At 31.9% G+C, this 57,671-nt stretch carries 57 protein-coding genes and 1 other RNA gene (1 of these 58 cut by a window edge); 35 read left to right on the top strand and 23 right to left on the bottom strand.

What is annotated here, in order from left to right; translation table 11 throughout:
- The first annotated feature begins 111 nt into the window (after positions 1 to 111).
- The 5 genes from KW502_RS02450 (at position 112) to KW502_RS02430 (ending at position 5,238) form a co-directional block, all read left to right on the top strand.
- Positions 112 to 495, top strand: a complete 384-nt coding sequence (locus KW502_RS02450) for a methylglyoxal synthase (protein WP_219038944.1) — start codon at positions 112 to 114, stop codon at positions 493 to 495.
- Positions 496 to 635: 140 nt separating this feature from the next.
- Positions 636 to 1,731, top strand: a protein-coding gene (prfB, locus tag KW502_RS02445) for a peptide chain release factor 2 (RefSeq protein ID WP_219038943.1) whose coding sequence is annotated in 2 segments (ribosomal slippage) — positions 636 to 698 and positions 700 to 1,731 — 1,095 coding nt in all. Because the reading frame shifts where the segments join, the coding sequence is not laid out codon by codon here.
- 98 nt (positions 1,732 to 1,829) lie between these two features.
- Positions 1,830 to 2,171: an arsenate reductase (glutaredoxin) gene (gene arsC / locus KW502_RS02440; protein ID WP_219038942.1), complete on the top strand. Its 342-nt coding sequence runs from the start codon at positions 1,830 to 1,832 to the stop codon at positions 2,169 to 2,171.
- 61 nt (positions 2,172 to 2,232) lie between these two features.
- Positions 2,233 to 2,619: a hypothetical protein gene (locus KW502_RS02435; protein ID WP_219038941.1), complete on the top strand. Its 387-nt coding sequence runs from the start codon at positions 2,233 to 2,235 to the stop codon at positions 2,617 to 2,619.
- Between the two features lie 126 nt (positions 2,620 to 2,745).
- Positions 2,746 to 5,238 (top strand): TonB-dependent receptor, encoded by a 2,493-nt coding sequence (locus tag KW502_RS02430; RefSeq protein WP_219038940.1) that lies wholly within the window; start codon positions 2,746 to 2,748, stop codon positions 5,236 to 5,238.
- 127 nt (positions 5,239 to 5,365) lie between these two features.
- On the opposite strand, the gene KW502_RS02425 is transcribed toward KW502_RS02430, so the two are convergent.
- Positions 5,366 to 5,548, bottom strand: a complete 183-nt coding sequence (locus KW502_RS02425) for a hypothetical protein (protein ID WP_219038939.1) — start codon at positions 5,546 to 5,548, stop codon at positions 5,366 to 5,368.
- A 203-nt stretch (positions 5,549 to 5,751) separates the two neighbouring features.
- On the opposite strand from KW502_RS02425, the gene fumC reads away from it, so the two are divergent.
- Positions 5,752 to 7,149 carry a class II fumarate hydratase gene (fumC, locus tag KW502_RS02420; protein ID WP_219038938.1) on the top strand — a complete coding sequence of 466 codons (1,398 nt, stop codon included), beginning with the start codon at positions 5,752 to 5,754 and terminating at the stop codon, positions 7,147 to 7,149.
- A gap of 404 nt (positions 7,150 to 7,553) precedes the next feature.
- Here the strand turns inward: fumC and KW502_RS02415 are convergent, their stop codons facing one another.
- Complete coding sequence (locus tag KW502_RS02415) at positions 7,554 to 7,952, bottom strand: copper resistance protein NlpE N-terminal domain-containing protein (RefSeq protein ID WP_219038937.1); 399 nt, start codon at positions 7,950 to 7,952, stop codon at positions 7,554 to 7,556.
- A 6-nt stretch (positions 7,953 to 7,958) separates the two neighbouring features.
- Complete coding sequence (locus KW502_RS02410; RefSeq protein WP_255553972.1) at positions 7,959 to 11,195, bottom strand: cytochrome c biogenesis protein CcsA; 3,237 nt, start codon at positions 11,193 to 11,195, stop codon at positions 7,959 to 7,961.
- Between the two features lie 123 nt (positions 11,196 to 11,318).
- Here KW502_RS02410 and KW502_RS02405 point away from each other — a divergent pair, with 123 nt between their 5' ends.
- The 8 genes from KW502_RS02405 to KW502_RS02370 all read left to right on the top strand — a co-directional run bounded on the left by KW502_RS02405 (position 11,319) and on the right by KW502_RS02370 (position 20,273).
- Positions 11,319 to 12,077, top strand: a complete 759-nt coding sequence (locus tag KW502_RS02405; RefSeq protein WP_219038936.1) for a Rossmann-like and DUF2520 domain-containing protein — start codon at positions 11,319 to 11,321, stop codon at positions 12,075 to 12,077.
- The gene (locus KW502_RS02400; RefSeq protein WP_219038935.1) at positions 12,061 to 12,585 is read left to right on the top strand and encodes a KdsC family phosphatase; all 525 of its coding nucleotides are present in this window, start codon (positions 12,061 to 12,063) and stop codon (positions 12,583 to 12,585) included. Before KW502_RS02405 ends, KW502_RS02400 begins: the two co-directional genes overlap by 17 nt.
- A gap of 78 nt (positions 12,586 to 12,663) precedes the next feature.
- Positions 12,664 to 13,575: a geranylgeranylglycerol-phosphate geranylgeranyltransferase gene (locus KW502_RS02395; RefSeq protein WP_219038934.1), complete on the top strand. Its 912-nt coding sequence runs from the start codon at positions 12,664 to 12,666 to the stop codon at positions 13,573 to 13,575.
- Positions 13,576 to 13,582: 7 nt separating this feature from the next.
- Complete coding sequence (locus KW502_RS02390) at positions 13,583 to 14,164, top strand: Maf family nucleotide pyrophosphatase (RefSeq protein ID WP_219038933.1); 582 nt, start codon at positions 13,583 to 13,585, stop codon at positions 14,162 to 14,164.
- A gap of 59 nt (positions 14,165 to 14,223) precedes the next feature.
- Positions 14,224 to 14,769, top strand: coding sequence for a mechanosensitive ion channel domain-containing protein (locus tag KW502_RS02385; protein ID WP_219038932.1), 546 nt, complete (start codon positions 14,224 to 14,226; stop codon positions 14,767 to 14,769).
- Between the two features lie 210 nt (positions 14,770 to 14,979).
- On the top strand, positions 14,980 to 17,463 hold the full coding sequence (locus KW502_RS02380; protein ID WP_219038931.1) for a PIG-L family deacetylase: 2,484 nt from the start codon (positions 14,980 to 14,982) through the stop codon (positions 17,461 to 17,463).
- A 120-nt stretch (positions 17,464 to 17,583) separates the two neighbouring features.
- Complete coding sequence (locus tag KW502_RS02375; protein WP_219038930.1) at positions 17,584 to 19,257, top strand: sodium:solute symporter family protein; 1,674 nt, start codon at positions 17,584 to 17,586, stop codon at positions 19,255 to 19,257.
- Between the two features lie 38 nt (positions 19,258 to 19,295).
- Positions 19,296 to 20,273 (top strand): Gfo/Idh/MocA family oxidoreductase, encoded by a 978-nt coding sequence (locus KW502_RS02370; RefSeq protein WP_219038929.1) that lies wholly within the window; start codon positions 19,296 to 19,298, stop codon positions 20,271 to 20,273.
- 56 nt (positions 20,274 to 20,329) lie between these two features.
- Here the strand turns inward: KW502_RS02370 and KW502_RS02365 are convergent, their stop codons facing one another.
- A complete protein-coding gene (locus KW502_RS02365) occupies positions 20,330 to 21,175 on the bottom strand; it encodes a DUF2911 domain-containing protein (RefSeq protein WP_219038928.1) in 846 nt (281 codons plus the stop codon).
- Between the two features lie 126 nt (positions 21,176 to 21,301).
- Between KW502_RS02365 and KW502_RS02360 the strand changes: the two genes are divergently transcribed.
- Genes KW502_RS02360 through KW502_RS02350 form a run of 3 tightly spaced genes read left to right on the top strand, consistent with a single transcriptional unit; the run spans position 21,302 to position 23,781 of the window.
- Complete coding sequence (locus KW502_RS02360; protein WP_219038927.1) at positions 21,302 to 21,763, top strand: SRPBCC family protein; 462 nt, start codon at positions 21,302 to 21,304, stop codon at positions 21,761 to 21,763.
- A gap of 12 nt (positions 21,764 to 21,775) precedes the next feature.
- Positions 21,776 to 22,471, top strand: a complete 696-nt coding sequence (locus tag KW502_RS02355; RefSeq protein WP_219038926.1) for an SDR family NAD(P)-dependent oxidoreductase — start codon at positions 21,776 to 21,778, stop codon at positions 22,469 to 22,471.
- Positions 22,471 to 23,781, top strand: coding sequence for a cryptochrome/photolyase family protein (locus KW502_RS02350; RefSeq protein WP_219038925.1), 1,311 nt, complete (start codon positions 22,471 to 22,473; stop codon positions 23,779 to 23,781). The genes KW502_RS02355 and KW502_RS02350 overlap by 1 nt, the downstream gene beginning before the upstream one ends.
- Here KW502_RS02350 and kdsB read toward each other — a convergent pair.
- Together kdsB and KW502_RS02340 are read right to left on the bottom strand one after the other, a co-directional pair.
- Positions 23,778 to 24,527 carry a 3-deoxy-manno-octulosonate cytidylyltransferase gene (gene kdsB / locus KW502_RS02345; protein WP_219038924.1) on the bottom strand — a complete coding sequence of 250 codons (750 nt, stop codon included), beginning with the start codon at positions 24,525 to 24,527 and terminating at the stop codon, positions 23,778 to 23,780. The genes KW502_RS02350 and kdsB overlap by 4 nt on opposite strands.
- A gap of 48 nt (positions 24,528 to 24,575) precedes the next feature.
- Entirely contained in the window at positions 24,576 to 26,009 is a 1,434-nt protein-coding gene (locus tag KW502_RS02340) for an ATP-dependent DNA helicase (protein WP_219038923.1), read from the bottom strand.
- Positions 26,010 to 26,133: 124 nt separating this feature from the next.
- Here KW502_RS02340 and KW502_RS02335 point away from each other — a divergent pair, with 124 nt between their 5' ends.
- Genes KW502_RS02335 through KW502_RS02320 form a run of 4 tightly spaced genes read left to right on the top strand, consistent with a single transcriptional unit; the run spans position 26,134 to position 28,524 of the window.
- Positions 26,134 to 26,784 (top strand): hypothetical protein, encoded by a 651-nt coding sequence (locus KW502_RS02335; RefSeq protein WP_219038922.1) that lies wholly within the window; start codon positions 26,134 to 26,136, stop codon positions 26,782 to 26,784.
- A gap of 22 nt (positions 26,785 to 26,806) precedes the next feature.
- Complete coding sequence (locus KW502_RS02330) at positions 26,807 to 27,598, top strand: DUF3822 family protein (protein WP_219038921.1); 792 nt, start codon at positions 26,807 to 26,809, stop codon at positions 27,596 to 27,598.
- The gene (rsmD, locus tag KW502_RS02325) at positions 27,595 to 28,128 is read left to right on the top strand and encodes a 16S rRNA (guanine(966)-N(2))-methyltransferase RsmD (RefSeq protein ID WP_219038920.1); all 534 of its coding nucleotides are present in this window, start codon (positions 27,595 to 27,597) and stop codon (positions 28,126 to 28,128) included. Before KW502_RS02330 ends, rsmD begins: the two co-directional genes overlap by 4 nt.
- 24 nt (positions 28,129 to 28,152) lie before the next feature.
- A complete protein-coding gene (locus KW502_RS02320) occupies positions 28,153 to 28,524 on the top strand; it encodes a hypothetical protein (protein ID WP_219038919.1) in 372 nt (123 codons plus the stop codon).
- Here KW502_RS02320 and rnpB read toward each other — a convergent pair.
- An RNA gene (rnpB, locus tag KW502_RS02315) (RNase P RNA component class A) lies at positions 28,517 to 28,823 on the bottom strand. The genes KW502_RS02320 and rnpB overlap by 8 nt on opposite strands.
- 119 nt (positions 28,824 to 28,942) lie before the next feature.
- Here rnpB and KW502_RS02310 point away from each other — a divergent pair.
- The 7 genes from KW502_RS02310 (at position 28,943) to KW502_RS02280 (ending at position 39,077) form a co-directional block, all read left to right on the top strand.
- Positions 28,943 to 30,673 (top strand): DNA polymerase III subunit gamma/tau, encoded by a 1,731-nt coding sequence (locus KW502_RS02310; protein ID WP_219038918.1) that lies wholly within the window; start codon positions 28,943 to 28,945, stop codon positions 30,671 to 30,673.
- Positions 30,674 to 30,675: 2 nt separating this feature from the next.
- Positions 30,676 to 31,257: a MiaE family protein gene (locus KW502_RS02305; protein ID WP_219038917.1), complete on the top strand. Its 582-nt coding sequence runs from the start codon at positions 30,676 to 30,678 to the stop codon at positions 31,255 to 31,257.
- A 21-nt stretch (positions 31,258 to 31,278) separates the two neighbouring features.
- On the top strand, positions 31,279 to 31,959 hold the full coding sequence (locus KW502_RS02300; RefSeq protein ID WP_219038916.1) for a response regulator transcription factor: 681 nt from the start codon (positions 31,279 to 31,281) through the stop codon (positions 31,957 to 31,959).
- 146 nt (positions 31,960 to 32,105) lie between these two features.
- A complete protein-coding gene (locus KW502_RS02295; protein WP_219038915.1) occupies positions 32,106 to 33,308 on the top strand; it encodes a sensor histidine kinase in 1,203 nt (400 codons plus the stop codon).
- Between the two features lie 231 nt (positions 33,309 to 33,539).
- Positions 33,540 to 34,856 carry a TolC family protein gene (locus KW502_RS02290; RefSeq protein WP_219038914.1) on the top strand — a complete coding sequence of 439 codons (1,317 nt, stop codon included), beginning with the start codon at positions 33,540 to 33,542 and terminating at the stop codon, positions 34,854 to 34,856.
- Positions 34,857 to 34,859: 3 nt separating this feature from the next.
- Complete coding sequence (locus KW502_RS02285; protein WP_219038913.1) at positions 34,860 to 35,960, top strand: efflux RND transporter periplasmic adaptor subunit; 1,101 nt, start codon at positions 34,860 to 34,862, stop codon at positions 35,958 to 35,960.
- A gap of 18 nt (positions 35,961 to 35,978) precedes the next feature.
- Entirely contained in the window at positions 35,979 to 39,077 is a 3,099-nt protein-coding gene (locus tag KW502_RS02280; RefSeq protein ID WP_219038912.1) for an efflux RND transporter permease subunit, read from the top strand.
- A gap of 97 nt (positions 39,078 to 39,174) precedes the next feature.
- On the opposite strand, the gene KW502_RS02275 is transcribed toward KW502_RS02280, so the two are convergent.
- From KW502_RS02275 to pyrR, 8 genes are read right to left on the bottom strand one after another with little or no spacing between them, the layout of a single operon-like run.
- A complete protein-coding gene (locus KW502_RS02275; protein WP_219038911.1) occupies positions 39,175 to 40,068 on the bottom strand; it encodes a Ppx/GppA phosphatase family protein in 894 nt (297 codons plus the stop codon).
- A gap of 14 nt (positions 40,069 to 40,082) precedes the next feature.
- The gene (gene ppk1, locus KW502_RS02270; protein WP_219038910.1) at positions 40,083 to 42,149 is read right to left on the bottom strand and encodes a polyphosphate kinase 1; all 2,067 of its coding nucleotides are present in this window, start codon (positions 42,147 to 42,149) and stop codon (positions 40,083 to 40,085) included.
- Positions 42,149 to 42,637, bottom strand: coding sequence for a SixA phosphatase family protein (locus KW502_RS02265; RefSeq protein WP_219038909.1), 489 nt, complete (start codon positions 42,635 to 42,637; stop codon positions 42,149 to 42,151). The genes ppk1 and KW502_RS02265 overlap by 1 nt, the downstream gene beginning before the upstream one ends.
- A gap of 29 nt (positions 42,638 to 42,666) precedes the next feature.
- Positions 42,667 to 43,317 (bottom strand): pyridoxamine 5'-phosphate oxidase, encoded by a 651-nt coding sequence (pdxH, locus tag KW502_RS02260; RefSeq protein WP_219038908.1) that lies wholly within the window; start codon positions 43,315 to 43,317, stop codon positions 42,667 to 42,669.
- Positions 43,318 to 43,377: 60 nt separating this feature from the next.
- Positions 43,378 to 44,286, bottom strand: coding sequence for a ribonuclease Z (locus tag KW502_RS02255; protein WP_219038907.1), 909 nt, complete (start codon positions 44,284 to 44,286; stop codon positions 43,378 to 43,380).
- Between the two features lie 31 nt (positions 44,287 to 44,317).
- Positions 44,318 to 44,665 (bottom strand): ribonuclease Z, encoded by a 348-nt coding sequence (locus tag KW502_RS02250; RefSeq protein WP_219038906.1) that lies wholly within the window; start codon positions 44,663 to 44,665, stop codon positions 44,318 to 44,320.
- Positions 44,666 to 44,669: 4 nt separating this feature from the next.
- Positions 44,670 to 45,599 (bottom strand): aspartate carbamoyltransferase catalytic subunit, encoded by a 930-nt coding sequence (locus KW502_RS02245; RefSeq protein ID WP_219038905.1) that lies wholly within the window; start codon positions 45,597 to 45,599, stop codon positions 44,670 to 44,672.
- Positions 45,600 to 45,617: 18 nt separating this feature from the next.
- Positions 45,618 to 46,157, bottom strand: a complete 540-nt coding sequence (pyrR, locus tag KW502_RS02240; RefSeq protein WP_219038904.1) for a bifunctional pyr operon transcriptional regulator/uracil phosphoribosyltransferase PyrR — start codon at positions 46,155 to 46,157, stop codon at positions 45,618 to 45,620.
- Positions 46,158 to 46,304: 147 nt separating this feature from the next.
- Between pyrR and KW502_RS02235 the strand changes: the two genes are divergently transcribed.
- A complete protein-coding gene (locus KW502_RS02235; RefSeq protein ID WP_369412505.1) occupies positions 46,305 to 47,153 on the top strand; it encodes an aldo/keto reductase in 849 nt (282 codons plus the stop codon).
- Positions 47,154 to 47,187: 34 nt separating this feature from the next.
- On the opposite strand, the gene KW502_RS02230 is transcribed toward KW502_RS02235, so the two are convergent.
- Both KW502_RS02230 and KW502_RS02225 read right to left on the bottom strand, forming a co-directional pair.
- On the bottom strand, positions 47,188 to 47,382 hold the full coding sequence (locus KW502_RS02230; RefSeq protein WP_219038903.1) for a hypothetical protein: 195 nt from the start codon (positions 47,380 to 47,382) through the stop codon (positions 47,188 to 47,190).
- 167 nt (positions 47,383 to 47,549) lie between these two features.
- Positions 47,550 to 48,005 (bottom strand): DUF4442 domain-containing protein, encoded by a 456-nt coding sequence (locus KW502_RS02225; protein WP_219038902.1) that lies wholly within the window; start codon positions 48,003 to 48,005, stop codon positions 47,550 to 47,552.
- Between the two features lie 199 nt (positions 48,006 to 48,204).
- Between KW502_RS02225 and KW502_RS02220 the strand changes: the two genes are divergently transcribed.
- The 5 genes from KW502_RS02220 (at position 48,205) to KW502_RS02200 (ending at position 52,080) form a co-directional block, all read left to right on the top strand.
- The gene (locus KW502_RS02220; RefSeq protein ID WP_219038901.1) at positions 48,205 to 48,693 is read left to right on the top strand and encodes a DUF4870 domain-containing protein; all 489 of its coding nucleotides are present in this window, start codon (positions 48,205 to 48,207) and stop codon (positions 48,691 to 48,693) included.
- Positions 48,694 to 48,928: 235 nt separating this feature from the next.
- Positions 48,929 to 49,273, top strand: coding sequence for a PadR family transcriptional regulator (locus KW502_RS02215; RefSeq protein ID WP_219038900.1), 345 nt, complete (start codon positions 48,929 to 48,931; stop codon positions 49,271 to 49,273).
- Positions 49,266 to 51,020 carry a PspC domain-containing protein gene (locus tag KW502_RS02210; protein ID WP_219038899.1) on the top strand — a complete coding sequence of 585 codons (1,755 nt, stop codon included), beginning with the start codon at positions 49,266 to 49,268 and terminating at the stop codon, positions 51,018 to 51,020. The genes KW502_RS02215 and KW502_RS02210 overlap by 8 nt, the downstream gene beginning before the upstream one ends.
- Positions 51,021 to 51,051: 31 nt before the next feature.
- Complete coding sequence (locus tag KW502_RS02205) at positions 51,052 to 51,783, top strand: head GIN domain-containing protein (RefSeq protein WP_219038898.1); 732 nt, start codon at positions 51,052 to 51,054, stop codon at positions 51,781 to 51,783.
- A 57-nt stretch (positions 51,784 to 51,840) separates the two neighbouring features.
- Positions 51,841 to 52,080 (top strand): hypothetical protein, encoded by a 240-nt coding sequence (locus tag KW502_RS02200; protein ID WP_219038897.1) that lies wholly within the window; start codon positions 51,841 to 51,843, stop codon positions 52,078 to 52,080.
- 63 nt (positions 52,081 to 52,143) lie between these two features.
- On the opposite strand, the gene KW502_RS02195 is transcribed toward KW502_RS02200, so the two are convergent.
- From KW502_RS02195 to KW502_RS02175, 5 genes are all read right to left on the bottom strand, one after another.
- Complete coding sequence (locus tag KW502_RS02195) at positions 52,144 to 53,766, bottom strand: dihydroxyacetone kinase subunit DhaK (protein WP_219038896.1); 1,623 nt, start codon at positions 53,764 to 53,766, stop codon at positions 52,144 to 52,146.
- Positions 53,767 to 53,888: 122 nt separating this feature from the next.
- A complete protein-coding gene (locus tag KW502_RS02190; RefSeq protein ID WP_219038895.1) occupies positions 53,889 to 54,500 on the bottom strand; it encodes a GFO_1091 family lipoprotein in 612 nt (203 codons plus the stop codon).
- Between the two features lie 13 nt (positions 54,501 to 54,513).
- The gene (locus tag KW502_RS02185) at positions 54,514 to 55,023 is read right to left on the bottom strand and encodes a GFO_1090 family protein (protein WP_219038894.1); all 510 of its coding nucleotides are present in this window, start codon (positions 55,021 to 55,023) and stop codon (positions 54,514 to 54,516) included.
- Positions 55,024 to 55,027: 4 nt separating this feature from the next.
- Positions 55,028 to 55,495, bottom strand: coding sequence for a PG0215 family putative anti-sigma factor (locus tag KW502_RS02180; RefSeq protein WP_219038893.1), 468 nt, complete (start codon positions 55,493 to 55,495; stop codon positions 55,028 to 55,030).
- Positions 55,482 to 56,042 carry a GFO_1088 family ECF-type sigma factor gene (locus tag KW502_RS02175; RefSeq protein WP_369412504.1) on the bottom strand — a complete coding sequence of 187 codons (561 nt, stop codon included), beginning with the start codon at positions 56,040 to 56,042 and terminating at the stop codon, positions 55,482 to 55,484. Before KW502_RS02175 ends, KW502_RS02180 begins: the two co-directional genes overlap by 14 nt.
- Positions 56,043 to 56,120: 78 nt before the next feature.
- Between KW502_RS02175 and KW502_RS02170 the strand changes: the two genes are divergently transcribed.
- A complete protein-coding gene (locus KW502_RS02170) occupies positions 56,121 to 57,515 on the top strand; it encodes a GFO_1087 family putative carboxy terminal peptidase (protein ID WP_219038892.1) in 1,395 nt (464 codons plus the stop codon).
- 84 nt (positions 57,516 to 57,599) lie between these two features.
- Here the strand turns inward: KW502_RS02170 and KW502_RS02165 are convergent, their stop codons facing one another.
- Positions 57,600 to 57,671 carry the end of a YncE family protein gene (locus KW502_RS02165; protein WP_219038891.1) on the bottom strand. Its footprint extends 1,023 nt past the window's final position, so only the last 72 of its 1,095 coding nucleotides appear in the window; the start codon falls outside the window, past its right edge; its stop codon occupies positions 57,600 to 57,602.

The following is a 57,671-nucleotide window of genomic DNA, read 5'->3' as shown; positions in this document are numbered from 1 at the left end:
AGAATTCTTTAAGGTGTATCAAGTTCAAATAAATTATCCATAGAAGTAAAAATTATTCTGAAGTAATTCTCCCTAAAATAATTGTAATTTTATAATTCAAAAACAACAAAAATGGAAATTGCTATAATTGCACACGATGGTAAAAAGTCTGAAATGGTAAATTTTTTGACAGAATATAAAAATTTTTTCCTTCAAGATCATATTAAATTAATCGCTACAGGCACTACAGGGAATAAAGTAGAAGGTGCAGGCTTTAAAGTAAAACGCTATTTATCTGGACCCATTGGCGGCGATGCTCAAATTGCAGGTCGCGTAGCCGAAGAGAAATGTAAAATGGTGCTATTTTTTAGAGATCCTTTAGAAAAGCATCCACACGAGCCAGATGTTTTGATGTTGTTGCGTATATGTGATGTACATAATGTTCCTTTAGCTTCAAATCCTGCTTCAGCAAAACTTTTAATAAAAGGTGTTTCTAAACTTAACCACGAAAATTAGGATGTACTAAACTTCTGTTAGCGAAATTTAGTTTATCATTTTTATGTATTTAGGACTACTATTATTAACAAATTTATACTCAAATCTTTTTTTAGCAACTAGCGAACTTCTATTTTTGCCCATACATTTAAAATATAAATATGATTACTCAAGATACTTTAAAAGACCTCAAAGAACGTGTCACCGCCCTAAAACAATATCTTTGACGTAGATGCTAAACGTATCGAAATTACTAACCTAGAAGAAAAAACCTTTGCTCCTGATTTTTGGGATAATCCACAAAAAGCTCAAGTTCTTGTTCGGCAACTAAATGCAGAAAAGAAATGGGTAGAAAGCTACGAGCAAGCGCTTACTTTTTATGAAGATTTAGAGGTTATTTTTGAGTTTTACAAAGAAGACGAAGCTTCTGAAGATGATTTAAACAGCCGTTACGAAAAACTAAAAACGCTCGTAGAAGATTTAGAGTTTAAAAATATGCTTTCTGAAGAAGGTGATGATCTTTCTGCTGTATTGCAAATTACTGCTGGTGCTGGTGGTACCGAAAGTTGCGATTGGGCACAAATGCTCATGCGCATGTATTTAATGTGGGCAGAAAAGCAGGGCTTTAAAATTAAAGAACTCAACTACCAAGAAGGCGATGTAGCTGGTATAAAAACGGTCACTCTAGAAATAGAAGGCGATTATGCTTTTGGTTGGTTAAAAGGGGAAAATGGCGTGCACCGTTTGGTACGTATTTCTCCGTTTGATAGTAATGCTAAACGTCATACTTCTTTTGCTTCGGTTTACGTATATCCTTTAGTAGACGACTCGATTGAGATAGACATTAATCCTGCAGATATAGAGATTACCACCGCAAGATCAAGTGGTGCTGGTGGTCAAAATGTAAATAAAGTAGAAACAAAAGTACAATTGGTACACCACCCTACAGGCATACACATTTCTTGTTCAGAAACACGTTCACAACATGAAAATAGAGATCGTGCGATGCAGATGCTACGCTCACAACTTTATGAGATTGAACTGCAGAAACAATTAGCTCAACGGGAAGATATTGAAGCCGGAAAGATGAAAATTGAATGGGGATCGCAGATTAGAAATTATGTGATGCATCCTTATAAATTAGTAAAAGATGTTCGTACAGCTGAAGAAACTGGAAATGTAGATGCAGTTATGGATGGGCAAATAGATCAGTTTCTCAAAGCCTATTTAATGATGATGGGGCAAAAAGAAGATTGATTTCTTACTGCATTTCTAACTTAATTTATTGCTGGTTTTGAAATTTCTTTTTCTTGCCTTATATTATAGGTGAATTACAAAACTAAAAAGTTAAACTAATGATTAAAATATATCACAATCCTAGGTGTTCTAAATCTAGAGACGGACTTAAAATCTTAGAAGAATCTGGGAAAGATTTTCAAATTGTAAAATACCTTGATGTTCCCATGAAAAAGGAAGAAATTAAAAAAGTATTAGAACTTTTAGAAATTTCTGCAGAAGAGTTGATTCGTAAAAACGAAAAAGTCTGGAAAGAAAATTATAAAGATAAAGAACTCTCAGAAGATGAAATAATCGCAGCCATGCAGGAGCACCCTAAACTTATAGAAAGACCTATTGTGGTTAATAATGAAAAAGCGGTTATAGGAAGACCTCCTGAAAAAATTAAAGACCTATTGTAATTTTTTAACTACTGATTAACAGATAAATAGCTTAATTATTCATAATTTAAAAGAAAAAATTATGAAGAAATTTATTTTAGTATGTATAGCTGTTTTTGCTTTTCAATTCACACATGCTCAATACAGGCTAGCTATTGCAAAAGCAACTCCGCAGCAAGAATTTAAAGCAGATAAACAATCTAAAATGTTTACCAAAAAATTAGGTCTAAATGGTGAGCAACCACTTTTATTAAAAAATAAGCTGCTAGAATTCATTGTTAAAAAAGATGAAATTGTTCAATCTAAAGATCTTTCTAAAGAAGAGAAAGTAGCTAACCTAAAAGCGCTAAGAGTTAATGAACTTAAAGAAATGCAAGATATTTTAACTCAACCTCAATACGAGCAACTATTAGAAGTTGAGAGAAATTTGCGTGAAAAACGTTTAGAAAAGGGGAAAGATAAAAATTAAATATTTCTATTTACAAGTATAAAAAGTCTCTATTTAACAGATAGAGACTTTTTTATTAACTCAGTTTTAACATTTATTCATTAAACGATTCAAACAAGAATTAGTCTTACCATCAAAGAAAAACAAATGACCCAAAAACTAATCTTAGTAAAATCTGTTATTTTACTAATTACATTAACATTTAGTCAATTAGCAAATGCTCAAGAACGCGTAAATGTTACTGGAACCGTTGTAGATAAAGATGCAGGAGTTCCTTTAGAATATGCTACCGTTACTTTTATTGATAAAACTGGAGAACACTCCCCACAAGGTGGAGTAACAGATTTTGATGGAAATTTTAATATTGAAGTTTATAAAGGCACCTATAAAATTAACGTAGAATTTATCTCCTTCGAAACCAAAACTTATAACAACCAAAACTTAAATGACAATTTAAACTTAGGCACTATTAGTTTAGGATTAAATTCTGATAGTTTAGATGAAGTAGTGGTGCGTTCAGAAACTACACAAGTTGAAGTTCGTTTAGATAAAAAAATATATAATATTGGTAAAGACCTTACTACCCAAGGAGGAACGGTAACAGATGCATTACAAAATATACCTTCAGTTTCGGTAGATGTAGAAGGGGGTATTAGCTTGCGTGGTAACGATAATGTAAGAATACTTATTAACGGAAAACCTTCAGCAATGGCAGGTTTTGATGATACTTCTATATTTCAGCAATTACCAGCAGATGCTATTGAACGCGTAGAAGTAATTTCTAGTCCATCGGCACGTTACGATGCAGAAGGTACGGCTGGTATTTTAAATATTATTTTAAAGAAAGAAAAAACATTAGGTATTAATGGTTCAATTTCTTCAACATTAGGTATTCCTACAAACAATACAATTTCTACTACGCTAAATTTAAGAACCGATAAATTTAATATTTTTAATAATACAGGTGTTTACTATAGAAACTCTCCAGGAAATGCTCATTATGACAATGACTACAAATCTGGAAGCTTTGACCGCATTACAGAAGACCGTGAATATGATCGCCTAAGAAAGGGAATAAACACTAATATAGGAATGGAATATTATTTAACTGATCGTTCATCTATTACCGGTACTTTTTTCGGTAAATGGGGAAATGATGAAGATGAAAGTAATTCTTATAACAACAGATATGAAGATGGTAGTTTAAACAGTTCAACCTTAAGAAATCAATTAGAAGGTGAAGACGAAGAAACTTACCAAGGTTCTGTAAATTACATCAATAACTTTAATGATGAAGGTCATAAGTTAACAGTAGACCTTCAATATGCGTATGATAATGAAGACAAGCCCAATAATATTATTGAAACCCAAAGTTTTCCTATAGATAATTTAATAGATAGACAACGGGTTTTTGAAAACGAACGAAAAAATGAATTTCTATTTCAAGCAGATTATGTGCTTCCTAAAGGAGAATCTCAGTTTGAAGCAGGATTTAGAATTAATACCGAAGCTAATAAAACGCAATATACCTTAGAAGATTTTGACTTACAGAACAACAACTTCTCTATTAATGAGTCCCAATCTTACAATTTTAATTATGATGAAAATGTTTATGCGGCTTATTCTCAATATGGAAATAAACTTGGCGAAAAATTTTCTTTCTTACTAGGGTTACGTTTAGAACATACACAATTAAAAGGAAAAGCATTTTCAGATTATTTAGATCAAGATGAATTAGTACAAGAAATAGGTTTTGATTTTGACCCTAACTTTGATAAAAAATATACGGGCCTATTCCCTACCGTTAATTTAATTTATGAAATCGGTGATAATGAAAATATTACTTTAGGCTACAATAGAAGAATTAACAGACCTAGAGGTTGGTTTATTAATCCATTTCCATCGCGATCAAGCAGAACAAATATTTATCAAGGTAATCCAGATTTAAATCCTGCTTTCTCTAACACTTTTGATTTAGGCTATTTAAAGAAATGGGATAAATTAACTTTAAATAGTTCTATTTACTACCAACGAGAAACAGATTCTTTTGAAAGAATTCAACAAGAAACCGACCAAACCACTATAGAAGGTATTGATATTATTAGAAGTATTTCTATTAACTTAGCGACACAGCAACGTATTGGGGCAGAGTTAGGTGCCATGTATAATCCTTCTCAAAAATTAAGATTAAATGCGAGTGTAAACTTCTTTAGATTTGAAACCGATGGTGAATATGATGGTATTGATTATGGAACAGAAAGCACCAGTATTTTTGGTAGATTTAGTGCAAAATATACTTTACCTGCTAAAATAGATATTCAAACCAATGGTTTTTATTTTGGACCTAGAAAAAATGCACAAACTAAAAACGAAGGCATGTTCTCTATGAATTTAGCTCTAAGTAAAGAAGTAATAAAAGATAAACTTACGGCAACATTTAATGTAAGAGATGTTTTCAATTCGAGAAAAAGACGAGGATATACAGTAAGTGAAAATTTCACTTCAGATAGTGAATTTCAATGGAGAGAAAGACAATTTACACTTTCTTTAATCTATAGATTTAATCAGTCTAGAGAAGACAGAATGAGAGAAAAAAGACAACAAGGAGGCGCTGGAATGGATGAAGAAGGTGAATTCTAAAAAATGATAAAAGATACTCTAAACTTATTTTGTTTAGAGTATCTTTCTTTTTATGTAAGATTATCCAACAAAAAAAGGAAGCCAAATTAGCTTCCTTTTTCTGTATATATAACTTGTAAATAAAGTATTAAGAATTAAGCCCTTCTCTTTCTTTACGCTTAGCTTCTTTCTTTTCTTTAATCATTTCAATAATAGATCCTCCAATCCAATAAGGAACTACAAAACTTATTAAAAATATCATTAACCAAAATCCAATAGTTGCAATGGATAAGAATGCTAAAAAGCCAAGGTATTGATCAAAGTCAAACATAATAGATAGATTTCAAGAATTTGGTTCAAAAATAAATATTCTAATTCAATTAACACAATTTATTCACAAAAAATATAGAACCAATTTTAACTTTTATCTTTATCTCTTCAATTCAACTTAAAATTTCAGTTTTAAAAACACTTCTCATCGTCTAAAAAAAACTAAATCATTAAATTTGCTATGCTTAAAAATTAATCGACATTATGAAATATAGAATAGAAAAAGACACCATGGGCGAGGTAAAAGTACCAGCCGATAAATTATGGGGTGCTCAAACAGAAAGATCTAGAAATAATTTTAAAATTGGCCCAGCAGCTTCTATGCCCTTAGAAATTATTTATGGCTTTGCTTATTTAAAAAAAGCAGCGGCTTATACCAATGAGAAATTAGGAGTTTTACCAGCCGAGAAAAGAGATTTAATAGCTCAAGTTTGTGATGAAATTTTAGAAGGTAAACATGACGATCAATTTCCGTTAGTAATTTGGCAAACTGGTTCTGGTACGCAAAGTAACATGAATGTAAATGAAGTGGTCGCTAACAGAGCGCATCAAATTGCAGGAAAAACCATCGGTGAAGGTGATAAGACACTTCAGCCTAACGACGATGTAAACAAATCACAATCGTCAAACGACACCTTCCCTACAGGAATGCATATTGCGGCTTACAAAAAAGTAGTTGAAGTTACCATGCCTGGAGTAAAACAGCTTAGAGATACACTACAAAAAAAAGCTAAAGAGTTTAAAAATGTGGTAAAAATAGGACGTACACATTTTATGGATGCTACTCCCCTAACCCTTGGCCAAGAATTTAGTGGTTATGTTTCACAATTAGACCACGGACTTAAAGCTCTAGAAAATACACTTCCGCATTTAGGTGAATTAGCATTAGGAGGAACGGCTGTAGGAACAGGTTTAAACACTCCAAAAGGTTATGCTGAAACTGTTGCTGAGTTTATTGCTGAATTTACTGAACTACCATTTACATCTGCTGAAAATAAATTTGAAGCTCTTGCTGCACACGATGCCTTAGTAGAAACACACGGAGCGCTTAAACAATTAGCCGTTTCTTTAAACAAAATAGGTAACGATATTAGAATGTTAGCTTCTGGACCAAGAAGTGGAATTGGTGAACTTAACATTCCTGCAAACGAACCTGGTTCTTCTATTATGCCTGGTAAAGTTAACCCTACACAATGTGAAGCTTTAACAATGGTTTGCGCCCAAGTTGTTGGTAACGATATTGCAGCAACTGTTGGTGGTTTACAAGGTCAGTTTGAATTAAATGTTTTTAAACCTGTCATGGCCGCTAACTTATTACAAAGTGCACAACTAATTGGAGATGCATGCGCCTCTTTTGAAGAACATTGTGCTGCTGGTATTGAGCCTAACCAAGAACGCATAGACGAATTATTAAAAAATAGCCTAATGCTAGTTACCGCTTTAAATACTAAAATTGGTTATTATAAAGCTGCTGAAATTGCCAACACAGCTCACAAAAACGGAACTACTTTAAAAGAAGAAGCCGTAAACTTAGGTTACACTACTGCTGAAGAGTTTGAAGAATGGGTGAAACCAGAAGATATGGTTGGTGAAATGGATTAAATCTCATGCCCCAACAAAAACAAAAGCCATTCCACTATTGAAATGGCTTTTGTTTTTGTTGACATTTTATTCTTTAAAAATAATCAATTAAAAAAATAAATAATATTTATATTTTTATAGTAAAACGAGCACCTTAAACGCAATAACAAGCTAAATGAAATACTATGAATTTTATTAAAAACCCTTCGAAAAACATCCTAATCCTATTTACTGCCATATGGTTTTTAATAATTACGTTATTCATGTTTAGTATTATTACAGATGTATTTGACGAAAGTTTGTTTCAGAAAAAATACTTATTACTTTATTTATTATTACTCAATCTAACATTATTTCTTATGAATATTTTTAAGAATTATAGAAAAAACAAAAAATCCCGATAAAATCGGGATTTTTTGTTTTTTCTATTCAGTATCGCTATTATCCTCAACTTGAGTCAACGTATAATTCTCTGGTTGATCAAAAGGCTTTGCCTGATCATTTAATCGAATTAGCTTATGCTCTTCCACCTTAAAAAATAACGGCATCGCCTCAGGTTGGTTGATCCTAAAAACACCCTCGTGGTCAGTCCACTCAAATTCACCTGTCATTCTTTTAATTTCATCCCCGCCTGCAATTTTATAAATCTCATATAAAGCATAATGTTCATCTTCACTTAAAGTAAGTTTTGTAATTACTTTATCGCAAGCATTACAAGGTAAATCTCCTTCATATACTCCAATATAATTTATAGATGAATTTTTATCACAACTCGTCAAACCTACAGCAATAAAAATAGCTATTATAAAAGACTTCAATTTCATATATTTTTATTTTTTTAAGTATTTCACATACTTTCGATTTGCAAAATGACCGATAATTAGCCAAGCTACAAAAGAACCTATGATAAATTTATAACTTATAATTTGGCTTCCGCTAGCGTACGAGTGTAATCCGGTTAAATAGAAATTAACACCAAAATAAGTCATCATAATCGATGCGAAAGCAAATACTGATGCCCAGTTAAAAGCAAATCTTCCACGCAAACCTGGTACCAAACGCATATGTATTACAAAAGCATATACCATAATACTAATTAAAGCCCAAGTTTCTTTAGGGTCCCAACCCCAGTATCTACCCCAACTTTCGTTAGCCCATTGACCGCCTAAAAAGTTACCAATCGTTAACATCACCAAACCTACGGTTAATGAAAGCTCTGTAATTATGGTAAGCTCTTGAATATTTAAACTCATTTTCTTTTTGTTCTTATCATTGGTTAAAATCATAAGAATTAAAGAGACTAAACCGAGAATCATGCCGAGTGTAAACGGACCGTAACTCGCTACAATTACCGCCACGTGAATCATTAACCAATATGAATCTAACACTGGTTGAATGTTAGAAATAGCAGGATCCATCCAATTCCAGTGAGCAATCATTAAAATCATAGCAGAGACAAAAGTGGTAGAGGCAAAAGTTAGATCACTTTTTCTGCCAAAGGCAATACCAAAAAACATTGTAGCCCAAGCTACATAAATCATGCTTTCGTAAGCATCACTCCAAGGTGCGTGGCCAGAGATATACCAACGCGCAATTAAGCCTGCGGTATGCATTGCAAACAATACAATAATGGCAACTTTGCTAATCGTAACTACAGCTTTTAATCCTTTTTTATCATAAAAAATTAGAAGAATTACGAAGATGAACATCAGCGATCCTGCCAGCATATATTGCCAGAATAAACCTCGAAAAACATCGTATTTATTATACATAATTTCCAGTTCTACTTTACGGTCTGAAGGCATCACCTCTTCTCCATATTTTTTCTGAAAACCTTTAAGACTTTCTAATACTTCATCTGCTTTATCATAGCCGCCAGTACTTTTGGCAGTCTGAATAGTTTGCATATAAAGTGGTAAAACCTGTGTTACATAAAGTGAATCTACTCCTGTAAATTTACCCTCAGTTTTCATAACTTCAGGATAAGAAAGCCATTTATTATTAGCATCATTAGGAATAGGGAAAATCTTTAATACTTTTCCTTCTAACGCATTATATAGTAAGTTTACTTTTTCATCTGCTAAAATAAAATCTTTCTGAAATTGATTTTTCACTTCTGCTTGATAAGCTGTTTCTAAATAAGAAGATAATTTATAGGCACCTTTCTGATCAAAAAAACTAGCTAAAGTAATATGTTTAGTCCCTTTCTCTACTCCTAAAATATTATGTAAACTATCATTTTTACGTTCAACATAAATTATAGGAACATTATACCAAAGTGTAGGATTTTGAAATATTGAAAATAGAACTTGATCACTATTTAAACCTTCATAACTATCAGAATGGCTTAATTTTCTTAATAATTCTGAAGAGTACGTATTGGCAGGTTTCATTCTACCGCCAGCATCTTGAATAATTAATTTTCCAAATTTTTCGGCGTGCTCTTCTGCTATTGCATTTTTCTTAATAATAGCATCTACTTCTTCTTTCGAAAAATTAGTAGATATTTGAGTCTCATGTTGATGTTCTTCTGCTAAATGATCATGTTGATGTTCCTTTTCATTAATGTTACCAGAGGTTACCTCTACTTCTTGCTGAGCAAACCCAGTTAAACCTATCAATAAAACCAGAACACTTAAAAGTTTTGATTTTTTAGCTTTTACTTTATCTAATTTCACCTTTAACTCGCCAAATCGGGAATTCTTGTCAAATAAAATCCACATTAAACCCAAATACAATAAAAAGTAACCTATATAGGTAACCCAAGTTCCCCACCAGTCGTGATTTACAGATAAAACGGTTCCTTTTTCATCGGCATCAAAAGAAGATTGAAAAAAACGATAGCCTTTATGATCTAACACATGATTCATATAAATATCAAAAGGTTTAGATTCTCCTTCATCAATTAACTCTACTCTACTTTTAAAAGAAGAATAACTTGGTGTAGGATTGTTTTCTGTACCTGGATATTTAGCGGCTATAAAATCGTTCAATTTTAATGCAAAAGGCAGTTCATACTCTTTACTACCGTAGCGAGCATAAACTTCTAAATCGCCGACTTTCACTTCTTTAAAGTCATTAATTATACCTTTGGCTCCTAATAATTTTAATTCTTTTGTTTCTCCTGCTGCAGAAATTTGTAAAACCACACCATCTGCTTGGCCTTTCTGTTTCATTTTTGAAGGAACCATATCATAACGTCCTGTTACTACTGGATCTGGAATTACAAATTGCATGCCTGCAACATTATAGAGTGAACGCAAATTTAAATCTTGAACCGTATCGGCTGCTACCGGACCTCTTTTTTGGTCGGCCATACGCATGTAATCGCCTTCAAACGGAGTTGAAATTTTATATTCTCCATCTTCAACCATAAAATTAATCGCTCCTTCAGTTTCTTTATTAAATGCAAAAAGTATGTTATGAATGCTAGCAACTTCGCCTTCTTTTAAATAATGATCGTGACGTTGACCTCCACCAGCTTCTACAATTTTTAAATAATTTTCGCCAGTTTCATCTTCTACCAAACCTTCTTCTGCTCCTTCTATAAATTTGGTAACTTTAAAACTAACAGGCTGTCCTTTAAAATCTGTAGTTACTGTTTTATGATTATCAATCCCAGGAGCTAAATTTAATGGTAATTCTACCGATCTTCTCAGCGGCTCTCCATTAAACTCACCATCAATTTTTAAAGACAAATAAGTTTTATCTGAAAGCATTACATTAGAAACTTCTCCTTCACGAATAGGCATGACTCCTTCGTAACCAATATACCGGGTAATACCAGCACCAATTATTATTAAGAAAAATGATAAATGTATAATTAACGTGCTTGCTTTTTCTTTACTCCATAGGCGATAGCGCTTAATATTTCCTAAAAAGTTAATCGCAAAGAAAATCATAATGGCTTCAAACCACCACGTATTATAAATCCATTCTTTTGCTGTGGCTGTTGTGTAAGAATTTTCTACAAATGTGCCTATGGCCATTGACAGTGCAAAAACAACAAATAAAATTGACATTAATCGAGTTGAGAATAGAATATTCGCAATCTTTTTCTGAATCATGAGGAGTACTTTAAAAACGTAGCAAATTTACCCAATTTATATCAATCTACCTTCAATAATTCTTTCAAAATATGAATTAAATGATAATTTTAAGAAGCAATGATATTTTAATAATTTAGCCGAATGATAAAAATTGTAATTCTTGGCGCAGGAAATCTGGCGCTTCACTTATTTAAAGCGTTTAATAAAGCTACGAACACAGAAGTTATTCAAGTATATAACAGAAGTGAATCTTCGCTTCAAATCTTTAAAAATAAAACCGATACCACGACAAATTTTACGCAGTTAAAAAAAGCTGATGTATACTTGGTTTGCGTCAAAGACGATGCTATTGAAAACATCATTAAAAAACTTGCCAAAACAGAGGCGATTGTAGCTCACACTTCAGGTAGTGTGGCGCTATCTACTTCTGCTACAAGAAATGCAGTATTCTATCCGCTGCAAACTTTTTCAAAGCAAACAGAAGTTAATTTTAAAGAAATACCAATCTGTTTAGAAACTTCAGAAGAAAAAGATTTTAGTATACTAGAAAAATTAGCGAAAAATATTTCTGAAAAAGTATTTCCCATTTCTTCTGCACAGCGAAAAAAACTACACCTCGCTGCTGTTTTTGCTAGCAATTTTAGTAATTATATGTATGCAATAGCTGAAGATATATGCAATAAAAATGAAGTTCCGTTTGAAGTTTTGAATGCCTTAATTCAAGAAACGGCTAAAAAAGCTACGCTTAATTCACCAAAAACAGTACAAACTGGTCCTGCCAAAAGAAACGACCAAGCAACGATAAAACAGCATTTAGCACAATTAAATAATGCTGATTATAAGGAAATTTATAAATTGCTCACCCAATCAATAATAGATCAACATGGAAAGAAATTATAAAGAAATACTCAACGATATTACAACTTTTGTTTTTGATGTAGACGGCGTACTCACTAACGGATCTGTACTTATTTCTTCAGCAGGAGAACTGTTGCGCTCCATGCACGTAAAAGATGGCTATGCCATGAAAAAAGCAGTAAAAAATGGCTACACTGTTTGTATTATTTCTGGCGGAAAAAATGAAGGCGTACGTAAACGTTTACACGGTTTAGGAATTAAAGATATTCACTTAGGTGTAGACGATAAGGTAGCATGCCTAAATGAGTTTTTTGACGCCAACGGAATAAAAGCTGAACAGGCAGCTTATATGGGAGACGATATTCCTGATACTTTTCCTATGAGAATGATTGCGTTGCCTACTTGCCCTCAAGATGCTGTACCAGAAGTGAAAGCTATCTCTAAATATATTTCTCATAAAAATGGTGGTGAAGGTTGCGTGCGTGATCTTATAGAGCAAGTAATGAAAGTACAAAGCAAATGGGTAGATGAAGTAATGAGTAATGAATAATTTACAAATTCATCTCGTTTTTTAAATCCTGAAAATGTTCATTTAACAATGAACTATTAACTATAAATCATTCTTATTTTGAAATACCTTCAGCTTGTAAAATTACCAAATTTAGTGCTGATCATTATTACACAAGTGCTCATAAAATACTTTTTGCTTGAACCCTTCGGGATAGCGATCACCTTAAACAACTTTGGTTTTTCTTTACTAGTTATAGCTACTATTTGTCTAGCAGCAGCTGGCAATATTATTAATGCTATTTTTAATGCAGAATCAGACCTTATTAATCAACCTCATAAAGTTCTTATTGGTAGAAAAATTTCAGAAAAAGCAGCCTATAATTTATTTTTCGTGTTGAATATTTTAGGAGTTGTGATTGGTTTTTACTTATCTAATATGATACAAAAACCATCTTTTACAGCTATTTTTATCTTTACATCTGCCCTACTCTATCTTTACGCACAATCCTTAAAAAAATATTTAATTTTAGGAAATGTTCTTATTAGTTTTTTAGTAGCAATGAGTATTGTTATTTTGGGTATAATAGATTTATACCCAGCAATTACTCCACAAAATAAAATGTCACAACAAACCATATTTTCTATCTTGATAGACTATTCAATTTTTGCTTTTTTAATAAATTGGTTACGAGAAATGGTGAAAGATCAACAAGATATTAATGGTGACCATAAAGCTGGTATTAATACCTTACCCATTGCTATTGGTAAAGACCGTACCAACAAAGTAATTTTTCTAATTGCAATTCTTCCGTTAGTGGCTATATTGTATTATTTATATGAATATTTATACCATAATAATTATTCATTAGTTTATGCTTTAGTTTTTATTATTGCTCCATTACTCTATGTGATGTTTAAACTTCTTGCAGCTAACACAAAAAAAGATTATCAGCACCTAGGTTTTGTTATTAAACTGATCATGATATTCGGAATCATTTCTATAGGCCTTTATCAATTTATACTTTTATAATATTCTCATGCTAAAAGAAAAACTCTCCCAACGAAAAATTAGTTTAGCTTCAGGCTCTCCACGCAGACAACAGTTTTTAAAAGACCTTGGCTTAGATTTTGAAATTAGATTGAAACCAGTAGAAGAAGTATATTCAGATTCCCTAAGAGGAGCTGAAATTGCCACTTTTCTAGCAGAACTTAAAGCACAAGCTTTTGAAAATTCTTTAGCTGATAACGAAATTTTAATCACTGGCGACACCATTGTTTGCATTAACGATCAAGCCTTAGGTAAACCCAAAGATGAAGCAGAAGCCAATGAAATGCTTCTACAATTATCTGGAAAAACACATGAAGTAATTTCTTCCGTCTGCTTAAAATCTAATCAAAAAACAAAAACCTTTTACGATAAAACGGTGGTTTATTTTAAATCACTTTCTAACGAAGAAATCAATTTCTACATTAACAATCACCAGCCTTTTGATAAAGCTGGAGCTTACGGCATACAAGAATGGATTGGCCAAATTGGAGTAGAAAAAATAGAAGGTTCTTATTTTACAGTAATGGGAATGCCTACTCATTTATTATATACTGAATTATTGAAATTTTAACCAACGAATCTGAAAATTCAGAAAATCATTCTTCTATATTTGTATATTAAAAACTATATATGCTAGAGCTTTTTACCAAGTTTCAGAATGAATTTATTTACACTTTAGCTGCATTTATATTTCTAATTGTTTTTCGTTTTATTTTAACGACCGCAGCTAATAAAGTAGGTAAACGTTCTAATATTAATTTAACTAGAGTACAGTTAATGATGAAATACATTAACTTTCTAGTCTTTTTTCTTGCCATTTTTGTACTCTTATTGGTTTGGGGAGTTCAAGTAAGAGATGTAACCCTGGTTTTCTCTTCTGTATTTGCAGTTATTGGCGTGGGACTTTTTGCCGTTTGGTCTATTTTAAGCAACATCACTTCTGGTGTGATTATGTTTTTCTCTTTTCCTTATAAAATTGGTGATGAAATAAAAATTCATGACAAAGATTTTCCTGTTATCGCAATTATAGAAGATATCAAAGCTTTTCAAATTCATCTAAGAACTTCTGATGGTGAACTTATTACTTACCCCAACAACCTCATTTTACAAAAAGCAGTTTCACTCGTAAAAAAAGATGCTTTTCTAGTTTCTGATGAAGGCAAAGATGCATTGTAAATTTTATAATTTTAATTGGTTAGCTTCAACTTAATCATAATTTTCAAGATTTCTAATATTTCACTTTTCATAATTCATAAGTTTTTTAGTCGAATAAAAATTGCCTTAAACAAAATGATAAATTGATGTGTTAGTTTTCGCTTTCTAAAATCTTTCCTTTGCCCTTAAAGTTATTATATTTGAAACAATTCAAAAAATAGAGACTCCCAGATGAAAAAAATCATTCTGTTATTTTTAATTACTTCATTTTCTTATGTACAAGCACAAAATCCTGCAAAGTCAAACAGTTCTGAAATTTACGAAAGCATACAAAAGTTAAATTTTCTAGGTTCTGTTTTATATGTTGCCGCACACCCAGACGATGAAAATACACGCTTAATTTCTTATTTTTCTAATCAAGTTCATGCTAGAACCGCTTACTTATCGCTAACGCGTGGTGATGGCGGTCAAAATTTAATTGGTCCAGAAATTAGAGAATTACTAGGGGTTATTAGAACCGAAGAGTTATTAGCAGCCCGTAAAATAGATGGTGGCGAACAGTTTTTTTCTTGCGCTAATGATTTTGGCTATTCCAAAACCCCAAAAGAAACTTTAGAAATTTGGAATAAAAAAGAAGTCTTGAGCGATGTAATTAGAACCATTAGAAAATTTCAACCAGATGTTATTATCAATCGTTTTGATCATCGAACGCCAGGCAGCACACACGGTCACCATACCGCTTCTGCCATGTTAAGTGTAGAAGCTTTTGACCAAGCTGCTAATAAAAATATATATCCAGAACAATTAGAAAATCTAGAAACTTGGCAGCCCAAGCGTTTATTTTTTAATACCTCTTGGTGGTTTTTTGGAAGCAAAGAAAAATTTAAAAATGCCGATAAATCTAATTACTTAAGCTACGATATAGGAACATATTACCCATTAAAAGGAATTTCAAATTCTGAAATCGCTTCTTTAAGTAGAAGTCAACATAAATCTCAAGGTTTCGGAAACACTTCTGAACGTGGTAAGTCTACAGAATATATAGAACTTATTAAAGGTTCTTATCCAGAGAGCGAAAATATATTTGAAGGAATTAATACCACTTGGTCTCGTGTAAAAGGTGGAAATAAAATCGGAAAAATTTTAAAAGAAGTTGAAGAAAACTATGATTTTGAAAACCCTTCTAAAAGTATTCCTCAATTAATTGCAGCTTACAATTTAATTAAAGATTTAGAAAATGACCACTGGAGAGAGCTAAAAACTAAAGAAATTACAGAAATTATTGCTTCTTGTGCAGGATTATATTTAGAGGCGAACACCGCTACAGAATTTGCCACAAAAAATTCTAATATCGAGGTAAATCTTGAAGCTACAAACCGAAGTTCAGTTCAAATTGAATTTAAAAAAGTTTCTTTTAGCAATCTTGAAGTAGAAATTAATTCAACTTTAAAAAATAACGAACCTTTTTATAAAGGTATTGCTACCAAAATCGCTTCATCTATAAGCTACACCAATCCGTACTGGTTAAACCAGCCTAGCAGTTTAGGAATGTATACCGTTAACGATTCGTCACTAATTGGTTTACCCGAGACACCAGCACCTATTCAAGCTAAATTTACTTTAAATATCGAAGGAGAAAGTATCACATTTATTAGAGATTTGGTTTACAAAACCAATGATCCTGTAGACGGTGAGGTATTTGAACCTTTAGCTGTAGTTCCTGAAGTTTCGGTAGCTCTAGAAAATTCTACTTTAATTTTTAAGGACAATCAACCTAAGCAAGTAAAAGTAAAAATCACTGCTTATCGAGATCATGTAGAAGGAAGTCTATCTCTAACTATTCCTGAAAATTGGGAAGTAAGCCCAAAAAATATTCCTGTACAATTAGACCAAAAAGGAGTTTTAAAGACATTTAATTTTACGCTAACACCTCCAGAAAACAATGATGAAGCTTTTATAAATCCTGTTTTTAAAGATAAAAAAGATTCATTTAGTAAAGAGGTGAATATGATTACTTATAATCATATTCCGCAGCAAACGGTGATGCTTCCTGCAAAAACAAAAGTAATTAAACTAAATATTCAGAAAAAAGGAAATCATATTGCGTATATTCAAGGAGCTGGCGATGTAGTTCCAGAAAGTTTGCGCGCTATTGGTTATGAAGTTGATGTGATGGAAGCTTCAGAAATTACTGCTGCAACACTTAATAATTATGATGCCATAGTTATTGGAATTAGAGCTTACAATACCAAAAAAGAATTAGTTTATAAACAACCGCTTCTTTTTGATTACGTTGAAAATGGAGGTACCATGGTCGTTCAGTACAATAAAGATCGTGGTTTGCTTACTGAAAATTTAGCTCCGTACCCTATTCAACTTTCTTATGATCGAGTAACCAATGAATTTTCTAAAGTAAAATTTTTAGCGAAAAGTCATCCTGTTTTAAATTCTCCCAATAATATATCACAAAAAGATTTTGAAGATTGGGTGCAAGAACGTGGTTTATATTTCCCTAATAAATGGAGTGAAGAATTTACACCTATTTTAGGAATGAAAGATAATGGCGAAAAAGAAGATTTAAAAGGAAGTTTATTGATAGCTAACTACGGTAAAGGCTATTATGTGTATACCGGATTAAGCTTTTTTAGAGAGTTTCCTGCGGGAGTTTCTGGAGCTTATAAATTATTTGCTAATATTTTATCTCTCGGAAAGTAATGCAAGAAAAACCTGAAAAATACCATTGGAAAAAAGCATATACTTGGCTATTACTTGCCAATATAGCTTACGTGGTTTTGTTCTATATTTTCATGAAACTTTTCTAATAAATTTGAGCAAATGCACACGTTAGATATTATTATATTAGTTGCTACACTGGCGTTTATCGTAATTTTTGGTTATTTACAAACCCGTGGTAGTAAAAATGTAAACGATTTTTTAAAAGGTGGTAACCAAGCTAGATGGTGGACGGTGGGGCTTTCTGTAATGGCAACCCAAGCTAGTGCCATTACTTTTCTATCGGCGCCGGGACAAGCGTTTCATAGCGGAATGGGTTTTGTTCAATTTTACTTAGGTGTACCTATTGCGATGGTCGTTATTTGTACGGTTTTTATTCCTATCTATCATCGCTTAAAAGTCTATACCGCTTATGAATACTTAGAGAGCAGGTTTGATTTAAAAACTCGAACGCTAACCGCCTTATTGTTTTTGGTGCAACGAAGTTTAGCAGCAGGAATTACTATTTTTGCGCCTTCTATTATTCTTTCAGCAGTTTTGGGTTGGGATTTATTTACGCTGAATATAATTATTGGAAGTTTAGTGGTAATTTATACAGTTTCTGGTGGTACTAAAGCGGTAAGTGTCACTCAAAAACAACAAATGGGAGTCATTTTTATAGGTCTCGTTACTGCTTTTATTCTTATTGTTGCCGATCTACCTAGTGATATCACGTTTACTAACGCCTTAAAAATTGCTTCTGCTAACGAAAAACTAAATGTACTCGATTTTTCTTTTGATTGGAATAACAGATACACGTTTTGGAGCGGACTTATTGGTGGTACTTTTTTAGCACTCTCCTACTTTGGTACAGATCAAAGTCAAGTACAACGCTATCTTTCGGGTAGTTCGCTTAAAGAAAGTCAAATGGGACTTATTTTTAACGGATTTTTAAAAGTACCGATGCAATTTTTCATTTTACTTATAGGCGTAATGGTATTTGTTTTCTATCAATTTAATTCATCTCCGCTAAATTTTAATCCAGCGGCAGAAGAAGAAGTTTTAAATTCACCTTATGCAGGAGAGTACCAACAACTTCAACAGCAATTAGAACAGAACCGCATCAAAAAAGAAAAGCTTACCTACCAGTTGGTAAATACAGAAGCAAATGCAGCTATTCAAAAAGAAATTAATTTTTTAAACAAAAAAGAAAAAGAAATAAGAAAGCAGGGGAATACGCTTATCAATAAAGCAAATCCTGAATTAGAAACAAATGATAAAGATTATGTTTTTATTCATTTTATACTTAATAATTTACCCAAAGGTCTTATTGGTTTACTATTAGCCGTAATTCTTTCTGCCGCCATGTCTTCTACAGCTTCAGAATTAAACTCATTAGCCTCTACCACTACCATAGATTTATATAAACGAAATGTATCTTCAGAAAAAAGCGACAAACACTTTCTAAAAGCTTCACGACTTTTTACATTAATGTGGGGTGTTTTAGCTGTGATAATCGCTTGCACCGCTAATTTATTTGATAATCTTATTCAACTAGTTAATATTATAGGATCTATATTTTATGGCAACGTACTTGGTATTTTCTTACTTGCTTTTTTTGTAAAATTTGTGAGTAGTAACGCTACTTTTGTGGCTGCCCTGATTACGCAAATTATTGTCATTATAGGCTGGTGGTTTGATTGGATGCCTTATTTATGGCTCAATATGTTTGGTTGTGCACTCGTAATGACTATTGCCATCTTAATTGAAGTTGTTTTTAAACCTAAAGAAAAATAGGCGTATAAAATTCTTTCAAGAAATTAAATATAAATGTTATGAAAACTAACTATAACTGGGGAATCATAGGCTTAGGAAAGATAGCAAAAAAATTCGCTACCGATTTACAAAGTGTTGAAGGTGCAAATTTAAAAGCTGTTGCTAGTAGATCGCTTCAGAAAGCTGAAGAATTTGCAGAAGACTTTTATGCTGAAAATTTTTATGGAAGTTACGATGAATTAATCAACTCGCCAGAAATAGAGGTTATCTATATCGCCACTCCACACGTTTTTCATAAAGAACTAACAATTAAATGTTTAAAAGCTAAAAAGGCTGTACTATGCGAAAAAGCTTTCGGAATAAATAAAGCCGAAGTTGAAGAAATGATAGCTACCGCTAAAGCTGAAAATGTTTTTTTAATGGAAGCGTTGTGGATGCACTTTTTACCACACTATAACTATCTTTTAGATCTACTTGAACAAAATAAATATGGTAAGGTAAAATCTTTAACTGCAGATTTTGGATTTAAAGCTCCATTCAATTTAGATAAAAGACTATTCAATAAAAAATTAGGAGGCGGAAGTCTATTAGATATTGGGATCTATCCAGTTTTTGCTGCGATGACAATTTTAGGAATCCCTGATACCATTGAAGCTGAAGCAAAAATGAGTAAAACAGAAATAGATGAAGAGTGCTCAATTGTATTTCATTATAAAAATGGAATAAAAGCAAAACTAAAAAGTTCATTACTTCAAGAAACTCCTACAGAATGCCATATTAAATTAGAAAATGCTCATATAAAACTAACCAATCGTTTTCACGAGCCTCCAAGTTCTTTAGAAATCACACCAGACGGAGAAGAAAATAAACGAATAAAATTTCCTGTAACTACGCTTGGTTATAATTATGAAGCTATTCACGTACAGAAAATGTTAAGTCAAAATAAAATAGAAAGTGATGTGATGACATTTGAAAAAAGTTTACAACTCATTTCTCTACTTGATGAAATTCGTAAAAAAATAGGTTTAATTTATTAACAAAAAAAGCCGCTGAAAATTTCAGCGGCTTTTTTTAATATTTCAGTAAAATGAAATTACATCGCTCCCCATTCTTTTAGAGAGTCTTCATTCATTTTCACATAATCTTTATTTCCTGCAGCTTTAGCAGCTTTTAAAGATGCCTTAGCCGTTTTAATAGCCTCTTTCTTTTTGCCTAATTTCGCTTCAATTAGAGACTTTTTACGCAACATATAGTAAGGAGGGTTCTCCATTCCTTCAAAAGATTTATTTATCCATACTAATGCTTGATCTAAATCTTTTTCTGAAGTATAATAATAATCTGCAGCAGAATAGTAATCTCTAGCCGATGGTCCATTTAAAACATTTTCTATACTTTTCATAGCTTTAGCTTCTGTAGGAACTTCAAATTTTAAAGAAGCTACAGTGTTTTCCCAAATAAGATTAAGTATCGCAGAATCATTTGTTAATTCATCAATAACAATAGTAAAAGTTTCCATCGTTAAAGGCATTTTGTAAGCATCTACCTTTGCAGATAAAGCTACTTCATTAGCATCCCATTTTTGTGGTAGGCCCCAGTTATCACTTTTTTTATAAAAGATAACTTCCCAAGATTTTTTATTAGGAACCGAATAGATTGCGTAAGTACCTTTAGAAAGAGTTTTTCCGTCAATTTTCACATCATCAGAGAAAGTAATACTTGTATTTTCATTAGCTCCTGTTCTCCAATTTTCACCAAAAGGCACTAAATTTCCAAAAATAGTACGGCCTCTCATCGAAGGTCTAGAGTACTCAACAGTTACATCTGTTAAACCTACTTTCTGCCAAATTTTAGCATGCGGACTTGGTTGCGGAGTTTCTACTTGCGCTTGAAAATTTACAGCTGCAAAAAGAACTAGAAATAAAGTAATTGCTTTTTTCATTATATTTTGTTTTTTTATGAAATGTAAAGTTAAGTTTTTTTAAAAAGAGATTATTAGAAATAAACTATAACTTTTGTTTAACTTTAATTTTTAATACTTAAACAAAATAAATTTTAGTTTTATCTTATGAAAATTTATAAACTACACAAATACCAAAAACTACCTATTAGTAAAGCTAAAGCTTGGGAGTTTCTATCAGATCCATCAAATCTAAAAGTTATTACTCCAGATTATATGGGGTTTGATATTGTAGATGGTGCCGATCGTAAAATGTATCAAGGTCAAGTTATACAATATGTAGTCACACCTATTGCAGGAATTAAGACTAAATGGGTTACAGAAATTACTCATGTAAAAGAAGACGATTTTTTTGTAGATGAACAGCGTTTTGGCCCTTACAAATTATGGCATCACAAGCATTTTATTAAAGAAATTGAAGGCGGAGTAGAAATGGAAGATATTGTACATTATAAACTTCCGATGGGAGTTTTAGGGCAACTCGTACATCCATTTCTCGTTAAAAATAAATTAGAAGAAATTTTTAATTACAGAAAGCAAAAGTTAGAAGAGTTATTTGGTAAATATTAAAGCGATTCAAAGATGAAAAATATACTATTAATTGGAGGAAGTAAAGGAATTGGCTTAGCCACGGCTAAATTATTAGCAGAAAATCATAATGTAATAGTAGCTTCTCGAAGTAAAGAAAATCTTAAAGATTTAAAAATAAAATATCTTGAATTTGATGTTCTAAATGATGAGATAGAAGATTTAGATCTACCAGATACATTGGATGGTTTAGCCTATTTCCCAGGAAGCATTAACTTAAAACCCTTCAAAATGTTAAAGACTAAAGATTTTGAAGAAGAAATTCAACTTAACTTTATTTCATTAATAAAAGTTGTTCAAGGTTTGATTCCCAAACTAAAAAAATCAGATCAGGCAAGCTTAGTATTTTATAGCACGGTAGCAGTTAAAGTAGGAATGCCTTTTCATACGAGTGTCGCTGCTGCAAAAGGAGCTATTGAAGGTTTTGCTAAATCTTTAGCAGCAGAGTATGCACCAAGTATGCGTGTAAATGTTATTGCGCCTTCGCTAACAGATACACAACTTGCTGAAAAACTATTGAATAAAGAAGAAAAGAAAAAGAAAATGGCAGAACGCCATCCTTTAAAACGAGTAGGAAATCCTGAAGATATTGCTCAAATGACAAAATTTTTACTTAGTGAAGAAAGTAGTTGGATGACTGGACAAATTTTAGGCATCGATGGTGGATTATCAAGTTTAAATTTACAATAATGAGTGACGAAAAATATACAATTTTTTGGTTTAGACGTGATTTAAGACTAGATGATAATATTGGCTTTTATAAAGCTTTACAAGGTGATTATCCAGTATTACCTATTTTTATTTTTGATACTGAAATTTTAAAAGATTTACCCAAAGATGATGCAAGGGTGACTTTTATCTTTAATCAATTGCAAAAAATGCGAAAAGAACTGCAAGAAAATTACGACAGTTCTATAGCAATATTTGAAGGAAAACCAGAGGAAGTTTTAAAAAAAATAAATAACGATTATAGCATAGCCGAAATAATTACCAATCGTGATTATGAACCTTACGCTAAAGAACGTGATGAGAAAATCGAAGCTTTATTAGAAAAAGAAAATATAAAATTTACGACTTATAAAGATCAGGTGATTTTTGAAAAAGACGAAGTTGTTAAAGGTAACGGTGAACCATATTTGGTGTATACGCCCTACATGAAAACCTGGAAAAGTAATTTTGATGAAAACAAATTACGTATTTTCTATACGAATGATTACCTCGATAACCTAATTAATAATTCACGCTTGCCTAATTTATCTTTAAGTGACTTAGGGTTTTCAAAATCTTCTATAGAAGTTCCCGATTATACGGTGACAAAAACAATGATGAATGAATATGATGAGCAACGAAATTTACCTTCAAAAAACGGTACTTCTAACTTGAGTACACACTTGCGTTTTGGCACGGTTAGTATTCGCAAGATGGTGAGAAAAGCCATACAAGTTGAAGATGCTACCTTTTTTAATGAGTTGATATGGAGAGAATTTTTCATGCAAATCTTGTATCATTATCCAGAAACAGTCACCGAATCTTTCAAAAAAAAATACGACCGTATCGAATGGCGAAATAATGAAGATGAATTTGAGTTATGGAAAGCAGGAAAAACTGGTTATCCTATAGTAGATGCAGGTATGCGACAACTCAACGAATCTGGTATTATGCATAATAGAGTTAGGATGGTGGTGGGAAGTTTTCTGTGTAAGCATTTATTAATTGATTGGCGTTGGGGTGAAGCCTATTTCGCTGAAAAACTATTAGATTACGAGATGTCTTCTAATGTTGGGAATTGGCAATGGATTGCAGGTAGCGGTGTAGATGCGACTCCTTATTTTCGTATTTTCAATCCAACATCTCAGAAAGAAAAATTTGATAAGGAAGAAAAATATATCAATACTTGGGTGCCCGAATACGGAACAAAAAAATATCCCGAACCTATGGTAAACCACAAAGAAGCTCGGGAACGTTGTTTAAAAGTTTATAAAAAAGCAGTGAGTAATTAATTCCTTAATAACTTCCTCGCTTTTTCTAGATCTTCAGGAGTGTCTATTCCAATAGTTTTTAAATTAGTTTCGACCATTTTAATATTTTTACCATATTCTAAATAACGAATGCATTCAATTTTTTCGGCATTTTCTAACCCTAGCATGGGTAGCCGATAAAAGTCCATTAACGCTTGTTTACGAAACGCATAAATACCAATATGCTTGTAATGGGTTACATTGGCTTGTTTATTTCGTACAAATGGAATGGGTGATCTTGAAAAATAAAGGGCAAAATCATTTTTATTGGTAATTACTTTTACATGATTTGGGTTTAAGATATCTTCTTCTGTTTCTAATGCTGTTTTTAAAGAAGCTAGATCTATATGATGGGCATCTTTCTCATAAAAAACCTCTAATAAATCTGCTAAACTTTCTTTTTCAATAAAGGGCTCATCCCCTTGTACATTAACTACAATATCTACATCTATATCTTTTACCGCTTCAGCAATACGGTCACTACCGCATTCGTGTGACTTTTTACTCATAATTGCTTTACCGCCTTGAGCTATAATTTCATTAAATATTATCTCGCTATCGGTGACCACATATACCTCTTGAAATAATTTTGTTTTTAAAGCAGCTTCATAAGTTCTGGTAATCACAGTTTTTCCTCCCAAATCTTGCATAAGTTTTGCGGGAAATCTACTAGCTTCGTAACGTGCGGGAATCATCGCTATTACTTTTAAAGAAGTTGGTGCTGACATCTATTTTATTTTAAAATATTTAAAAATATAAAAATTGAAAAGGTTGAATTATAATTTTTCAGCATTAAAAAAATTATCTGTAAATCCTATTAGATACAATTTACTCTTAGCCCGAGTACAGGCTGTATAAAGCCAACGTAGGTAATCTTCTGTAACTCCATCTTTTAAATAAGGTTGCTCTACAAAAACATTATCCCATTGCCCACCCTGTGATTTATGACAAGTCATGGCGTAGCTAAATTTAACCTGTAATGCGTTAAAATATTTATTATTTTTTACTTTTTGAAATTTCTTATATTTTGAAGTTTCATTAGCATAGTCTTTTTGTATTTCTTGATAAAGTTCGTTTGACTGCTCATAGGTTAATGACGGTGCGTTTACAGTTAACGTATCTAATATTATAACCGTTTCAAAAGGTGACATTTTCGGGTAATCTACCATTTGAACTTTAACTTCAGCAAAACGAAAACCATATAAATCTACAATTTCAAAAATTTCTAATATCTCTACAATATCTCCATTGGCGATAAAACCTGCTTCTGAGGTTGGTTTTACCCAAAAGTAATTATTTTTTACTACCATAAGATAATCTCCGGTAGCAATTTCATTTTCTTGAAAAAGTATTCGGCTTCTTATTTGTTCATTATATATATTGGCGCGTTTGTTAGATCTTACCACAATTGCCGTTTCTTCATAACCACCATTACTGTAAGAATCGTTAATAGCATCCATAATTTCGTAACCATCTACTAGCCTAACAAAATCATCACCTATGTCTAATTGAAATTTAAAATCTTCGAAAAATTGATTTTTAATAGCTTCTCGTATAAGCGTCGCATTATAAAGAATTCCACTTTCTTGTTGCTGGCGCACTACTTCATTAAGTTCTATATGGTCTACATCTTTTTGATAACCTAAACTTAACTTATCTTGATCTAAAGCTGGACTTAAGTCTAATTTTACAGGCGGTAATTGCGCCGTATCACCAATAAAAATGAGTTTACAATTTCTTCCAGAATATACAAAATCTATAAGATCATCTAGTAAAGAACCGTTTTCAAATAAGCTTGCATCTCCCACATAATCAGATATCATAGAAGCTTCATCTATAATGAAAATGGTATCTTTATGTTTATTTTTTTGAAGTACAAATTGCACTTTACTACCACTAGATTTTTTAGGGTAATAAATTTTACGATGAATTGTTTGCGCCTGATAACCAGAGTAATTACTCATCACTTTTGCCGCTCTACCTGTTGGAGCAGCCAGCACAGGACTCATTTTTATCTTCCATAAATTTTTTACAATTGTTCCAATTATAGAAGTTTTACCAGTTCCGGCATAACCTTTGAGAAGAAAAAGCTGATCATCTTTTGTTGAAAGAATAAAATTTGATAATTTTTGTAAAGCTACATCTTGTTGAGAGGTTACTGTAAAAGGAAAATCGTTCTTTAAAAGTTGATAAAATTCTGTAGAAGTCATTTAAATGGATAGGTTACTAAAAAATCAAAGATAATGAGGCTTTTTTGACTTGGAAACTTTTACGAATAAAAAAAAATTGTAGATTTGCGTACAACACAATAAAATAAATTTAAATTCATTAAATATGAAAATTGTTATTCAATTACTATTATGGGTCGTTATTGGATTTTTAGGCTATTTTACTTTTAACGCAGTTTATGAGCCAATCCAATTTAATAAAGTTAGAGATGCAAGATATCCTAAAGTAATTGAGAAATTAAAAGATATCCGAAAAGCTGAGTTAGCGCACAAACAAGTTACTGGTACTTTTAGTGGAGACTGGGACGGATTGGTTAGATTTATTGATACTGCCGAGTTTGTAGTTACACAACGAAGAGACACCACTGTTTTAGACGAAGAATATAAAGCAACTTACGGGGTAGATGAATATAAATCTATCACCTTAGTAGACACTTTAGGATATACTCCTGTGAAAGACTCTCTTTTTAAAGGTTCTAATCGTTACACTACCATGATGAACGTACCTTTTACAGATGGACAGAAGTTTGAATTAGATGCAGGAGAAATCACTAAAAATGACAGTAAAATTCCTGTTTTTGAAGTTAAAGTAGATAAAGCAGATATTTTATCTGATCAAGACGAACACCTTGTTAATCAAGAGAAACAAGTACTTTCTGTAGATAATGTTAGAGGTGAATATATTCAGGTAGGATCAATGACTGAAGTTAATACCAACGGTAACTGGCCTAAAGTATATGGATCAAACGACGATTAATAAAAATTTGAATTCTTATAAAATGTCCATCTTGATAGCTCAAGATGGACTTTCTTTTTGTACGCTAAACGAAGACAAAGAGATTGAAAATTTTCATTTCAGTACTTTTTCAGATCAACTTAATCCTGAAGCATTATTAGAAGAGTTAAATAAACTCATAAATAATCAAGTTTCAGAAGAGGTAATTAGTAAAGTTACTCAAGTAAATGCGGTATTTATTAATAACCTTTATAGCATTGTTCCTGAAAAATATTTTGATGAAAAAAATCTAACCGATTATTTAAAATTTAACACCAAAATTCTTCGAACAGATTTTATTACTTATGATAGCCTAAAAAATATAAACGCCAATTGTGTGTATATTCCCTACGCTAACATTAATAATTATTTATTTGATAAGTTTGGTGCTTTCGAATTTAGGCATTCCGCTACTCTATTTATTGACTTTTGTCTGTCAGATATAAAGCAAAAAAAAAGTGCAATTTATCTTCATATAGATTCTTCTAGATTTGATATTTGTATTCTTCAAAATAATCAATTAGCGCTAGCCAATTCTTTTGAATTTTATACGCCAGAAGATTTTATCTATTATGTATTATTCTGTATTGAACAATTACAGTTGGATGCCTCTAAAATTCAACTATATCTTTGTGGAGAGATTAAAAAAGACGACAAAAAGTATAATTATTTATACACTTACATTAAAGAAATTGAATTTTTAAATACGGCACAACTTAGCAAAAATTTCAATAATCTTTCAGAGTTAAAGATGAATCCAAAGCATCACCTCTTACATTTAAGCAATTTACTATGAGAATAATTTCAGGAAAATTTAAAAGCAAAAGAATAATTGCTCCTAAAACTTTGCCCGTTAGACCTACTACAGATATGGCTAAAGAAGCATTATTTAATATTTTAAACTTTCAAATAGATTTTAATGAAATTCAATTATTAGATCTTTTTGCAGGAACTGGTAACATCTCTTATGAATTTATTTCTCGAGGAACCACTCAAGTTACGGCAGTAGACCAAAACTTTGGCTGCGTTAAATTTATAAATAAGACCGCGCAAGAATTAGACATCCAAATAAATACGGTAAAAAGTGATGTGTTTAAATATTTAGAAAAAGTAAAGACTAAAAACGATATTATTTTCGCAGACCCTCCTTATGATTTTTCTTTAGAAGATTTTCAAAAAATACCTAATCTCATTTTCGATAATAATTTATTAAACCAAGATGGATTAGTTATCGTAGAACATTCTAAATATACAGATTTAGCTAGTACACCACATTTTTTAGAAAGTAGAAAATATGGGAGTTCTGTATTTTCTTTTTTTCAATAAACTCAAAGCATTACTATTAAGCAAATGAAACCATTTAAAATTATAGATGACGATATAGCGTATATTGAATTCTATGAAGATTATGTAATTTCATCAGTTAAAGAAGATGTGATTTTTGATTTAGACGAATTAAACTGGCTATTTATGTTGCTTGAAGAGCATTATCCTAATCAAAGCTTTGGCTATATTTCTAACAGAAAATATAATTATAACCTTAACCCTACTAATTACGAAATGATCAACCTATACGAGAAGATTGTATGCCACGCAGTGGTTTATCACTCTGAAATAGGAAAGAAAATTGCCGTCTTTGAAAAAAATTTCTCAACTAATGCTTTTGAAATCTTTGATTCTTTAGAAAAAGCTAAAGAATGGGTCATAGAATTTAAAAAATAGCAGGTCTATAAGCCGGATTCTGTTCTCTATAAATAGAGCCCTTATCATTTATCTCGAATTTTTGTTACCAAAAACTTCTAGCTACCTACCCTCCGGCATTGATCGGGAAATCTTAAAAGCCGGTATACATGGTATTGCACCGCATAGAGTTTACCTGGTTTCACTACAGCATTACCTGTACATTCTTTCTGTTGCACTTGTCCTAACCTTTCGGCTGATGGCCGTTAGCCATTATGCTTCCCTGTGGTGTCCAGACTTTCCTCTAAATAATAAAATTTAGCGATAAGGCGACCTGCATTCTGCAAATATATAAGATTATAGGTGCAGAAAAATTTTAAAAGAAAAATTGTGAATAATTATTTAGAAAAAACTTCAGAAGTAAAACATAAATATCGCTAGTATTTCTATTTTTGTCATAATGGAACATTTTGTTGTCTCTGCCAGAAAATACAGGCCCGAAACTTTTGAAGATGTAGTTGGTCAAAAAGCAATTACCAATACATTATTAAACGCTATTGAAAATAATCATTTAGCGCAAGCACTCTTATTCACGGGACCACGTGGAGTAGGTAAAACTACTTGTGCCAGAATTTTAGCTAAAAAAATAAATCAACAAGCTACAGAAAATAAAGATGAAGACTACGCCTTTAATATATTTGAATTAGATGCTGCTTCTAACAACTCTGTAGATGATATAAGAAATCTTATTGACCAAGTAAGAATCCCACCACAGGTAGGGAAATACAAAGTCTACATTATAGATGAGGTTCATATGCTATCTTCTTCTGCTTTTAATGCTTTTTTAAAGACATTAGAAGAGCCTCCAAAACATGCTATTTTTATTTTAGCAACTACAGAAAAGCATAAAATTATACCTACTATTCTTTCTAGGTGTCAAATATTCGACTTTAAAAGAATCACGGTGACAGATGCTAAAGAATATTTAGCTAAAATCGCACAAAATGAAGGTGTAAACGCAGAAGACGATGCCTTACATATTATTGCTCAAAAAGCAGATGGTGCGATGCGTGATGCGCTTTCTATCTACGATCGTGTGGTTAGTTTTAGTGGTAATAACTTAACACGTGAGGCCGTAACCGAAAACTTAAATGTTTTAGATTACGAAACTTACTTTAAGTCTACTGATTTTATGTTAAGCAATAATATTCCAGAATTATTGGTACAATACAATGAAATTTTAGCTAAAGGTTTTGATGGACATCATTACATTGCTGGACTAGCTTCACATTTTAGAGATCTTTTAGTTTGTAAAAATCAGGCGACCATTAGTCTTTTAGAAGTTGGTGAGCAAGTAAAAACACTCTATTTTAAACAATCTCAAGAAGCTGCACAAGAATTTTTAATGCAAGGTATTGAGTTGGCAAACGAATGTGATTTAAAATATAAATCCAGCCGGAATCCGCGACTGCTCGTCGAATTATGCTTAATGCAACTTGCCTCTATCACTTTTGATGGAGAAAAAAAAAATTCTGAGCGATTCATAATTCCTGCGGAAAATTTTATTTCAACAGAAACTCTTCCCGCAAGACAAATAGCTCCAGAAGTTAAAGAAATAGTTCAAACCAATGAACATCCTGAAACTAAAAAAAACACTCCTGTAGAGATTCAGCTTCCTTCTAAAGATATAAAAACAGAAGAAAAACCAGCAAAGCTAGATTTAAATAAAAAGAAAAGACCTTCTGGTTTATCATTAAAAAGCATTGCACAAAAAAAGAAGCACGAAGAACTTCAAAAAGAAAAGTTAGCTTTACCCTCAGAAGAATTAACTGAAGATTTTACGGAGGCACAAATACAAGAAGCTTGGGCTGAGTATGTAGAACAACTAAGCGGTAAGGGAAAGAAAATTTTAGCCTCTATTGTAGATACTGATAAACCTACTTTAGTCGATAAAACCATACATATTGAATTACCTAACGATACGATGAAAATCGAATTGAAAAGAGCTCAAGGTAATTTAATGAATTTCATTAAAAAGAAAATTCAGAATACCACCATCAAACTTTCTATAGATGTAAATGAAAAAGCTACTAAAAAATATGCTTTTACAACAAGAGAAAAGTTTGAAAAATTAAATGAGAAAAATCCTCTTTTAGATAAATTAAGAACCACTTTTGATTTAGATATATAATTATGCTCGGTTTAAAACTTCCTACAGACCCAAGATGGGTAGATATTGCAGAAAAAAATATAGATGAAATTTTAATCGATCACGCTTGGTGTGAACAAAAAGCCGCTTCCACCGCTATTTCTTTAATTGTAAGTTTTCCAGAATTTTCAGAACTAGTAGAAGATATGACGGAACTTGTGAATGAAGAAATGAGTCATTTTAAAATGGTTCACGATAAAATTATTGAACGTGGTTTTGAATTAGGTAGAGATCGTAAAGATTTTTATGTTTCAGAATTATTAAAATTTTTCCCAAAAGGAGGTAGTAGAATCACACAAATGGTTCACAGATTATTGTACGCTGCACTTATAGAAGCCAGAAGCTGTGAACGTTTTAAATTATTATCTGAACAATTAGAAGATAAAGAACTGCGTTTATTCTATAAAAAACTAATGATTAGCGAAGCTAATCATTACACGATGTTTCTAAATTTTGCTAGAAAATATGGCGATAGAAATGAAGTAGATCAAAAATGGCAAGACTTACTAAGTTATGAAGCTCAAATTATAGCCTCTTTAAGCAAAGACGGATTGATACACGGATAATAATTAAATACACCTCTCACTTTGAAAATTTTATTGGTTGAAGATAACAAGCGATTGAGAGAATCTTTAAGCAAAGGTTTAGAAGAAGAAGGTTTTTTGGTAGAAACACAAGAAGACGGTTTTGCTGCAAGAGATTTAGCTGTAAACCAAGATTGGGATCTATTTATTTTTGATGTAATGTTACCAGGACTTACAGGTATTGAGCTTTGTGAATTAATTCGGTATAAGAAAATTATCACCCCTATTATTATTCTAAGTGCCTTGGGTGAAGCTGATGATAAAATTAAAGCCTTAGATAAAGGAGCCGATGATTATTTGGTAAAACCTTTTCATTTTAAAGAACTTATTTCTAGAATAAATGCTTTAAATAGAAGAACCAATCGTTATCAAAATCTAATTACTGAAAATTTACAATGTGGTAATTTAACTATGAACTATAAGGCTCATAAAGTTGAAAGAAACGGAAAAACAATAGATCTTTCTCAAAAAGAATTCCTTCTTCTAAAAACATTATTAGAGTATAAAAATGAAGTAGTAACCAGACAAATCATACTTCAAAATGTTTGGAAAACTCATCAAGACACCTATACCAATGTGATCGATGTTTATATCTCTTACCTTAGGAATAAAATTGATTTAGATAATGAAAATAAACTAATTCATACCATTAAAGGAAGAGGTTATATGATTTCTGATCAATGAAAATAAGGCAAAAAATAACATTAATTTCAAGTTTAATTTTCGGATTCATATTTCTGGGGTCCTCGATTGTTATTTACGTCGCCTTTTACCAAAGCACAAAAAATATCTATTTTCAAGAACTTTCTAGAACTGCTAAAATTTCAGCTATGTTCTACCTAGAAAGAGATGAATTAAGCCAAAAAGGATTTCAGCCTATACAAAATGCGTTCTATAATCTTAGTTCAGATCAAGAAGTAAGTATTTTTAATGAACGCGGTGATATTTCATTCAACACGAAAGAAGTAAAACACGATTGGAGTGAAAGCATAGAAAAAATTAAAGAAGAAGGCCTACTCAATTTTCGGGAAAACGACACCTATTACCACGGCCTATTTTATAAGGATAATCAAGGAGATTTTGTGGTCTTAGTAAAAGCTACCAATCCGCTTATTCAAAGTCAGAAAAAGAGATTAATTAGTATTTTAGCAATTAGTTTTTGCGTAGCAATGCTCATTCTTATTTTTCTAACCTCTCACCTATCCAAATTAGCTTATAAACCAGTTAGAAATATTATTAAACAAGTTAATAATCTTAATTTAAATAAAAGTCCGCTGCAACTTTCTTACAAAAGTTCTAAAGATGAATTAGAAGAACTTTTTCAGGCTTTTAATAATCTTTTAATTGAAATTGAATCGAGCTACGAGCAGCAAAAGAATTTTGTAGATTTTTCTTCACACGAACTTAAAACTCCACTAGCCAGCATTATTAATCAGTTAGAAATTAGTTTACAACGAGATCGAAATAACGAAGATTATAAAGAAACTTCAGAACGAGTTTTACAAGATGCTCAGCAATTAAAAAGCATTTTAGAAAACCTACTTACGCTTTCTAATCTTAATAAAAATGTTCAGCTAAAAGAGCAAATTAGAATTGACGAAATTATTTGGGAGATTATCGAAAAGTTAGCACCAGCTTATTCCGAAGAAAGATTTAATGTTGAATTGGCAATTTCACCAAAAGATTTTAATTTACTTCAATTTAAAGGCAATGAAACCCTACTCTATATGGCGCTGTTTAATATTATTGAAAATGCGGCTAAATTTTCTAAATCTGAAATTGTTGAAATTCAACTTTCTAAAAACAAAAATCGCTTACAATTACAAGTATCAGACCACGGGATTGGTATTTCAAAACAAGATTTAAAACACATTAATCAACCATTTTATCGCGGCCAAAACACGACAAATTTCCAAGGAAACGGACTAGGAATGAGCATTGCGTTAAAGATTTTTCAGTTGCATCAAATTGAATATTCTATCACCAGTGAGCTAAAAAACTACACTAAAATTCAGCTTGAATTTCCGCAGTGATAAAAAAGATTATAATTCAGAAATAAGATACCGTCACCCTGAACTTGACTCAGGGTCGCATTCTCCAAAAACTATTATTTAAATCTTTATGAGATTCCAGATCAAGTCTGGAATGACGAAAAAGGATTTTCACAACATTAGAAAATTCTAATCTACTTTAATCTGTTTTTAATGTAGAACAAATTTTACTCTAAGCTTCGTTTTCTTCTTTTGTATCATCAAAATAAGAAAATGCAAAAGAGAAAAATTTATCTATTACTTCTTGGCGTTTGTTTTGGGTTAAGCAATATTCAAGCGCAAACACAGGATACATTACAATTAGATTTAAAGCAAGCAGAAAACATTCTTCTCGAGAATAATTTATCGATTCTTGCTGAACGTTTAGCTATAGATATGGCAGATGCCGAAGTGATTCAGGCAAAAGTATGGCCAAACCCAACACTAGAGGTTGATGAAGTTAACCTGTGGACAGCAGATTACCAGAAAAAAACAGGAGAAAAGCAGCCTAGCCTTTTTGGCAGTGACAGTTTTGGAAGATTTCGTCAAATTTCAGCTCAAATAGAGCAAGTTATTGAAACTGCTGGGAAGCGTAAAAAACGAGTAGCGCTTGCCAAAGTTTCAGCAGAAATGGCGCAATCGTATTTAGAAGATTTTTTGCTAAGTCTTAAAACTGAGTTTAGAAAGACCATTTATTCATTTCAGTTTCACGATAGTTATGCAGTTATGCTCAACCGGCAATTAACGTCTTTAGAAAATATTGTAAATGCTTACCAAAAACAATACGACCAAGGAAATGTAAATAAAGCAGAATTAATTCGTTTACAAGCTTCTTTATTAAGTATTAAAGATGATTTAATTGAAGAACGAAAAGCACTAAACGAGCTTAATGAAGAATTAGTTGTAATGCTTAATCTTCCTGAAAATACCAGACTTTCTTTTGGATCTACGTTTAATCCAGATAGAGAATACCAACTTCCTTTTAATTACACCTTAAATTACTTACAAGAAGAAGCTTTAAAAAATCGCCCTGATGTTGCGATTAGCAAATTAGATATACAACGAATACAAAAAGAATTAAGCTATGAAAAAGCGATGGCGGTACCAGATCTAGCTCTATCTGTGGGCTATGACCGTGGTGGTAATATTCTACAAGATTTTATTGGCTTTGGTTTTTCAATAGACCTCCCATTTTTTGACCGTAATAAAGGAAATATCAAAAAAACTCAATTTGCGATAGAACAACAAAATTATTTCAATGAAAATAAACTTTTAGAAGTACGCGAAGAGATTCGTAAAAACTACCAAAATTATTTAGAAGCCGCTCACTTTTTCGATGATATCGATACAGAATATATTAAAGGTTTAGACCAAGTAATGGATGCTTATACCGAATATTTCAAATTACAATCTATCAATATTATCACTTATATGGATTTTCTAGAATCCTACATCGATACCAAACGCACGATTTTGGAAAATGAACAGGAATATTTAGACGATTTAGAAGAATTAAAACATAGTACCGGACTAGAAATAAACACCCCCTAACTAATGAACTATTTAAAAAACGTGAAGATCTCATTTCTATTTATAATGGGATCTGCTATACTTTTTGGTTGCAAAGAAGAAGCTAAACCTATCGTTAAAAAGCAAAAATGCTTTACTCAAAAAGAAGTTTCTGAACTTCAACCTATGCAAATTACTAATGACAGCGTGCTGAAAAGTTTACGCTTAAACGGTGTGGTGGCCTATAATCCAAATGCGGTCGTTAATTACGTAAGTTTAGTAGGTGGAATCATTACCAATACGTATTTCACTTTAGGAGATAAAGTAGAAAAAAATCAGGTTTTAGCTGAAATTAAAAGTACAGAACTTAATGGTATTGAAGCTGAAGTAAAACAAATTAAAGCGAATCTTGAAGTTGCTAAGCGACAATTACAATCTACGCAAAGTTTTTATGATGATGGAATTGCTTCCGAAAAAGAATTGATTTCAGCAAAAAGTGAAAAGCAAAATCTAGAATCAGATCTTCAAAAGCTACAAACCAACCTGAAACTTTATAGCGCGAGTCCAGAAAAAGGAGTGTTTCAAATTAAAGCACCAAGAAGCGGATTTGTAGTCGACAATAAAATTTCTGCAGGAATGCAAATTGGAGCCGAAGGTGATCCTTTATTTACCATTTCAGATCTAGATGAAGTTTGGGTAAATGTAAATATTTACGCTACCGATATTGATGCAGTGCGAGAAGGAATGCCGGTTAATATAAAGTCTAGCAGTTACCCAGATCGAATTTTTAAAGGAAAAATAAGCCGTATTTCTAATGTATTTGAGCCTAACGAAAATGTTTTAAAAGCGAGAATTATATTAGAGAATAAAGATTTATTTCTTAAACCAGGCCTACGCGTAGAAGCCATTGTAAAAAATAACACACAAGAAAAAGCACCTCATATTCCTGCGAAATCAGTCGTATTTAGCAACAATGCTTACTACATCGTTAAGTTGGAAGATGAATGTAGTGCTAAAGTGAGTGAAGTGAAAATTTTGTCTAAAGATGAAAACTCATATTACATTAAAGAAGGGCTAAAAGAAGGCGATCAAATTGTGACCAATAACACCTTGTTGATTTTCGATAACAGCACATCAATTAATTAAATACAAGTAAACATTACTATGGAAAAGTTAACTAATGCGCTGGTCTCATTTTCTTTAAAAAATACCTTAATCGTATTTTTTTTAACAGGATTATTAGCCGCCGCAGGAATTTATAGCTATATACACACGCCTATTGAGGCTTTCCCAGATGTAACGAATACACGGGCAAGAATTATTACTCAGTGGCCAGGTAGAAGTGCAGAAGAAGTAGAAAAATTTGTCACGCTACCAATGATGAAAAAGATGAATACCATTCCTAAAAAGTCTGATGTTCGCTCCATTTCATTATTTGGTTTATCCGTACTAACAATTATTTTTGAAGACGGCGTAGACGATTTCTACGCACAACAATATGCAGCCAATCGTTTGCAAGTTGTAGATTTACCAGAAGGATCAGATCCAGAAATCGATCCGCCTTACGGAGCTACTGGAGAAATTTTCAGGTATGTAATCGAGAGTGAACGTCCTATAAAAGAATTATCTGCCATTCAAGAATGGGTAATCGAGCGAGAACTTCTTGCCGTACCAGGGATATCTGATGTGCAGAGTTTTGGTGGCGAAGAAAAAACCTATCAAATTCAGGTAAATCCTACTGCTTTAGAGCAATACGATCTTACCCCGTTAGATCTTTACGAAGCGATTACGAAAAGTAATATTAATGTTGGTGGAGATATGATTCAGAAAGGACAACAGGCGTATGTTGTTCGTGGGGTTGGTTTGTTAACCAGTATAGAAGATATTGAAAACACATTAATTACCACCCATAATCAAACTCCGGTTTTAGTTAAAAACGTAGCCAAAGTAGCAATTTCAGCAAAACCAAGATTAGGACAAGTAAGTTTAGATGACGATGAAGATGTAGTTGAAGGAATTGTGGTAATGCTGCGTGGAGAGAATCCTGCGGAAGTCATTGAACGCCTAAAAAACAAAATTGAAGAACTTAACGAGCGTATTCTACCTGACGATGTAAAAATAAAATCGTTTATCGATCGTACCGAATTGGTAAACTCTACTGTAAAAACGGTAAGCACCAATTTAGTAGAAGGGATTGTACTGGTTTCATTAATTGTATTAGTTTTTCTATTCGATTGGAGAACAACCATCACCGTAGCGATTATTATTCCGCTATCCTTTTTATTCAGTATTATATTATTGAAAATACAAGGAATGCCAGCCAATTTAATCTCAATGGGAGCCTTAGATTTTGGATTGTTGCTGGAGGGAACATTGGTGATTGTCGAAGCCGTTTATGTAAAATTAGAAGAGAAATCTGTTGAATTAGGGTTTGAGCGCTATAAGCAAATCTCTAAAGGAGATATCATAAGAAAAAGTGTAAGCAAAGTAGCCCCCCACATTTTCTTTGCCCAACTTATTTTGATTATAGCGCTTTTCCCTATTTTTTCTTTTGAAAAGGTAGAAGGTAAAATGTTTAGTCCGCTAGCTTTTACGTTAGGATATGCACTTTTAGGTTCGCTTCTCTTAAGCTTAACTTTAGTTCCTGCAATGTGTAAAGTACTACTAAACAAACATATTACGGTTAAAAATAATCCTGTAGTGAATTTTTTCCGCGGAAATATTTTTAGAATTTTCAACGCAGCAAGTAAGTATAGAAAAGTTACAATGACGCTTTTTGTCGCACTTTTCGCAGTATGTATATTCAAATTAATGAATTACGGAACAGAATTTATTCCGCAGTTAAATGAAGGTGCGCTTTACATTAGAGCCACATTGCCCAACAGTGTAAGTTTAGAAGAATCGGTAAAAGCTGGTAAAAAAATTAAACAAAAATTACGCTCTTTTGATGAAGTTAAATTTGTACTGAACCAAACTGGAAGACCTAACGATGGAACCGACCCTACAGGTTTTTTCAATAATGAATTTCATATCGAATTAAAATCGAGAGACGATTGGAAAAGAAATCTTACCAAAGATGAATTGATTAGCGAAATGAAAGATTCTTTAGAGGTATTTAAAGGAATCAATTTCGGATTCTCGCAACCCATTCAAGACAATGTAGAAGAATATGTTGCCGGAGTTAAGAGCTCATTAGTAATCAAGATTTTTGGCGACAATTTATTTTTAATGGAAGATCAAGCCAATCAAGTGGCAGAAACCATTAGTAAGATTGACGGAATAACCGATGTTTTGGTTTATAAAAATATAGGCTTACCAGAATTGCGCATTAGCTTATCAGAAAATAAAATGGCGCAATATGCCGTAAGTACTGAAGATGCGCAAGCCGTTATCGAAATGGCGATTGGCGGAAAAACAGCTTCTTCTTTCTATGAAGATGAACGTAAATTTGATCTTCAAATCAGATTTGATGAACCTTATCGAGATAGCGAAGAAGAGATAGGTAATATTCTTATTCCTACGCTAAACGATAAAAAAGTTCCGCTGAAAAATATTGCGGATATTGAATTTAAAACCGGACCTGCATTTATTTACCGTGAAGGAAGTAGTAGATACACCGGAGTTGGTTTTAGTATTGACGGACGAGATTTAGGAAGTACCATTGCCGATGCTCAAAAAGCGGTAGATGAAGAGATTAATTTCCCTACTAATACCAAAGTAGAATGGGCTGGTGAGTTTGAAAGTAAAGAGCGTGCTACTAAACAGCTAACTTATATTGTTCCGGCAGTACTTCTTTTAATTGTCTTCTTATTGTATATGAATTTTGGAAATATAAAAGATACGATTATTTGTATTTCTACACTTTCATTTGCTTTTATCGGTGGCTTTATATCACTATGGTTAACAGGAACGATCTTCGGAATTTCAGCAGGAATCGGGTTTATCATTCTCTTTGGAGTTTGTACGATAGACGGTATTATTCTAGTCGCCGTGATGAAAGAAAATTTAGAACATATGTCGTTAAAAGAAGCAATATCTGAAGGAGTTTATAGTAGAATTCGTCCAGTAGTGATGATTGCCTTGATGGGATCGTTAGGATTACTTCCTGCAGCACTTTCTAACGGAATGGGGTCTGAGGTACAAAAACCTTTAGCGATAATGATTGTTGGTGGTTTGTTAATCTGTATGTTCTTATCGTTTACCGTATTGCCACAAATATTCTATATGTTTTATAGAAAGAAAACAGACACAGATAAGAAGTAGAGTTTTAGTTGATTTGGTTAGTTTTTTTTGATTTCTACTTTTTTAGAATGGCTTTATCATTAGATAAAGCCATTTGTTTTTCTATAAAACACTAAGATTATCTTTTATTTTCGTTATAAAGCGATTTAATAATTCCGTCTGCTAATCCAATTTTAGGGACATGAACACTTTTTGATCTACTCCACTTCATCGCTGATAAATAAATTTTTGTGGCAGGTATAATCACATCTGCACGGTCAGTATTTAACCCTAAGGTAGAAATACGATCCTCATATGTAAATGAATTTAATAGCTGATAGTAAGAGCTTAAATAAAGGTAGCTTAATGGATCTCCTGTTTTTTTTCCGCTACTTTTAAAAATATTATTAATGTTTCCGCCAGAACCTATTAGAGATATTTTGGTGTAAGGCTTGGTTTGTTTTTTCACCCATTCTTCAGCTTCTTTCCACAGAGAATCATCAACCATATCATTTAACAGTCGTACAGTTCCTAATTTAAAACTTTTTGAAGCTACTGTTTTGCCTTCAGTAAATAAAGTAAATTCAGTACTTCCACCACCTACATCTACATATAAGTAGGTTTTATCATCTTGTATAAGTTCATGCAAGTCTGTTGCTGCAATAATTGCTGCCTCATGTTCCCCATCGATTATTTCAATTTCAATACCGCAATCTTCTAAAATCTCATTGGCTAACTTTTCGCCATTTTCTGCATCGCGCATTGCTGAAGTAGCACAAGCTTTATATTTTTCAATTTTATGGGTTTGCATTAACAGACTATAAGCACGCATCGTATCTTTCATTCGACTCATGTTTTCTTCAGAAATATTTCCGTAAACAAAAACATCAGCACCCAAACGTATGGGGACTCGAACTAAAGAAGTTTTTTTGAATGTCGTTTCTTTATTTTCTGGTTCTGTAATGGTAGAGATTAATAACCTCACTGCATTAGAACCAATATCGATAGCGGCGTATTTTCTAATTTTTAGCACGTATAGTTTTATTTTTATTCTTTACTAGCCAATTTCTCTAGATAATAATCATAAGTTGCAAATTGGCTTCTTACTTTAGCTTGCTGATTGTTAATGTATGCGTTTTCTTCGATAGCTGAAAAATCTCTTGCTTTTACATTATCACTCCAACAAATATTGAAGGTGTCTAACAATTCTTGCTGAATATCTTTTTGATATATAGGACAAGAAATTTCTACCCGATTGTCAAGATTTCTAGTCATCCAATCGGCTGAAGAGATATAAGTCTTAGGTTCTCCTCCATTTTCAAAAATGTACAAACGTGGATGTTCTAAATATTTATCGATTATGCTAATAGCTTCAATATTTTCACTCATCCCTTCTACTCCAGGAATTAAACAACAAATACCTCGAACAATAAGTTTTATTTTCACTCCTGCTCTGCTTGCTTCATACAATTTATCAATCATTTTATAATCTGACAAACTATTCAGCTTAATTTTCATTCCGCTAGGCTTACCTAATTTTGCATTGTTAATTTCATTATCTATTAAGCGTTCAAAAGTAGTTCTGGAATAATGAGGAGAAACAATTAAATGCTTGTATTTATTTACTTTATAATTTATTTCGAAAAAATTAAATACTTTAATAATATCTTTTAGAATAGACTGATTAGCTGTAAACAAAGTGTAATCTGTATATCCTTTTGCAGTAGATTCATTAAAATTACCAGTACTTATAAAACCATAGCGTTTTATTTTTTCGCTTTCTAAACGTTCGATAACACAAGCTTTACAATGTACTTTTAAACCAGGAACTCCAAATATTAATTTCACCCCTTCGCGCTGCATTTGTTCTGCATAACGAATATTGTTAGCTTCATCAAATCTGGCTCTTAACTCTATAGAAACGGTTACACTTTTTCCGTTCTTAACCGCATTAATTAATGAACTGGCAATGTGTGATATTTCAGCTAAACGATAAATCGTAATCTTAATTGTTTTTACTTTTGGGTCTAATGCTGCTTCTCTTAAAAATTTTACCGTATAAGAAAAAGTATGGTAAGGTGCATATAGCAAATAATCTTTTTGAGAAATTTTCTCTAATAAACTTCCTTGCAGCGTTAAACCTTTGATTGGTAAAGCTGCATACTTTTCATACAATAAATCTGAAGCTCCCAAACTAGGAAATTTCATATAATCTCGACGATTATGGTACCTACCGCCAGGAATTAAGCTATCAGAATCATCGATTCCCATTTTTGAAAGTAGAAAACTTAAGGTGTCTTTTCCTATAGTTTTATCATATACAAACCTTACCGGCTCCCCCTCTATTCTATCTTTTATGCTTGAAAGTAATTTATCGATATAACTCTTGGTTAAATCTCCCGCCATATCTAACTCGGCATCACGAGTAATTTTAATCATATGTGCCGAAATACTTTCATAATTAAAAATACTGAAAAGACTTTTTAAATTAAATCTAATTAAATCATCTAGTAGAATAATGTATTTATTACCATCTTCTGAGGGTATTTCTACAAAACGATCAATACCCCGAGGTATTTCGATTAAAATATATTTCTTTTCTTTTTCACCATCTTCATCTAAAATCATTCTTACCGCCAAATAAGCAGCACTATCTTTTAGTCTTGGTAATTCATCTAAATCATTTAAAATTATAGTTACAAGTGCCGGACTTACTTTTTGAAGAAAATAATCTTGCACAAATTGAGCTTGTTTATCTGTAACCTGATCTTCTTTGATGATGCAAATTTTATGCTTCTCTAGTTCACCTCGTATTTGATCTAAAATCTCTAAACTGGTAGATTGCTGATCTATGACAATATGAGTTATTTCTTTTAATAATTCTGAAGCGGTAACGCCTCCCAAAGCTTTTTTCCCTCCTTTACCTGCTTGTTCAATACGTTTTACCGTAGCATAACGAACTTTAAAGAATTCATCTAGATTATTAGAAAATATTCCTAAAAAACGAAGTCTTTCTATTAAAGGAACACTCTCGTCTGCGGCTTCTTGAAGAACTCTTGCATTAAACTGAAGCCAGCTTAATTCTCTATTTATATATTGATTTTTTACTGCCATTATTTAAACATTTTAGGAAATAATTTTACTAATGTTTTACCATTGCTAATGCTTTTCCAACTTTCAACTTCAAAATCAATCACGACTAAGCCTGTAGTAGGCAAATTTTCAATTACTTCATCTCCTAAAAAATTAACCAATTGTGTCATCGCTGGATTGTGACCAAATACCATCAATTTATTATCTTCATCAGGCTGATTTTTAATTACCTCTAATAATTCTAAAACTTGAAAAGTGTAAAGATCTGCAAGAACTTCAAAATTATCATCGTTCACCTCTAAACCTTCTTTAAACATTTCTGCCGTCGTTAAAGCTCGCTTCGCAGAACTGCTTATCATTTTTACTGGATGTTGAAAATAGGTTCTGAACGCCTTAATGACAAGCTGTGCATCGTTATAACCACGTTTTTTTAAAGGGCGGTCATGGTCTGCTAAGTCTGCGTTTTTCCAAGAAGATTTACCGTGTCTTACCACTATAAGTTTCTTCATAAATTAAATTTTAATTGGTGAGGTTATTTTTAAGGAGCAAGTCTTACTGGCTCTTCCCAGTTTTTATCGTTGGTTTGCTGGTAAACAAAACGATCGTGCAAACGATTAGGTCTTCCTTGCCAAAACTCAAATGAATAAGGTTTAATTAAGTAACCGCCCCAATATTCTGGTTTTTGTATTTCTTTATCTTTATATTCTTTTTCTAATTCTGCCAATTTTTTTTCTAAATAAGCGCGATTAGGTACTGGTGAACTTTGATGAGAAACCAAAGCTCCCAAACGACTGCCTTCAGGTCGTGAATTAAAATAAGCGGTAGATTCTTCTTCACTTATTTTCTCTACCTGCCCTTTTATAATTACTTGTCTTTCTAGTGCAGGCCAAAAAAATGATAAACAAACCTTAGGATTTTTCTCTAATGCCAAGCCTTTTTCACTTTCAAAATTGGTATAATAAACAAAACCTTCGGGTTTAATTTTCTTTAAAAGCACAACTCTGCTTTTAGGAAAACCATCTAAGCCAATGGTGCTTATAGTCATCGCATTAGGCTCATCTACAAGCTTAGATTCTTCAGCTTCATTAAACCATTTCTGAAAAAAATCTAACGGATTTGCTAATAAATTTTCTTCTTTTAATTCTGATTTATCGTAAGATTTTCGGTAGTCTTCTAAATTTTTTTCCATACCTGCAATTTAAAGCAAATGCCGGTAAAGGAAAAGCAAATTTTAAAAGTTTACAAAATTTTAATTGAAAGAAATCACCTTACCATCTTCCGCTAAAATGACGTTTTCAAAAACAGTTTTAGCTTCTTCTTTAAAGACTTCAATATTACCATATCGAGTAGAATAATGTCCTAAAATTAATTGCTGAACTTTTGCAGATTCAGCAATTTGTGCAGCTTGCTTTGCGGTAGAATGCTTTGTTTTTTCGCACAAATTTTCGTGCTGTGCTAAAAATGTAGCTTCGTGATATAAACCAGTAACTCCTTGTATTTGCTGAGTAATTTCAGGTTTATAAACAGTATCGCTGCAGAAAGCATAACTGTTAGGAGTTTCTGGAGGAGAAGTTATTTTTTCGTTTGGAATAACTGTACCATCTTCTAAAGTTACATCTTTTCCTTTTTTGATACTTCGGTAATAGGCAACCTCTATCTCGTATTGCTGTACTTCATTAATCAGTAATTTTCGATCGCCAACTTTCTCTTTAAATAAAAAACCATTGGTATATACGCGATGTTCTAGCGGAATAGTTTCTACCGTTACTTTTTCATCTTCAAAAATAACTTCTGGAGTTGTTTTATCAAGCTCGTGAAAATAAAGTGGATATCCGGTCCAAGATTTTGATAACTTTAGTTGAAGTAAAATAATTTCTTTAATTCCTTTTGGTCCGTAAATATGAAGTTCTGTCTTGCGATCTAAGAGTCCGAAAGTAGAGATAAGTCCTATCAATCCAAAAAAGTGGTCTCCGTGTAAGTGACTAATAAATATATGCTTAATACGAGCAAATTTTATTTTTCTTTTACGCAGCTGAACCTGTGTTCCTTCTCCACAATCAATAAGAAATAAATGATTATTAATTTCTAAAACCTGTGAGGTAGGATTGTTGAATGTTCTAGGGGTAGCCGAATAGCAACCTAAAATGGTAACTTCCATAGAGGTAAATTAAAATTTTAGAGGAAGGTATTTAAAATTCATCTAAACCACCAAGATCTCGCTGAATTTCATCCATTTGTATTACATCGCCAGCTTCTAATAATGTAGGAACAACCATTAATTCTTCTGGTATATGATCTATATTAATGGTATCATTCACAATTACAAAAGAATGATTATTAGCACGATGCTGATTTGATAATTGCAAAAATGAAAGTAATTCTTTTAAAGTTAATTCACCGTATTTAGAAATATCAACAACAATATTTTTATCTTTAATTTTGTCGTAAGCATGATTTTCTAAGTAGTTAGAAAAACCTGCAACTTCATTTTTATCATCTTCAACAATACTATAATTTTCTTTTTCTGTAAGTTTCATAGGTTTACTGCTTTATTTTAGAAGCTAAAAGATAAATGACTGCCATACGCACTGCAACTCCATTCTGAACTTGATCTAATATAATAGCGTGATCAGAATCTGCAACATCACTTGTAATTTCTACCCCACGGTTAATTGGCCCTGGGTGCATAATGGTAATTTCTTTATTTAAAGAACCAAGTAGGTCTTTATTTAATCCAAATTGTTGCACGTACTCACGTGTACTCGGAAAATAACTAATATCCATACGCTCATTTTGAACACGTAACATATTAGCTACATCACACCATTCTAAAGCTTTTCTTAGGTTAGTTTCTACCTCTACTCCTAATTTTTCAATGTGTTTTGGGATTAACGTTTTTGGACCGCAAACCTTGACATTTGCTCCTTGTAACTTTAATGCAAATATATTGCTAAGGGCTACTCTACTGTGTAAAATATCACCGACAATCACTACGTTTTTACCTGTAACTTCTCCTAATTTTTCTCGAATTGAATATGAATCTAATAATGCTTGCGTGGGATGTTCGTGTGCTCCATCACCCGCATTTACAATACTCGCATTAACGTGTTGTGAAAGAAATACTCCTGCTCCCGGATTAGGGTGACGCATCACCACCATATCTACCTTCATCGATAAAATATTATTAACCGTATCGATAAGTGTTTCTCCTTTTTTTACGGAAGAAGATGCTGCTGAAAAATTAACTACATCTGCACTTAAACGTTTCTCTGCAAGCTCAAAAGAAAGTCGGGTTCTTGTACTATTTTCAAAAAATAAATTGGCTATAGTTATATCTCGAAGCGACGGAACTTTTTTAATAGGACGGTTAATCACTTCTTTAAAATGATCTGCTGTCTTAAAAATTAAATCTACGTCTTCTTTGGTAATATATTTTATACCAAGTAAGTGGTTTACACTCAATTCCCCCATTGATTTACTATTGATTTACTATTCATTTATAAGGTAAACACAGTCTTCACCTGCATTTTCAACCCAATTCACTTTTACTTTTTCTTCGTTAATTGCATCTACTTGCCTGCCATTATAATCTGGCTGAATAGGCAAATGTCTGCTAAACCTTCTATCGATTAAGGTTAATAATTCAATTTCTTTAGGTCTTCCAAAAGATTGAATGGCAGTTAATGCAGACCGAATACTTCTGCCAGTATACAAAACATCGTCTATAAAGACTACTCGTTTATCTTCCACTAAAAAGTCAATTTTAGTTGTATTGGCTTCTAAAGGCTTTTCGCTTCGTCTAAAATCATCTCTATAAAAAGTGATATCTAACCGTCCTGTTTTTACCTCTTTAATTTTATATTCATTTTGAAGAAGTTGCTGAATGCGTTCTGCCAAGAAAATTCCTCTAGGCTGAATTCCTACAAGTACAGTCTCTTCAAAACCCTGATGATTTTCGATAAGTTGACAAGCCAGCCGATGAAGTATTATTTGTATTTCTTTAGCGTTGAGTAAAATTTTTTGGCTCATCTTTAGAAGTGTTCTTTTTCTGAAAAACAAAAGTAAATAAAATATTGTTTTCAGAGAATATATGTTGACTAAAGCTTGGTGCAAATATTAAATTCTTGTAAAATTGAATGAGAAGTTACTTTTTTTTATTCAACTTTAAATCTAACTATGATGAACATTACAGATATACAGGGAAAAATAACGCTTCATAACGGAATTGAAATGCCATACCTAGGCTTGGGCGTATATAAATCTAAAGATGGAAACGAAGTTAAAAATGCCATTAGTTTTGCATTAAATGCTGGCTACCGTTTAATTGATACAGCTAGTTTTTATGGAAATGAAAAAGGTGTAGGTGAAGCGATTAGAGAAAGTAAACTTTCTAGAGATGAAATTTTTGTCACAACTAAAGTATGGAATGACGATCAAGGTTACGAAAACACGTTAAAAGCATTTGAAATTTCTATAAAAAAATTAGGTTTAGATTATCTTGATTTATACCTTATTCATTGGCCAGTACCCGATGTTTTAGAAGAAACCTGGCAAGCTTTAGAAAAATTATATATTGAAGGAAAAGTGAAAGCCATTGGTGTTTGTAATTGTTTAAAACATCAATTAGAAACAATAAAAAAAAGTGGCACGATCTTACCTATGGTGTTGCAAAATGAGTTTCACCCTAAATTGGTACAACAAGAATTAATAGATTATTGTAAAAAACAAAATATTTATTATCAAGCTTGGTCTCCTTTAATGCGTGGACAAATTTTGAATAATAAAACCCTAACTGAAATTGCTAGAAAATATAATAAAAGTGTAGCTCAAATCATCATCAGATGGGATTTGCAAAAGGGAATTTTAACGATTCCTAAAAGTGTTCACAAGAATAGAATTGAAGAAAATGCCGCTGTATTTAATTTTCAATTATCTTCAGATGAAATAAAAAAAATTGATGCGTTACATACAAATGAAAGAACGGGTGCACATCCAGATCATTTTATGGAACACTTTTCTAAATAAAAAAAAGTCGCTTTTAAAAAAGCGACTTTTACTATTATTTTAAATACGTAAGACTTGTTATAAGATTTGGGTTTTGCCTAGATAGAAATACAATAAAGACTTTTAATTCCTCAATTTCGTAAGGGAGTAAGCGAGTAATTGCTTTTTCTACTTCTTTGCAAAAAAGAGAAACATCAAAACTTACTTTAGTTAAAATTTCCTTAGTGTATTCAAACATCGCTCGTGCCATAAATTTGAATAGTTTAAAGTTAGTGAAGTATAATTCTATTATAAGCAGCTATTTAATTTTATTGACTAATTTACAAATAAAATACAAATTCAGCAATAAAATATTTAATATTTATTAAATTCTCATTTTTTTCAATTTAAAACATTTTTTGTTAAACATTTACTAAATTAAACTTTCAGTTTTAAAGTCCATTTAAAATTGAATTCAGACACTACTTCTCCTGCTTCATTTTTACCAATAGACTTCATCCAACAGGTTTGACTTTCTTTACTCGTTATGGTTTTTGCTATAGCTGTATTTATGTGTAAACCATCTTTACATTTAAACGTGATACGTCCTGTTGCTTTTTTTGAAAAACTAGCATTATTTTCTGCGACGAGCATAGATATATTTTGATGAGTAGTTTCTATAGATTGCATTACTAGAGCTCCCGTACTCAACTCTGCCGCCATTGCTTGAACGGCAAAATAGATAGATTGAAAAGGATTTTGATTAATCCATCGATGCTTTACTTTAACTATAGATTTCTCTGAAGAAATTGCAGTTAAGCGCACTCCACAAATCCATGCTGAAGGTAATTTTAGCATCGTAAATAGATATATATTCTTGGGTGAAAATTTCATTTATTAAAAAAATTTAACTGTTTTTAAAGTTAACAAATTAATTTTAATTGCCCGCTAATTGCCTAAAAATACTACTATTATCAGGTTATTAAACTTAATTTCAACACGATAAACAAATACACTAAATGTTAAATTTTAGTACTTTGTATTGCACAATACCTTTCTTTAGATATATATTTGCATAAGAAATTAGTATACTATGCAATCTATCAATCAAAAAACAATCAGTTCGGTAGCTCATTTAGGAGCTTTTAGTAAATACTTTATTCCGTTTGGTAATTTTCTAATTCCAATAATAATTTGGGTTTTACATAAAGAGAAGCCTTTTTCGAGCGGTCATGCTAAACGAGCTCTAAATTTTCAGCTCAGTTTATTTCTTTATGTAAGTATTTTAATTACCATAACATTAATTGGATTTCTTATTTTAAGAATTAATCTGGGGCAAATAGATCAATTCTATATTTCTTCTGGTGGTGATTTTGTAATGAACAACCACTCTCCTTTTTTTACATCACCTTTTATAATTTTTATCGCAATTATGCTTTTCCTTGGTCTAGCTATTTTCTTATTAGAAATTTTATGTGTGATTAACGCAACCTTTAGAGCAAGAGAAGGAAAAATATATAAATATCCGTTATGTATTAATTTTATAAAATTAGCACCAGAAGAATTAAAAGATATCGAATAAACTATTGCCTAACCAACTAAAAAATAACATCTATGAATATTCTACTTTCTTTGTTAATCGCATTACTTGTATGTAATCAACTTCCAAAAACATCTTCTTTTAAAAAAAATAATGATAAAAATTTCTGTGTAAGTTATGACCATCTCAATGAGGTAAATCAAAGATTAAAAATAAAAAAACTCATTCATCATCAATCAAAATACAAACAGTTTAACGCATATAAAATAAATGCCTTATGAAAATTGAAAATACCAAAGCGCAAATGCGTAAAGGCGTTTTAGAATATTGTATTCTATCTATTTTAGATAAAAACGATGCTTATGTAGCAGAAATTTTAGAAACGCTAAAAGAAGCCAAACTATTGGTTGTAGAAGGTACCATTTACCCCTTATTAACAAGGTTAAAAAACGCAGGTTTATTAAGCTACCGTTGGGAAGAATCTACCAGTGGGCCGCCAAGAAAATATTACGGACTTACAGACACCGGAAGGTTGTTTCTTACCGAACTAACCGATACGTGGAATAATTTACATCATGCAGTTTCTATTGTAACCAAGACTAAAAACCAATCAAATGAATAAGACAGTTAATATAAACCTAGCCGGCATATTTTTTCATATTGATGAGGATGCTTTTCTAAAGCTAAAAAATTACCTCGATGCCATTAAACAATCTTTTACAGACTCTCAAGGAAGAACAGAAATTATTCAAGATATAGAAGCACGTATTGCTGAACTTTTTACTGAAAAAAGAAAAACAGATCAGCAAGTTATAGGAATAATTCAGGTAGAAGAAGTGATAGCCATCATGGGACAACCTGAAGATTATAAAGTAGATGATGATATTTTTGAAGATGAAGAAACCAATTATTCTTATGAACACACTAAAACTAACTCTAAAACCGATAAAAAAAATAAAAAACTTTACCGTGATACCGACAACTCTTATGTGGCAGGAGTAAGCTCAGGATTAAGTCATTATTTTAGTATAGATCCAGTTTGGGTTAGAATTTTATTTATCATCACTACTATCATTACTACTGGAACGTTTTTACTCGTTTACATTATTTTTTGGATGATTATGCCAGAAGCACTAACCACGGCAGAAAAATTAGAAATGCGTGGTGAACCCATAAACATAAGTAATATAGAACGTAAGGTAAAAGAAGGTTTTGATTCGGTTGCGGGAAAAATGAAAGATGTAGACTATCAAAAATATGGTCAAAAAGTAAATAATGGAGCCAATAACTTCTTTAAAAGTGCTGGTGATGCTTTTGTCACTTTACTTAAAATTGTAATGAAATTTATAGGTGTCATTATCGTACTCATTTCTGGTTCTGCACTAATAGGTTTACTCTTTAGTTTACTTAGCATTGGTACTTTTGGCTTATTTGATGCTCCGTGGATAGATTATGTAGAGCTCGCAAATATTGGAATACCAATTTGGCTGGCAAGTTTACTTATCTTCTTTGCAGCAGGTATACCTATGTTCTTTTTATTTATATTAGGTCTAAAAATTCTTGTAAATAATCTTAGATCAATAGGTACGCCTATAAAATTAGGTTTATTAGGATTGTGGTTAATATCAATTTTTATAATTTCTTTTCTCGGAATAAGACAAGCTACAGAACGTGCTTTTGAAGGAGAAGTGACCACTACAGAACTTTTACCTATCACAGCTAAAGATACATTATTTCTAGGTATGAATAATGATCATTTTTACGGAAGCGACCTTTCTAGAGATAGCGGAATGAAAATTAAACTAAATGAAAATTCAGAAAAAATAATCCATTCCAGAGATATCCGTTTAATCATAAAATCTACCCGTGATTCTATAAGTAAACTACAAATTACAAAGCAGGCAGAAGGCAAAAGCCACCAAGTAGCTCGACAACGAGCAAGCGCTATAAATTATAAAAGCAAATTTATAAATCATGTGCTTAAATTAGATGGTTATTTTACGACACCAGCAGAAAATATGTTTAATGATCAACAAATTACAATCACCATATATTTACCAGTAGGTAGTACACTTATGGCTGAAGAGAATACAAATTCTTATCATCACAATTCGAGTTATTATGAAGATATCTTACGTTCAGGTCAAGAAGGTCAATTTTTAACCATTGGCAATAGAGAAACATTATGCAACACTTGCCCACTAGAAAATGAAGATTTTAATAGTGATGATATAGATGAAGAAAATGAAACGCTTTTAAAGAAAGAAAAAGTTAATTACAAAACCGATGATGATTGGTATCAAGACAAAGACCAATCAACACAGCAGCAAATCAATAAAACTGAAAAAACTCTTCAAAATGAAGAATAAAAATAACTTTAAACCACTAAAAAATAACATTATGAGAAGTAAACTAACCAAAATTTATTTAGTGCTTATACTGTCTTTAGTAGCAGTCTCGTGTAAATTTGATATTTCAGGAATACAAGGAAAAGGAGAAATTGTCACTAAAAACATTTCACTTGACGATACTTTTACTGAAATTAAAACTGAAAGCGGCTGGAAAGTAAAATTAATAAAAGGTAAAGAAAATAAACTTGAAGTGAGAGCCAATCAAAACTTAATTGAACAGTTAGATTATAATATTCGTGAACAGCGACTAACCTTAGGAAGTAAAAATAATATTCAATCTGGCACAAGACAATTAACTGTTTATTATACCGAAAATTTAGATTTAGTAAAATCTTCTAGTGGTTCTACAATAGAAGCTAAAGATACTTTTGAACAAGAAAATTTAGAGATAGACGCTAGCAGCGGTTCTTCTATTCAATTAAATTTAAAAGTAAAAAAAGCAATCGTAGACGCTTCTAGTGGCGCACGCATCGAACTAGAAGGAACTTCTATTTATTTTGAAGGAGAATCTAGTAGCGGTTCTAGAATAAAAGCCAAAAAATTAAAAACAAAAGAATGCGATGTAAAAGCTAGTTCTGGCGGAAATATAGATATTTATAACGAAGGTTCTCTTACAGCAAAGGCTTCTTCAGGCGGAAATATAGATTATTACGGTAATCCTGAAAAAATTTCAATTCACGAAAGTATTTCTGGCGGAAATATAGATCACGAAGAAGATTAGCAAATCTTTAAGATATTATTGATTACTTTTACCGCTTAAACCAAAAATTAATTTACAATGAAAGGATTAAAATTTTTAACGTTAGCATTCGCCATTAGTGTATCATTAATCTCTTGTAGAGAAGAAAAAAGCGAAGATACTAATGAAGTTGAAGGTGTTGAGATGGAAGAAAACGCAAATATTGACGTTAGCGACGATGGAGAAAAAATAAAAATGGAAGACAGCGAGAAAGAAGTTAAAATTAAAAAAGATGAAAACGGAAACGTTGAAAAGAAAAAAGTAGATTATAAAGATTAATCATACTTTTTTTAAAATTATAAAAAATAAACCCCACCGTGATGTGGGGTTTGTTTTTTGAGACTACTTTGTTAATTTTTCAAAAACTTTAGCTACCGCTTCAGCTCCTGGGTCTGGAATATCTTTTAAAGAATCTTCAGATAAATAAGAAGATCTTCCAAAATCTGTATTCGTTATTTCTTTTGTTTTGTTAGCGCCTTCTCTAGCCTTTTGGGCAGCTTCTTCTAAGCTTCCGCCTTCAGCTAATATTGTAAATGCCGGTTGTAAAGCATCTATCATAGTACGTTGCCCCTCTTCTGCTCCACCAAATTCTTTCATTTTTTGTAAACCTTCATTTAATGCTTTTCCTAAATGTTCACTTTCTTTATAAGCATTTCCTGCTCTGGTAAACATAATAGAAAGTAAAACGCCACTAGAACCACCGGTCTCACGAGCTAAAATTCTTCCTATGGTAATTAATAATTCAGCGTAATTAGCAAAAGGAAGTTGCTGGTGTACTTCTTGAAGTTTTTTAGCACCTGTAGCAAAAGTAGAACCCGCATCTCCATCTCCTACTTTTTCATCTATAGCGTTTAGTTCTTTTTCTAAATCTATTAATTCTTCAGTAATAATCTTTAAAGCTTTTTCTACAGGCTCATTTTTAGAAGAATCGAAAGGTAATGTTTCTGGTAATTCTGGACTTTTTATCTCAGTGATTTCAGCAAATTGTTTAATAATCCAAGATGCTGGTTCAGCAGTCGCAGTTAATGCATTTTTAATTTCGTTATCTAAAACTAATAAAGATATAGAAAACCCATTCATATTTAATGAAGTCATCATTTGTGACGGACCTACTAGTAGTTTTACGTGTTTAGCTAAAGAAGATTTTTGAAATTCATACAATAAAATATTCATTTCTATTGGAGTAACACTTCCTAAATTATTTAATAAAAGTGCGTAAGATTCTTTGCTAGAAGGAAGGTATTCTTCTAATTTTTGAAGTGCCTTTTTCATTAAGCATTCGGCATTATCCATAGCTATGGTCTCTACGCCTGGTTCACCATGAATACCCAAACCCAATTCTGCTTCTGAAGATGATAAACGTGAGCTTTCAGGATTTTGAAATTTCTGTCCTTCTTCTAATGATAAACCTATAGAAAAAGTTTGTGTTGCTACTTTTCTAGCCATTTTAGCAACTTCTGCTAAGTCTTTTCCTTGTTCTGCTAAATATCCAGCAGTTTTATGTACAAATAAAGTCCCTGCTAAGCCTCGTTGTTCTACATCTTTACCTAGTGCAATATCATCACCAACAATTACTGTTTCAACTTTATACCCCATCTCGCGTGCTTGTTCTGCTGCGAGACCAAAATTAAGGCGATCACCCGTATAGTTTTTGATAATGAGCAAGCAGCCTTTTTTTCCGGTAGTCGCCACGATAGCCGATAGCACAGCATCTACAGAGGGCGAAGCAAAAATATCTCCACAAACGGCAGCAGTAAGCATGCCTTCTCCAACAAAACCTGCATGGGCAGGCTCGTGACCAGAACCACCACCAGAAATGACAGCAACTTTGTTAGGATCTATTTCTTTACGAAGCACAACTCTTACTTCTGGAAAAGTGTCTAGTTTAGTGAGTTTAGGATCGGTAAGTAAGCCTTGTAAACCTTCATCTACAACTTGCTTTGATTTATTTATAAAAAATTTCATGAGTATATGTTTTTTATAAAATTAATAAAAACATAAGTTCTTTATATAATGAGTAGAGTTAAGATTACAAAAAAAGCGAGTTAAAATAACTCGCTTTTTTTACTCATTTAAATTAAAATAGTTTAAACTCCTAGATCTGATTCTTCTTCAATTTTAAGGCTATCTTCTGTGATCGTTTTTGTTTCTGATTTATTATCAATTTCTTTTAAGAAACCTCCCAGTCCGTTTAAATTTATATTTACATCTCCTTTTGAAGCCGATTTCATTAAATTCATAATAGCAGAGAAGTTCATATCATCACCTAATAATCTAGCTACCGCAAAACCTTTAGTTTCATCATTTGCATACACAATAATTTCATCTATAGCATCTTTATCGCCTAAATACATGATTCTCACGTTACTTCCAGAACTTCCAAACCTCATTAGTACCTTATATTTTTCATCATTAAGAATAGACTCTACGGTATTTTTTTCTTTAAGGTAAATTTTTGTTTTATTTTCAGTCACTGGCAATGCCAAAACATTAGCTTTCTTAATAGATTGAATCACTTTTTGATCTTCTTCTGAAAGCTTAGAGTTATCGCCTAAAAATAAACTAGAAGGTACATCTAACATCACAAAATTATTATCGTCTTGGTGTTCTACATAGTATTTTTGAAGCGAAGGTTCTTTGTTGCAAGCGACTAACATAACAATAGTGAAAAGCAAGCATAATTTATTAATATTTTTCATAGCAAATTTAATCTTATTTTTTGTTCACGTTTTTTAATTGTTCTGCTCCAGGTACTTCTAAATCTTGAGCTAGTCTAGAGACTTCTCTTAAATCTATATCTCCCGTAATAGACATAATAACCGTCTCTTCGCCTTTCATGAACATGAATAATTGACTTACATAACCTGCTTTAGAACCAGGTTTGGTATAAAATACAACTTCTTTACCTTCATCTTTAAAAGCCATTAATTTATTCATAACAGAACTTGTTAAATAACTATTAACATCTGCTGTCATTTTACTAGAAATAGAAACATTTTTTGTCGTCAAAATTTTAATATCTTCTAAATTTTCGATAAGCTTGATGTAGCGCTTTACTTCTGGATCGCCGCTTTCAAAATCTATATCTGCTAATAACTTAAACATTTCGCTAGTCATTACCATTGAGCTTACGCCTTTCATATCTGCGTACTTACTAAAACTTTGTGCTTGTATAAACAAAGGAAATATAGCTAGTGTAATAAAAATGATTAACTTTTTCATGGGGTTATTGTTTTTTGATTAATTTATCTTTTGTCTTATTTAACTGATTTAAATAGTTTAATTGCTCTTTACTTGTAGCTACTGCTTCTGTCATCATTAACAGTAAATCTTGTGTATTTTGCATGGCAATTTCAGAACTTACAGGCTCGGTTTTATTAGCGTAATTTTTATTCTGTTGTGTAAACCAAAATACAGAGCATATAACAGCTACGCTGGCAGCAACACTTAACCATTTATATTTTGAAGTATAACGAGTATGTCGCTCTTTTTTAAATGGCATTTCAAATTCTATGCCTGACGAGGCTTTGATTGTTCTTTCTTTTTCTAAAAAGCTAAATAACGGAATATACTCTTCTAATTCTGGAGCTACATTGCCTGATAAAAAATAGGCTTCGAGTTCTTTTTCTTCGGCTAGCGTAGTTTCTGCCTCAAAATATTTATTGAGTAGAATATTTATATTAGACAGTTCCATAGTGGTGTTTTTTTAAAATTTCTTTTCTAATTTTTTTTCTTGCTCGAGATAAAGCCACACGAATAGCGGTAGGTTTCATCCCAGTAATTGCTATAATTTCATCATATTCTAATTGTTCTACATCTTTAAGTTGAATTAATGTTTGCTCTTGCTGGCTTAAACCTTTTAAGATTTCGGCCACAAGTTCTAATTCATTTTTAGCTTCTAAATGTTTTTGAACTGATTTACTTTCATCTTCATAATTATTATGAACAATACTTAAGTTATTATTATTCTTTAATTTTAATTGATCGAGACAGTGGTTTTTTGTGACTGTTATCGCAAAAGCATGTGGATTATCATAATCTTTGAGCTTATCTTTTTTATTCCACAATTTCACAAACACTTCTTGAACCGCATCTTTAGCTGCTTCTTTAGAAACCAATAAACGCAAAGACAACCTGTACATTTTGTCTTTAATAGGTTCTATAAAAATTAAAAATTCGTTTTGGTTCATTCGTTTTGGTTCATTCGTTTTGCTTTCGCTATACATTAGGGTGACGAACATATTTAAATTTTGTTACAATAAATTTTCAAATTATAATATTGTGAGTATTTTTAGAGTTATACTTTTTAAATCGAAAAGATGAAATTTAAATTTACTTACCTATTTTTTTTATTGACAGTTATTTCGTTAACCTCTTGCTTTGATGATCAAGATGATGTAAAATATGCCGCTTCTAGCAAAGAAATTAAAGATTTTGTTTACCGTGGTTTAGACCAGTTTTATCTCTATAAAGCCAATGTAGACATTTTAGCAGATGAAGTAACTTTAGAAGAATCTTCTAGTTTTATAAATAATTACAACACTCCAGAAGAATTATTTGATGAACTTATAGATCAAGAAAAAGATCGGTTTAGTGTTATTGTTTCAGACTACAGAGAACTTGAAAATAATCTTGCGGGAATATCTAAAAGCAATGGAATGAAATTTGGCTTAGTCTTAATTGAAAGCACTAATGACATTTTTGGTTATGTAAGATATATTTTACCAAATACGTCTGCTTCAGATAAAGGCGTTGAAAGAGGAATGCTATTTAATCGTATAGATGGAACTATTCTTAATCTAACTAATTATAACTCATTATTAGAACAAGAAAACTATACTATTGGATTGGCTACTATTGAAGATGACACTCTCATTCAACTTGATGAGAGTATAAATCTTACAAAAGTTGAATACACAGAAAACCCTGTACATATCGTTAAAACGATTGATTTACCTTCTAGAAAAGTGGGTTATTTAATGTACAATGCTTTTAATAGAAATTTTGACGATGCATTAAATGCTGCATTTGCTGAATTTCAAGCTGAAAATATTAATGATTTAGTTATTGATTTGCGTTACAACGGCGGCGGCAGCATAGAAACAAGTAATGATTTAGCCAGCATGGTTACCGGACAGTTTGAAGGTGAAATTTTCACAACACAAGTTTACAATCAAAACTACACAAATGAAGAACGTTTATTCAATAATCAAATTAGTAGTGGAGCCGTAATTAATAGTTTAAATCTTAATAAACTTTATGTGTTAACTACTGGTAGTACAGCTTCAGCTAGTGAATTATTAATTAACTCTTTAAGACCTTATATTGAAGTAGAACAAATTGGCACCAATACAACAGGTAAATTTCAAGGCTCTGTAACACTTTACGATTCGCCTAATTTCTCGAGAGTAGGAGCAAATATTAATCATCGTTACGCCATGCAACCTTTAATTTTAAAATCTGTAAATGCTAACGGTGATACAGGTTATATAGATGGTTTAACGCCTAGCACGCTAATAGAAGAAGATTATGCTAATCTTGGTGAGTTAGGAAATCCTAACGAGCCTTTATTGGCTGCTGCTTTAAACCAAGTAAGCTTTGGAAGATTTGCTACAACTAAAAATAATAACAAACTCAAATTTAAAGAAATTGGAGAAAGTGAAATGAACAAACCTAACTACCAACGCATGTACGTTGATGATCTAGAAAAATAAAATTTGATTAGACAAAAAAAACTCCCGATTTTTCAAACGGGAGTTTTTTTGTATTTAACTAAAAAGCACTAATTCATTTTAATGCTAATCATTAAAATAAAAACCGTTAGGTCCTACTCCAACTGTAATGTTTTTTAATAAATTGCCCTCTAGATC

It is taken from the genome of Mesonia aestuariivivens (genome assembly GCF_019311235.1).
GTDB classification, from domain to species: Bacteria; Bacteroidota; Bacteroidia; order Flavobacteriales; family Flavobacteriaceae; genus Mesonia; species Mesonia aestuariivivens.
The sequence above is the reverse complement of the archived record's forward strand: the minus strand, read 5'-3'. Positions and strand labels throughout refer to the sequence as shown.

What these genes read in the sequence shown, in the direction of transcription:
- KW502_RS02245 (WP_219038905.1), bottom strand. Translation starts at nt 45,599, where the DNA reads ATGGGGGAATTGAGTGTAAACCACTTACTTGGTATAAAATATATTACC.
- KW502_RS02450 (WP_219038944.1), top strand. Translation starts at nt 112, where the DNA reads ATGGAAATTGCTATAATTGCACACGATGGTAAAAAGTCTGAAATGGTA.
- KW502_RS02365 (WP_219038928.1), bottom strand. Translation starts at nt 21,175, where the DNA reads ATGAAAAAAGCAATTACTTTATTTCTAGTTCTTTTTGCAGCTGTAAAT.
- KW502_RS02220 (WP_219038901.1), top strand. Translation starts at nt 48,205, where the DNA reads ATGCAATCTATCAATCAAAAAACAATCAGTTCGGTAGCTCATTTAGGA.
- KW502_RS02350 (WP_219038925.1), top strand. Translation starts at nt 22,471, where the DNA reads ATGAGTGACGAAAAATATACAATTTTTTGGTTTAGACGTGATTTAAGA.
- arsC (WP_219038942.1), top strand. Translation starts at nt 1,830, where the DNA reads ATGATTAAAATATATCACAATCCTAGGTGTTCTAAATCTAGAGACGGA.
- KW502_RS02250 (WP_219038906.1), bottom strand. Translation starts at nt 44,665, where the DNA reads ATGAAACTTACAGAAAAAGAAAATTATAGTATTGTTGAAGATGATAAA.
- KW502_RS02390 (WP_219038933.1), top strand. Translation starts at nt 13,583, where the DNA reads ATGCTAAAAGAAAAACTCTCCCAACGAAAAATTAGTTTAGCTTCAGGC.
- rsmD (WP_219038920.1), top strand. Translation starts at nt 27,595, where the DNA reads ATGAGAATAATTTCAGGAAAATTTAAAAGCAAAAGAATAATTGCTCCT.
- KW502_RS02175 (WP_369412504.1), bottom strand. Translation starts at nt 56,042, where the DNA reads ATGTTCGTCACCCTAATGTATAGCGAAAGCAAAACGAATGAACCAAAA.
- KW502_RS02170 (WP_219038892.1), top strand. Translation starts at nt 56,121, where the DNA reads ATGAAATTTAAATTTACTTACCTATTTTTTTTATTGACAGTTATTTCG.
- KW502_RS02310 (WP_219038918.1), top strand. Translation starts at nt 28,943, where the DNA reads ATGGAACATTTTGTTGTCTCTGCCAGAAAATACAGGCCCGAAACTTTT.
- KW502_RS02225 (WP_219038902.1), bottom strand. Translation starts at nt 48,005, where the DNA reads ATGAAATTTTCACCCAAGAATATATATCTATTTACGATGCTAAAATTA.
- KW502_RS02340 (WP_219038923.1), bottom strand. Translation starts at nt 26,009, where the DNA reads ATGACTTCTACAGAATTTTATCAACTTTTAAAGAACGATTTTCCTTTT.
- KW502_RS02405 (WP_219038936.1), top strand. Translation starts at nt 11,319, where the DNA reads ATGATAAAAATTGTAATTCTTGGCGCAGGAAATCTGGCGCTTCACTTA.
- ppk1 (WP_219038910.1), bottom strand. Translation starts at nt 42,149, where the DNA reads ATGGCAGTAAAAAATCAATATATAAATAGAGAATTAAGCTGGCTTCAG.
- pdxH (WP_219038908.1), bottom strand. Translation starts at nt 43,317, where the DNA reads ATGGAAAAAAATTTAGAAGACTACCGAAAATCTTACGATAAATCAGAA.
- KW502_RS02195 (WP_219038896.1), bottom strand. Translation starts at nt 53,766, where the DNA reads ATGAAATTTTTTATAAATAAATCAAAGCAAGTTGTAGATGAAGGTTTA.
- KW502_RS02400 (WP_219038935.1), top strand. Translation starts at nt 12,061, where the DNA reads ATGGAAAGAAATTATAAAGAAATACTCAACGATATTACAACTTTTGTT.
- KW502_RS02230 (WP_219038903.1), bottom strand. Translation starts at nt 47,382, where the DNA reads ATGGCACGAGCGATGTTTGAATACACTAAGGAAATTTTAACTAAAGTA.
- pyrR (WP_219038904.1), bottom strand. Translation starts at nt 46,157, where the DNA reads ATGAGCCAAAAAATTTTACTCAACGCTAAAGAAATACAAATAATACTT.
- KW502_RS02335 (WP_219038922.1), top strand. Translation starts at nt 26,134, where the DNA reads ATGAAAATTGTTATTCAATTACTATTATGGGTCGTTATTGGATTTTTA.
- KW502_RS02290 (WP_219038914.1), top strand. Translation starts at nt 33,540, where the DNA reads ATGCAAAAGAGAAAAATTTATCTATTACTTCTTGGCGTTTGTTTTGGG.
- KW502_RS02430 (WP_219038940.1), top strand. Translation starts at nt 2,746, where the DNA reads ATGACCCAAAAACTAATCTTAGTAAAATCTGTTATTTTACTAATTACA.
- KW502_RS02385 (WP_219038932.1), top strand. Translation starts at nt 14,224, where the DNA reads ATGCTAGAGCTTTTTACCAAGTTTCAGAATGAATTTATTTACACTTTA.
- KW502_RS02425 (WP_219038939.1), bottom strand. Translation starts at nt 5,548, where the DNA reads ATGTTTGACTTTGATCAATACCTTGGCTTTTTAGCATTCTTATCCATT.
- KW502_RS02200 (WP_219038897.1), top strand. Translation starts at nt 51,841, where the DNA reads ATGAAAGGATTAAAATTTTTAACGTTAGCATTCGCCATTAGTGTATCA.
- KW502_RS02330 (WP_219038921.1), top strand. Translation starts at nt 26,807, where the DNA reads ATGTCCATCTTGATAGCTCAAGATGGACTTTCTTTTTGTACGCTAAAC.
- KW502_RS02380 (WP_219038931.1), top strand. Translation starts at nt 14,980, where the DNA reads ATGAAAAAAATCATTCTGTTATTTTTAATTACTTCATTTTCTTATGTA.
- KW502_RS02205 (WP_219038898.1), top strand. Translation starts at nt 51,052, where the DNA reads ATGAGAAGTAAACTAACCAAAATTTATTTAGTGCTTATACTGTCTTTA.
- KW502_RS02215 (WP_219038900.1), top strand. Translation starts at nt 48,929, where the DNA reads ATGAAAATTGAAAATACCAAAGCGCAAATGCGTAAAGGCGTTTTAGAA.
- KW502_RS02435 (WP_219038941.1), top strand. Translation starts at nt 2,233, where the DNA reads ATGAAGAAATTTATTTTAGTATGTATAGCTGTTTTTGCTTTTCAATTC.
- KW502_RS02265 (WP_219038909.1), bottom strand. Translation starts at nt 42,637, where the DNA reads ATGAAGAAACTTATAGTGGTAAGACACGGTAAATCTTCTTGGAAAAAC.
- KW502_RS02415 (WP_219038937.1), bottom strand. Translation starts at nt 7,952, where the DNA reads ATGAAATTGAAGTCTTTTATAATAGCTATTTTTATTGCTGTAGGTTTG.
- KW502_RS02375 (WP_219038930.1), top strand. Translation starts at nt 17,584, where the DNA reads ATGCACACGTTAGATATTATTATATTAGTTGCTACACTGGCGTTTATC.
- KW502_RS02255 (WP_219038907.1), bottom strand. Translation starts at nt 44,286, where the DNA reads ATGGAAGTTACCATTTTAGGTTGCTATTCGGCTACCCCTAGAACATTC.
- KW502_RS02210 (WP_219038899.1), top strand. Translation starts at nt 49,266, where the DNA reads ATGAATAAGACAGTTAATATAAACCTAGCCGGCATATTTTTTCATATT.
- KW502_RS02190 (WP_219038895.1), bottom strand. Translation starts at nt 54,500, where the DNA reads ATGAAAAATATTAATAAATTATGCTTGCTTTTCACTATTGTTATGTTA.
- KW502_RS02410 (WP_255553972.1), bottom strand. Translation starts at nt 11,195, where the DNA reads ATGATTCAGAAAAAGATTGCGAATATTCTATTCTCAACTCGATTAATG.
- KW502_RS02355 (WP_219038926.1), top strand. Translation starts at nt 21,776, where the DNA reads ATGAAAAATATACTATTAATTGGAGGAAGTAAAGGAATTGGCTTAGCC.
- fumC (WP_219038938.1), top strand. Translation starts at nt 5,752, where the DNA reads ATGAAATATAGAATAGAAAAAGACACCATGGGCGAGGTAAAAGTACCA.
- KW502_RS02185 (WP_219038894.1), bottom strand. Translation starts at nt 55,023, where the DNA reads ATGAAAAAGTTAATCATTTTTATTACACTAGCTATATTTCCTTTGTTT.
- KW502_RS02235 (WP_369412505.1), top strand. Translation starts at nt 46,305, where the DNA reads ATGATGAACATTACAGATATACAGGGAAAAATAACGCTTCATAACGGA.
- KW502_RS02180 (WP_219038893.1), bottom strand. Translation starts at nt 55,495, where the DNA reads ATGGAACTGTCTAATATAAATATTCTACTCAATAAATATTTTGAGGCA.
- KW502_RS02295 (WP_219038915.1), top strand. Translation starts at nt 32,106, where the DNA reads ATGTTCTACCTAGAAAGAGATGAATTAAGCCAAAAAGGATTTCAGCCT.
- kdsB (WP_219038924.1), bottom strand. Translation starts at nt 24,527, where the DNA reads ATGTCAGCACCAACTTCTTTAAAAGTAATAGCGATGATTCCCGCACGT.
- KW502_RS02370 (WP_219038929.1), top strand. Translation starts at nt 19,296, where the DNA reads ATGAAAACTAACTATAACTGGGGAATCATAGGCTTAGGAAAGATAGCA.
- KW502_RS02285 (WP_219038913.1), top strand. Translation starts at nt 34,860, where the DNA reads ATGAACTATTTAAAAAACGTGAAGATCTCATTTCTATTTATAATGGGA.
- KW502_RS02320 (WP_219038919.1), top strand. Translation starts at nt 28,153, where the DNA reads ATGAAACCATTTAAAATTATAGATGACGATATAGCGTATATTGAATTC.
- KW502_RS02360 (WP_219038927.1), top strand. Translation starts at nt 21,302, where the DNA reads ATGAAAATTTATAAACTACACAAATACCAAAAACTACCTATTAGTAAA.
- KW502_RS02280 (WP_219038912.1), top strand. Translation starts at nt 35,979, where the DNA reads ATGGAAAAGTTAACTAATGCGCTGGTCTCATTTTCTTTAAAAAATACC.
- KW502_RS02305 (WP_219038917.1), top strand. Translation starts at nt 30,676, where the DNA reads ATGCTCGGTTTAAAACTTCCTACAGACCCAAGATGGGTAGATATTGCA.